Annotated in this window: 57 protein-coding genes and 2 pseudogenes (1 of these 59 running past the window's edge); 28 read left to right on the top strand and 31 right to left on the bottom strand. The window is 74.4% G+C overall.

Annotated features, from left to right (window positions below):
• Both DQ238_RS10910 and DQ238_RS10905 read right to left on the bottom strand, forming a co-directional pair.
• Positions 1 to 161, bottom strand: the 5' portion of a protein-coding gene (locus tag DQ238_RS10910) for a metal-sensitive transcriptional regulator (RefSeq protein ID WP_113781308.1). The gene continues 133 nt to the left of window position 1, outside the view; 161 of the gene's 294 nt are visible here — the first part of the coding sequence; the start codon lies at positions 159 to 161; the stop codon falls past the left edge of the window.
• Positions 162 to 314: 153 nt separating this feature from the next.
• A complete protein-coding gene (locus DQ238_RS10905) occupies positions 315 to 1,709 on the bottom strand; it encodes a glutamine synthetase family protein (RefSeq protein ID WP_113781307.1) in 1,395 nt (464 codons plus the stop codon).
• Positions 1,710 to 1,861: 152 nt separating this feature from the next.
• On the opposite strand from DQ238_RS10905, the gene DQ238_RS10900 reads away from it, so the two are divergent.
• From DQ238_RS10900 to DQ238_RS10880, 5 genes are all read left to right on the top strand, one after another.
• On the top strand, positions 1,862 to 3,385 hold the full coding sequence (locus tag DQ238_RS10900) for an APC family permease (protein ID WP_113781306.1): 1,524 nt from the start codon (positions 1,862 to 1,864) through the stop codon (positions 3,383 to 3,385).
• Positions 3,382 to 4,590, top strand: coding sequence for an amidohydrolase family protein (locus DQ238_RS10895; protein ID WP_233495878.1), 1,209 nt, complete (start codon positions 3,382 to 3,384; stop codon positions 4,588 to 4,590). The genes DQ238_RS10900 and DQ238_RS10895 overlap by 4 nt, the downstream gene beginning before the upstream one ends.
• Entirely contained in the window at positions 4,587 to 5,822 is a 1,236-nt protein-coding gene (locus DQ238_RS10890) for a M20 family metallopeptidase (RefSeq protein WP_113781305.1), read from the top strand. Before DQ238_RS10895 ends, DQ238_RS10890 begins: the two co-directional genes overlap by 4 nt.
• A 29-nt stretch (positions 5,823 to 5,851) precedes the next feature.
• Entirely contained in the window at positions 5,852 to 6,223 is a 372-nt protein-coding gene (locus DQ238_RS10885; RefSeq protein ID WP_113781393.1) for an STAS domain-containing protein, read from the top strand.
• 76 nt (positions 6,224 to 6,299) lie between these two features.
• The gene (locus DQ238_RS10880; RefSeq protein WP_233495877.1) at positions 6,300 to 6,917 is read left to right on the top strand and encodes a class I SAM-dependent methyltransferase; all 618 of its coding nucleotides are present in this window, start codon (positions 6,300 to 6,302) and stop codon (positions 6,915 to 6,917) included.
• Positions 6,918 to 7,023: 106 nt separating this feature from the next.
• Here DQ238_RS10880 and DQ238_RS10875 read toward each other — a convergent pair whose 3' ends face one another.
• The 6 genes from DQ238_RS10875 to DQ238_RS10850 form a co-directional block, all read right to left on the bottom strand.
• Positions 7,024 to 7,932, bottom strand: coding sequence for a glycosyltransferase family 2 protein (locus DQ238_RS10875; RefSeq protein WP_113781392.1), 909 nt, complete (start codon positions 7,930 to 7,932; stop codon positions 7,024 to 7,026).
• Between the two features lie 224 nt (positions 7,933 to 8,156).
• Positions 8,157 to 9,005 carry a glycosyltransferase family 2 protein gene (locus DQ238_RS10870; protein ID WP_233495875.1) on the bottom strand — a complete coding sequence of 283 codons (849 nt, stop codon included), beginning with the start codon at positions 9,003 to 9,005 and terminating at the stop codon, positions 8,157 to 8,159.
• A complete protein-coding gene (locus DQ238_RS10865; RefSeq protein WP_233495874.1) occupies positions 9,002 to 10,048 on the bottom strand; it encodes a prenyltransferase in 1,047 nt (348 codons plus the stop codon). Before DQ238_RS10865 ends, DQ238_RS10870 begins: the two co-directional genes overlap by 4 nt.
• Positions 10,049 to 10,088: 40 nt before the next feature.
• Positions 10,089 to 10,934 (bottom strand): class I SAM-dependent methyltransferase, encoded by an 846-nt coding sequence (locus DQ238_RS10860; RefSeq protein WP_113781302.1) that lies wholly within the window; start codon positions 10,932 to 10,934, stop codon positions 10,089 to 10,091.
• A 79-nt stretch (positions 10,935 to 11,013) separates the two neighbouring features.
• Complete coding sequence (locus DQ238_RS10855; RefSeq protein WP_199506272.1) at positions 11,014 to 12,264, bottom strand: glycosyltransferase family 4 protein; 1,251 nt, start codon at positions 12,262 to 12,264, stop codon at positions 11,014 to 11,016.
• A gap of 109 nt (positions 12,265 to 12,373) precedes the next feature.
• Positions 12,374 to 12,769: a MarR family transcriptional regulator gene (locus tag DQ238_RS10850; protein ID WP_158550763.1), complete on the bottom strand. Its 396-nt coding sequence runs from the start codon at positions 12,767 to 12,769 to the stop codon at positions 12,374 to 12,376.
• A 65-nt stretch (positions 12,770 to 12,834) separates the two neighbouring features.
• Here DQ238_RS10850 and DQ238_RS23715 point away from each other — a divergent pair.
• A pseudogene (locus DQ238_RS23715) lies at positions 12,835 to 13,002 on the top strand (FAD-dependent monooxygenase); the annotation flags it as partial.
• 56 nt (positions 13,003 to 13,058) lie between these two features.
• On the top strand, positions 13,059 to 13,562 hold the full coding sequence (locus DQ238_RS24375; RefSeq protein WP_370447513.1) for a hypothetical protein: 504 nt from the start codon (positions 13,059 to 13,061) through the stop codon (positions 13,560 to 13,562).
• A 234-nt stretch (positions 13,563 to 13,796) separates the two neighbouring features.
• On the opposite strand, the gene DQ238_RS10840 is transcribed toward DQ238_RS24375, so the two are convergent.
• The gene (locus DQ238_RS10840) at positions 13,797 to 14,864 is read right to left on the bottom strand and encodes a DUF222 domain-containing protein (RefSeq protein WP_370447512.1); all 1,068 of its coding nucleotides are present in this window, start codon (positions 14,862 to 14,864) and stop codon (positions 13,797 to 13,799) included.
• Positions 14,865 to 15,118: 254 nt separating this feature from the next.
• Between DQ238_RS10840 and DQ238_RS10835 the strand changes: the two genes are divergently transcribed.
• Complete coding sequence (locus DQ238_RS10835; protein ID WP_113781300.1) at positions 15,119 to 16,150, top strand: ion channel; 1,032 nt, start codon at positions 15,119 to 15,121, stop codon at positions 16,148 to 16,150.
• A 4-nt stretch (positions 16,151 to 16,154) separates the two neighbouring features.
• Here the strand turns inward: DQ238_RS10835 and DQ238_RS10830 are convergent, their stop codons facing one another.
• The 3 genes from DQ238_RS10830 to DQ238_RS10825 all read right to left on the bottom strand — a co-directional run bounded on the left by DQ238_RS10830 (position 16,155) and on the right by DQ238_RS10825 (position 18,277).
• Positions 16,155 to 16,661, bottom strand: a complete 507-nt coding sequence (locus DQ238_RS10830; RefSeq protein ID WP_113781299.1) for a DUF664 domain-containing protein — start codon at positions 16,659 to 16,661, stop codon at positions 16,155 to 16,157.
• Positions 16,662 to 16,704: 43 nt separating this feature from the next.
• Positions 16,705 to 16,845: a hypothetical protein gene (locus DQ238_RS23185; RefSeq protein ID WP_199506271.1), complete on the bottom strand. Its 141-nt coding sequence runs from the start codon at positions 16,843 to 16,845 to the stop codon at positions 16,705 to 16,707.
• Positions 16,846 to 16,915: 70 nt separating this feature from the next.
• Complete coding sequence (locus DQ238_RS10825; protein ID WP_113781298.1) at positions 16,916 to 18,277, bottom strand: serine/threonine-protein kinase; 1,362 nt, start codon at positions 18,275 to 18,277, stop codon at positions 16,916 to 16,918.
• A gap of 266 nt (positions 18,278 to 18,543) precedes the next feature.
• On the opposite strand from DQ238_RS10825, the gene DQ238_RS10820 reads away from it, so the two are divergent.
• Positions 18,544 to 19,074, top strand: a complete 531-nt coding sequence (locus DQ238_RS10820; protein WP_113781297.1) for a universal stress protein — start codon at positions 18,544 to 18,546, stop codon at positions 19,072 to 19,074.
• Positions 19,075 to 19,082: 8 nt separating this feature from the next.
• Complete coding sequence (locus tag DQ238_RS10815) at positions 19,083 to 19,559, top strand: GNAT family N-acetyltransferase (protein WP_158550762.1); 477 nt, start codon at positions 19,083 to 19,085, stop codon at positions 19,557 to 19,559.
• Between the two features lie 10 nt (positions 19,560 to 19,569).
• Here the strand turns inward: DQ238_RS10815 and DQ238_RS10810 are convergent, their stop codons facing one another.
• Positions 19,570 to 20,073, bottom strand: a complete 504-nt coding sequence (locus DQ238_RS10810; protein WP_158550761.1) for a DUF2505 domain-containing protein — start codon at positions 20,071 to 20,073, stop codon at positions 19,570 to 19,572.
• Positions 20,074 to 20,151: 78 nt separating this feature from the next.
• Between DQ238_RS10810 and DQ238_RS10805 the strand changes: the two genes are divergently transcribed.
• The gene (locus DQ238_RS10805) at positions 20,152 to 20,544 is read left to right on the top strand and encodes a glyoxalase/bleomycin resistance/extradiol dioxygenase family protein (protein WP_113781389.1); all 393 of its coding nucleotides are present in this window, start codon (positions 20,152 to 20,154) and stop codon (positions 20,542 to 20,544) included.
• Positions 20,545 to 20,613: 69 nt separating this feature from the next.
• Here the strand turns inward: DQ238_RS10805 and DQ238_RS10800 are convergent, their stop codons facing one another.
• Entirely contained in the window at positions 20,614 to 20,997 is a 384-nt protein-coding gene (locus DQ238_RS10800; RefSeq protein ID WP_158550760.1) for an ATP-binding protein, read from the bottom strand.
• A 342-nt stretch (positions 20,998 to 21,339) separates the two neighbouring features.
• Between DQ238_RS10800 and DQ238_RS10795 the strand changes: the two genes are divergently transcribed.
• The 5 genes from DQ238_RS10795 (at position 21,340) to DQ238_RS10775 (ending at position 26,290) form a co-directional block, all read left to right on the top strand.
• Positions 21,340 to 21,531, top strand: a complete 192-nt coding sequence (locus DQ238_RS10795; protein ID WP_113781293.1) for a hypothetical protein — start codon at positions 21,340 to 21,342, stop codon at positions 21,529 to 21,531.
• 71 nt (positions 21,532 to 21,602) lie between these two features.
• Positions 21,603 to 23,369 carry a thiamine pyrophosphate-dependent enzyme gene (locus DQ238_RS10790; protein ID WP_113781292.1) on the top strand — a complete coding sequence of 589 codons (1,767 nt, stop codon included), beginning with the start codon at positions 21,603 to 21,605 and terminating at the stop codon, positions 23,367 to 23,369.
• Complete coding sequence (locus tag DQ238_RS10785; RefSeq protein WP_199506270.1) at positions 23,357 to 23,869, top strand: hypothetical protein; 513 nt, start codon at positions 23,357 to 23,359, stop codon at positions 23,867 to 23,869. The genes DQ238_RS10790 and DQ238_RS10785 overlap by 13 nt, the downstream gene beginning before the upstream one ends.
• A gap of 4 nt (positions 23,870 to 23,873) precedes the next feature.
• Positions 23,874 to 24,623, top strand: a complete 750-nt coding sequence (locus DQ238_RS10780; protein WP_113781291.1) for a gluconate 2-dehydrogenase subunit 3 family protein — start codon at positions 23,874 to 23,876, stop codon at positions 24,621 to 24,623.
• Positions 24,620 to 26,290 (top strand): GMC family oxidoreductase, encoded by a 1,671-nt coding sequence (locus DQ238_RS10775; RefSeq protein ID WP_199506269.1) that lies wholly within the window; start codon positions 24,620 to 24,622, stop codon positions 26,288 to 26,290. Before DQ238_RS10780 ends, DQ238_RS10775 begins: the two co-directional genes overlap by 4 nt.
• Positions 26,291 to 26,461: 171 nt before the next feature.
• On the opposite strand, the gene DQ238_RS10770 is transcribed toward DQ238_RS10775, so the two are convergent.
• From DQ238_RS10770 to DQ238_RS10750, 4 genes are all read right to left on the bottom strand, one after another.
• Complete coding sequence (locus DQ238_RS10770) at positions 26,462 to 28,246, bottom strand: thiamine pyrophosphate-dependent enzyme (RefSeq protein ID WP_113781290.1); 1,785 nt, start codon at positions 28,244 to 28,246, stop codon at positions 26,462 to 26,464.
• A 348-nt stretch (positions 28,247 to 28,594) separates the two neighbouring features.
• Entirely contained in the window at positions 28,595 to 29,830 is a 1,236-nt protein-coding gene (gene ribB, locus DQ238_RS10760; RefSeq protein ID WP_113781289.1) for a 3,4-dihydroxy-2-butanone-4-phosphate synthase, read from the bottom strand.
• On the bottom strand, positions 29,827 to 30,408 hold the full coding sequence (locus DQ238_RS10755; protein ID WP_233495873.1) for a cysteine hydrolase family protein: 582 nt from the start codon (positions 30,406 to 30,408) through the stop codon (positions 29,827 to 29,829). The genes ribB and DQ238_RS10755 overlap by 4 nt, the downstream gene beginning before the upstream one ends.
• Entirely contained in the window at positions 30,405 to 31,868 is a 1,464-nt protein-coding gene (locus DQ238_RS10750) for a cytosine permease (protein ID WP_113781288.1), read from the bottom strand. The genes DQ238_RS10755 and DQ238_RS10750 overlap by 4 nt, the downstream gene beginning before the upstream one ends.
• Before the next feature lie 255 nt (positions 31,869 to 32,123).
• On the opposite strand from DQ238_RS10750, the gene DQ238_RS10745 reads away from it, so the two are divergent.
• Entirely contained in the window at positions 32,124 to 32,744 is a 621-nt protein-coding gene (locus DQ238_RS10745; RefSeq protein ID WP_199506268.1) for a GntR family transcriptional regulator, read from the top strand.
• A gap of 208 nt (positions 32,745 to 32,952) precedes the next feature.
• On the opposite strand, the gene DQ238_RS10740 is transcribed toward DQ238_RS10745, so the two are convergent.
• The 6 genes from DQ238_RS10740 to DQ238_RS10715 all read right to left on the bottom strand — a co-directional run bounded on the left by DQ238_RS10740 (position 32,953) and on the right by DQ238_RS10715 (position 37,681).
• Positions 32,953 to 33,996: an LLM class flavin-dependent oxidoreductase gene (locus tag DQ238_RS10740; protein WP_113781287.1), complete on the bottom strand. Its 1,044-nt coding sequence runs from the start codon at positions 33,994 to 33,996 to the stop codon at positions 32,953 to 32,955.
• Between the two features lie 83 nt (positions 33,997 to 34,079).
• Positions 34,080 to 34,298 carry a 2-hydroxymuconate tautomerase gene (locus DQ238_RS10735; protein WP_113781286.1) on the bottom strand — a complete coding sequence of 73 codons (219 nt, stop codon included), beginning with the start codon at positions 34,296 to 34,298 and terminating at the stop codon, positions 34,080 to 34,082.
• 2 nt (positions 34,299 to 34,300) lie between these two features.
• Entirely contained in the window at positions 34,301 to 35,788 is a 1,488-nt protein-coding gene (locus DQ238_RS10730) for an aldehyde dehydrogenase (RefSeq protein ID WP_113781285.1), read from the bottom strand.
• Entirely contained in the window at positions 35,781 to 36,512 is a 732-nt protein-coding gene (locus tag DQ238_RS10725) for an alpha/beta fold hydrolase (RefSeq protein WP_113781284.1), read from the bottom strand. Before DQ238_RS10725 ends, DQ238_RS10730 begins: the two co-directional genes overlap by 8 nt.
• 9 nt (positions 36,513 to 36,521) lie before the next feature.
• Complete coding sequence (locus tag DQ238_RS10720; protein ID WP_113781283.1) at positions 36,522 to 37,073, bottom strand: amino acid synthesis family protein; 552 nt, start codon at positions 37,071 to 37,073, stop codon at positions 36,522 to 36,524.
• Positions 37,070 to 37,681, bottom strand: coding sequence for an amino acid synthesis family protein (locus DQ238_RS10715; protein WP_113781282.1), 612 nt, complete (start codon positions 37,679 to 37,681; stop codon positions 37,070 to 37,072). The genes DQ238_RS10720 and DQ238_RS10715 overlap by 4 nt, the downstream gene beginning before the upstream one ends.
• Positions 37,682 to 38,170: 489 nt before the next feature.
• Here DQ238_RS10715 and DQ238_RS10710 point away from each other — a divergent pair, with 489 nt between their 5' ends.
• The 5 genes from DQ238_RS10710 (at position 38,171) to DQ238_RS10690 (ending at position 41,734) form a co-directional block, all read left to right on the top strand.
• On the top strand, positions 38,171 to 38,602 hold the full coding sequence (locus DQ238_RS10710) for an ester cyclase (protein ID WP_113781281.1): 432 nt from the start codon (positions 38,171 to 38,173) through the stop codon (positions 38,600 to 38,602).
• Positions 38,603 to 38,655: 53 nt separating this feature from the next.
• Entirely contained in the window at positions 38,656 to 39,159 is a 504-nt protein-coding gene (locus DQ238_RS10705) for a flavin reductase family protein (RefSeq protein ID WP_113781280.1), read from the top strand.
• Between the two features lie 393 nt (positions 39,160 to 39,552).
• Positions 39,553 to 39,849 (top strand): hypothetical protein, encoded by a 297-nt coding sequence (locus DQ238_RS23180; RefSeq protein WP_199506290.1) that lies wholly within the window; start codon positions 39,553 to 39,555, stop codon positions 39,847 to 39,849.
• A 148-nt stretch (positions 39,850 to 39,997) separates the two neighbouring features.
• On the top strand, positions 39,998 to 40,180 hold the full coding sequence (locus DQ238_RS22770) for a hypothetical protein (RefSeq protein WP_158550759.1): 183 nt from the start codon (positions 39,998 to 40,000) through the stop codon (positions 40,178 to 40,180).
• A 180-nt stretch (positions 40,181 to 40,360) separates the two neighbouring features.
• Positions 40,361 to 41,734, top strand: coding sequence for a DUF2254 domain-containing protein (locus tag DQ238_RS10690; RefSeq protein WP_199506267.1), 1,374 nt, complete (start codon positions 40,361 to 40,363; stop codon positions 41,732 to 41,734).
• Positions 41,735 to 41,794: 60 nt separating this feature from the next.
• Here the strand turns inward: DQ238_RS10690 and DQ238_RS10685 are convergent, their stop codons facing one another.
• On the bottom strand, positions 41,795 to 42,196 hold the full coding sequence (locus tag DQ238_RS10685) for a hypothetical protein (protein ID WP_113781277.1): 402 nt from the start codon (positions 42,194 to 42,196) through the stop codon (positions 41,795 to 41,797).
• A 227-nt stretch (positions 42,197 to 42,423) separates the two neighbouring features.
• Between DQ238_RS10685 and DQ238_RS10680 the strand changes: the two genes are divergently transcribed.
• The gene (locus tag DQ238_RS10680; protein ID WP_199506266.1) at positions 42,424 to 43,131 is read left to right on the top strand and encodes a ZIP family metal transporter; all 708 of its coding nucleotides are present in this window, start codon (positions 42,424 to 42,426) and stop codon (positions 43,129 to 43,131) included.
• A gap of 111 nt (positions 43,132 to 43,242) precedes the next feature.
• On the top strand, positions 43,243 to 44,193 hold the full coding sequence (locus DQ238_RS10675) for a hypothetical protein (RefSeq protein ID WP_113781276.1): 951 nt from the start codon (positions 43,243 to 43,245) through the stop codon (positions 44,191 to 44,193).
• Between the two features lie 60 nt (positions 44,194 to 44,253).
• Here the strand turns inward: DQ238_RS10675 and DQ238_RS10670 are convergent, their stop codons facing one another.
• The 5 genes from DQ238_RS10670 to DQ238_RS10650 form a co-directional block, all read right to left on the bottom strand.
• Positions 44,254 to 45,192: an alpha/beta fold hydrolase gene (locus DQ238_RS10670; RefSeq protein ID WP_113781275.1), complete on the bottom strand. Its 939-nt coding sequence runs from the start codon at positions 45,190 to 45,192 to the stop codon at positions 44,254 to 44,256.
• Between the two features lie 194 nt (positions 45,193 to 45,386).
• Positions 45,387 to 45,797 (bottom strand): phage holin family protein, encoded by a 411-nt coding sequence (locus tag DQ238_RS10665; RefSeq protein ID WP_113781274.1) that lies wholly within the window; start codon positions 45,795 to 45,797, stop codon positions 45,387 to 45,389.
• A gap of 52 nt (positions 45,798 to 45,849) precedes the next feature.
• The gene (locus tag DQ238_RS10660; protein WP_113781273.1) at positions 45,850 to 47,340 is read right to left on the bottom strand and encodes an NAD(P)/FAD-dependent oxidoreductase; all 1,491 of its coding nucleotides are present in this window, start codon (positions 47,338 to 47,340) and stop codon (positions 45,850 to 45,852) included.
• Positions 47,341 to 47,415: 75 nt separating this feature from the next.
• Positions 47,416 to 47,766 carry a hypothetical protein gene (locus DQ238_RS10655; protein ID WP_113781272.1) on the bottom strand — a complete coding sequence of 117 codons (351 nt, stop codon included), beginning with the start codon at positions 47,764 to 47,766 and terminating at the stop codon, positions 47,416 to 47,418.
• Positions 47,767 to 47,823: 57 nt separating this feature from the next.
• Positions 47,824 to 48,621, bottom strand: a complete 798-nt coding sequence (locus DQ238_RS10650; RefSeq protein ID WP_158550758.1) for a GAF and ANTAR domain-containing protein — start codon at positions 48,619 to 48,621, stop codon at positions 47,824 to 47,826.
• 205 nt (positions 48,622 to 48,826) lie between these two features.
• Here DQ238_RS10650 and DQ238_RS10645 point away from each other — a divergent pair, with 205 nt between their 5' ends.
• The 4 genes and pseudogenes from DQ238_RS10645 to nrfD all read left to right on the top strand — a co-directional run bounded on the left by DQ238_RS10645 (position 48,827) and on the right by nrfD (position 55,081).
• Positions 48,827 to 49,765: a hemerythrin domain-containing protein gene (locus tag DQ238_RS10645; RefSeq protein ID WP_147263047.1), complete on the top strand. Its 939-nt coding sequence runs from the start codon at positions 48,827 to 48,829 to the stop codon at positions 49,763 to 49,765.
• Between the two features lie 50 nt (positions 49,766 to 49,815).
• A pseudogene (gene fdh / locus DQ238_RS10635) lies at positions 49,816 to 53,058 on the top strand (formate dehydrogenase).
• Positions 53,058 to 54,038: a 4Fe-4S dicluster domain-containing protein gene (locus tag DQ238_RS10630; protein WP_113781269.1), complete on the top strand. Its 981-nt coding sequence runs from the start codon at positions 53,058 to 53,060 to the stop codon at positions 54,036 to 54,038. Before fdh ends, DQ238_RS10630 begins: the two are co-directional and overlap by 1 nt.
• Positions 54,035 to 55,081: an NrfD/PsrC family molybdoenzyme membrane anchor subunit gene (gene nrfD, locus DQ238_RS10625; protein WP_113781268.1), complete on the top strand. Its 1,047-nt coding sequence runs from the start codon at positions 54,035 to 54,037 to the stop codon at positions 55,079 to 55,081. Before DQ238_RS10630 ends, nrfD begins: the two co-directional genes overlap by 4 nt.
• 88 nt (positions 55,082 to 55,169) lie before the next feature.
• On the opposite strand, the gene DQ238_RS10620 is transcribed toward nrfD, so the two are convergent.
• Entirely contained in the window at positions 55,170 to 55,724 is a 555-nt protein-coding gene (locus DQ238_RS10620) for a DUF421 domain-containing protein (RefSeq protein ID WP_199506264.1), read from the bottom strand.
• Positions 55,725 to 55,919: the final 195 nt, after the last annotated feature.

Genomic DNA, 55,919 nt, shown 5'->3' with positions numbered 1-55,919 from the left:
TGCAGCGCCTTCGTCATCGCCGAGACCTGGGTGAGGATGTCGATGCAGTACTTCTCGTCCTCGACCATCCGCTGCAGGCCGCGGGCCTGGCCCTCGATGCGGCGCAGCCGGTTGAGGTAGTCGTCCTTGCGGTGGATGTAGCCGTGCTGGGCGTCGTCCACGGGCTCCTCCTGGCGGCTCGGGTTCCGTCGAGGAGAACCATACCCCCCTAGGGTTCATTCCCGTCGGCTCGTTCGGCTCCCCGGTCGGCGGCGTCCTCGTCCGGGGCGCTCCGGCCGCCGACGTCGAGGCGCCGGAGGGGGTGTGTTCCCGCCTCAGTGCACCCAGCGCAGCGCGGTCGCCACCTCCTCCGGCGAGCACCCCACCAGGGCCGCGACCTCCCCGCGCCGGACGTCGGCGATGGTGGCGGAGAGCTCCTCGCCGTAGGCCCCGGTCAGCACGTCGTCGGCCTCGAAGGCGCGCACCGCCTCCTCCAGCGACGACGGCAGCGCCCGGATCCCCGCAGCCCGCCGTCCCTCGTCGGTCAGGGAGCCGGGGTCGACCTCGACCGGGTCCGGCAGCCTCGCCCCGGACGCCAGCCCGGCGCGGCCGGCGGCGAGCAGCCCGGCCAGCAGCAGGTACGGGTTGGCCGCCTCGTCGACGCACTTGACCTCGACGTTGGCCGCCGACTGCCGGGAACCCGCGGGTCCGGTCACGAACCGGAGGGCCGCCTCCCGGTTCTCCAACCCCCAGACGGCGAAGGCGCCGGCCCAGTGCGAGGGGACCAGCCGCAGGTAGGAGGCGACGGTCGGCGCGCCGACGGCGAGCAGGCCGGGCAGGTGCGCCAGCAGTCCGGCGACGAACGCCTCGCCGTCGGGGGTCAGGCCGGCGGGGCCGTCGCCGCCGCTCATCAGGTTCGCACCGTCCCGCCACAGGGACAGGTGCACGTGTCCGCCGTTGCCGACCCCTTCGGCCAGCACCTTCGGCGAGAACGACGCCCGGAACCGGTGCCGGGCGCTGACCGCCCGGATCGTGTGCCGGACGAGCACGCTCGTGTCGGCGGCGGCGACCGGGTCCTCCGCGGCGACGCTGACCTCCAGCTGACCGGCGGCGTACTCGGGGTGGAACTGCTCCACGCCGACCCCCTCCGCGGTCAGGGCGGTGAGCAGGTCGCGGGCGTAGTCGGAGACCTCGACGTGGCGGGTCATCCCGTACGCCGGGCCGGTGAGGGCGGGCACGAAGGCGCCCGCCTCGCTGCCCTCGGGCAGGTCGGCCAGCCCGAGCGCCCACTCGACCTCGACGGCGGTCCGCGCGGTGAGCCCGTCGGCGGCCAGCTCGTCGACCAGCCGGCGCAGCAGCAGCCGCGAGTCCTGCACGTGCGGGCGGCCGTCCTGGTCGTAGCGGTCGACCGGCGCCCACGCCCAGCCGGGCTGCGCGGCCAGCACGGTGAGCCGGTCCAGGTCCGGGTGCAGGCGCAGGTCGCCGACGGCGCTGCCGGCGAAGCGCCCGGCGACGATGGAGTCGTCGAAGAGGAAGGCGTCGAACACCGGGCTCATCCCGACGCCCCAGGCCGCGGCGGCCGGCAGCCGCTGCAGCGGCACCGACTTCACCCGGGTCACCCCGCCGGTGTCGACCCAGGGCAGGACGACGCCCACGACGCCGGCCTCCCGCAACCCGTCCAGCGACCGTTCGGCCTGCGCCCGCCGCCGGTCGCGCTCCTCCTGCCGCACCGCGACCTCCCGTCCCGCCCCGCCGTCCCGGGGGCGTAGTGGGGAGCGCGGCACGGGCCTTCCCGTGCGGCTCCCTGCGGGAGCACACTCCTGCCGGCCGACCTGCGCAACGTCGTCCGAGATGCACCGGCCCTCGACGTCAGGAGCTCCGCATGGCCGTCTCCTCGCCCCGCCCCGGCGCCCCGGCGGAGCCGGCCGGCCCGTCCGGCCCGGGCCTGCGCCGCACGCTGTCGGTCTGGCAGGCCGTCGGGCTGTCCGTGGCGCTGATGGCGCCGAGCATGGCGGCCAACATCAACCCGCAGGGCACCGCAGGCACCGTCGGCCGCGCCGTGCCGCTGGCCTTCCTGCTCGCCGCCGTGGGCGTGCTCCTGGTCGCCTACGGGTTCGTGCGCCTGTGCCAGTACTTCCACCACGCCGGGTCGGTCTACGCCTTCGTCGGCGCCACGCTCGGCGCCCGCGCCGGGCTGGTCAGCGGGCTCGGCCTGTTCGGCACCTACTGCTTCTACGGCGTGGTCACCTCCACCGCCGCCGGCATCTTCGGCACCGACTTCCTCGCCGCGGTCGGCGTGTGGCCCGACCCGCCGTCCTGGGCGCCGTTCGTGCTCGCGGGGCTCGCCCTGCTCGGCGCGCTGGCGCTGACGATCGTGCCGGCCCGCCGGGGGACCGACGTGCTGCTCTCGGTCGAGGGCGCCACCGTCGCGCTGATCCTGGTGATCAGCGCCATCGTGCTGGTCCGGCTGCTGGCCGGCGACGCACCGGCGGGCCAGACCTTCACCTGGTCGGTGTTCTCCGTCCCCCGGGGCACCGACGCGTCGGCGCTGTTCCTCGGCGTGGTCTTCGGTTTCCTCTCCTTCGCCGGCTTCGAGGCCGCCGCCACGCTGGGGGAGGAGGCGCGCAACCCGCGCCGGGACATCCCCCGCGCCATCCTGGGGACGGCGGTCTTCGGCGGCGTCTACTTCACCGTCGTCACCGCGATCGAGGTCATGGGCTTCGGCGCGGACGACGCCGGGGTGGCGCGGTTCATCGCCTCCGGGTCGCTGCTCGGCGACCTCGGCCGCGACTACATCGCCGGCTGGGTCGGCGACCTGATCACCGTCGGCGCGGCGATCAGCGCCTTCGGCTGCTGCCTGGCCTGCACGGTCGGCGCCTCCCGGCTGGCCTACGCCTTCGCCCGCGACCTGCGCCGGGAGGGCGCGCCGCCGACCGGGCTGGCCGCGACCACCCGGGCCGGGACGCCGGGTACCGCGGCGGTCCTGGTGGTCGCCGTGATGGCGGTGATCGCGCTGGTCCTGGCCCTCGCCGGGGGCGGCCAGCCGTTCGAGGTGTTCCTGTGGTCGGGGACGATCGGCACGCTGATCCTGCTGGTGGCCTACGTGCTGACCACGATCGGCGCGATCAGGCTGGTGTTCGTCGAGCGGCGGATGCCCGCGGTGCCGAGGTGGCAGGTGGTCGTGCCCGTGCTCGCGCTGGTCGTGCTGGGCTACACCCTCTACCGCAACGTCGTCCCGTTCCCGTCGCCGAGCGACGGCGCGCCCTTCTGGAACCCGGTCGTCGCCGCGGCCTGGCTGGCCACTTGCGTCGTCGCCGTCCTGGCCGCGCCCGCGGCCGCCCACCGGGCGGGAGCCGCCCTCACCGCCGCCGAGCTGGGCGCCCGCCGGGAGGCCGGTGCCCGGTGAGCGGCCCCACCGAGTCACTGGATCCGGAGTCGCTGGAGGAGGAGCTGGCCGCCCTCCCGCTGGTCGACCACCACTGCCACGGGCTGGTCACCCGCGACCTGGACCCCACGGGGTTCGAGGCGCTGCTCACCGAGGCCGACTGGCCCTCCGCGGCCGACCGGCCGGGCCCGCTCGGCGGGTCGCTGTTCGACTCGCAGATCGGGCTGGCGCTGCGCCGCTGGTGCGCCCCGGTGCTGGACCTGGCGCCGCACGCCCCCGTGGCGGAGTACCTGGCCCGCCGGGCCGAGCTCGGGTGGGCCGAGGTCGACCGCCGCATGGTGGCGGCCACCGGGATCGCCACCTTCTGCGTCGACACCGGCTACCTGCCCGAGCCGGTCACCGCGCCGGAGGAGCTGGCCGCGCTCGGCGGCGGCACGGCCGGCGAGGTGGTGCGGCTGGAGGCGGTGGCCGAGGAGGTGCTCGGCGCCGGCTGCTCGGCCGCGGCGTTCGCCGGGTCCTTCCGGGCCCGGCTCGCCGAGCGCTGCACCGGCGCCGTCGGGGTGAAGTCGATCGCCGCCTACCGGGTCGGCCTGGACCTCGACGGCGCCCGCCCGGACGAGGCCGAGGTCGCCGCTGCCGCCGGTGCCCTGCTGCGCGCCGTCGACCGCGGCGGCCGGCTGCGGGTCGCCGACCCGGTGCTGCACCGCTTCCTCGTCTGGTGCGGGGTCGACCTCGGCCTGCCGGTGCAGTTCCACGTCGGCTACGGCGACGCCGACGTCGACCTGCACCGCTGCGACCCGCTGCTGCTCACCGGCCTGCTGCGGGCCACCGCACCGACCGGCGTGCCGGTCATGCTGCTGCACAACTACCCGTTCCACCGCAACGCCGGCTACCTGGCGCAGGTCTTCCCGCACGTGTTCGTCGACGTCGGCCTGGCCACGCACAACCTCGGGCGGCGGGCGGACGTGCTGCTGGCCGAGCTGCTGGAGCTGGCGCCGTTCGGCAAGGTGCTCTTCTCGACCGACGCCTTCGGGCTGGGCGAGCTGTACCTGCTCGCCGCCGCGCTGTTCCGCCGGGCGCTCGGGAGGCTGCTCGCCGCCGGGGTCGCCGACGACGACTGGACGGCGGCCGACGCGCTGCGCATCGCCGCGGCGATCGGCTCGGGCAACGCCGTCCGCGCGTACCGGCTCGGCGACCGGCTCGGCGACCGGCTCGGCGACCGGTGAGCGGACCCGCCTCGGTCCCGGCGTCGCTCGGGGCCTGGCACCAGCTGCTGGCCGACGCCGTGCGGGCCGAGGTGCCGGGCGCGGTGCGGCTGCGCCGGCGGCTGCACGCCGACCCCCGGTCGTCCGGCCGGGAGGAGGACACCACGGCGGCGGTGGTCGCCGCGCTGGACGCGGGGGAGGGGCGGCCGGCGGCGGTCACCGGGCGGGTGGTGCGGGTGCACTCCGGCGCGGCGCCGACCGTGGCGCTGCGGGCCGAGCTGGACGGCCTGGCGGTGGCCGAGGCGACCGGCGTCCCGTGGGCGGCGTCGGGCGGGGTGATGCACGCCTGCGGGCACGACGTCCACCTCGCCGCGCTGGTCGCGGTCTGCCGGGCGGTCCGGCGCGTCGGCGGCCCGGCGCCGGTGCTCGCCGTGCTGCAGCCGCGCGAGGAGGGGGAGCCGTCGGGCGGGCGGGACGTCGCGGCGTCCGGCGTCCTGGACGAGGAGGGCGTGGGCGCGGTCGTGGGCGTGCACGTGCAGCCGCAGCTGCCCGCGGGCGTGGTGGCGGCGACCGCCGGGCCGGTGAACGCCGCGGTCGACCACGTCACGGTCACCGTCCGCGGGCACGGCGGGCACGGCGCCTACCCGCACACCACGGCCGACCCGGTGCTGGCCCTCGCCGCGGTCGTCGTCGCGCTGCACGCCCGGGTGCCCTCCCGGGTCGACCCGGTGGTCGGCGCGGTGCTCGCGGTCACCCAGCTGGCGGCCGGCTCGGCGTTCAACGTGGTACCCGACACCGCCCGGGCCCGTGGCGGGCTGCGGACCCTGCGACCCGAGGACCGCGTCGTGCTGCACGCGGCGATCGAGGAGGTGGCCCGGCACACCGCGGCGGCTCACGGCTGCACCGCCGACGTCGACATCCGGGTGTCCGACCCGGTGCTGCGCAACGACCCCGACCTGGCGCGGGCCGCCGTCCCGTGGCTCGAGCGGGCCGGTGCGCAGGTCGACGACACCTTCCGGTCGTTCGGCAGCGACGACTTCGCCCACCTGTGCACCGACCGGCCGGGCCTGATGCTCTTCCTCGGCGTCGACGGCGGGGAGCCCGACGCGGCCGGCCGGCGGCCGGGCCTGCACTCCCCGCGCTTCCTGCCCCCCGACGACACCGTCCGGCAGGCCGCCCTGGCGCTGCTCGCCGGCTACCTCGGCGCCGCCGGGCTGCACGGCCCGGTGCCGCCACCCGGCCGAGGGGTGTGAACCCGGCCCGGTGCGGCTACCCGGGGGACGTGGACGAGCCGACGACCGCACCGACCCCCGACGGGGACGAGCCCCCCGGCGCGCCGCAGGTCACCTCCGTGCTGGACGGCGACGTCGCCACCCTGACCCTCACCGGGGAGCTGACCGAGGACGCCCGGCGCCCCCTGGTCCGGACGATGACCGACCTCCTGCTCGGCCGGCCCTCCCTGCAACGGGTGCGCCTCGACCTGCGCGGGGTCACCTACCTCAACTCCGCCGGCATCGCGGTGCTGGTGCAGCTGCAGAAGCTCGGGCAGCCGCGCGGTGTCGACGTCGTGCTGGTCGCCCCGCCGGCGACGGTGGCCCGGCCGCTGCAGCTGTCCGGGCTGTGGCTGCGCTTCCCGGTCGAGGAGGCGGACTGACCCGACCGCCGGCGCGGCGACCGAGCGGCGGACGACCGCCCCGCGCGTGGGTGGCCCGATGAGGGAGGGTGGGACCGTGTCCGACCTGCTCGCCGCCGCCCGCGCCGCCCCCGGCTTCATGCCCGACGACGAGGGGACGGCGCTGTACGAGGCCGCCCGCGCCGTCGCCGTCCCCGGGCCGCTGCTGGAGGTGGGCAGCTGGATGGGCAGGTCCGCGCTCTACCTCGCCGCGGCGGCCCGCGCGACCGGCCGGTGCGTGGTCACCGTCGACCACCACCGCGGGTCCGAGGAGCACCAGCCGGGTTGGGAGTACCACGACCCGTCGCTGGTCGACCCCGCCGTCGGGCTGGTCGACACCCTGCCGCGGTTCCGCCGGACCGTCGCCGACGCCGGCGCCGAGGACGTCGTCATCGCCGTCGTCGCCCGCTCGGAGGTCCTCGCCCCGCTGTGGGCCACCCCGCTGGCGCTGCTGTTCCTCGACGGCAGCCACACCGAGGAGTCCGCCCGCCGCGACCAGGACGCCTGGGTGGCCAAGCTCGCCGTCGGCGGCACGCTGGCCATCCACGACGTCTTCCCCGACCCGGCCGACGGCGGGCAGGCGCCCTACGGGGTCTACCGGCGGGTGCTGGCGTCGGGGGAGTTCGCCGAGCTGCCGGGCACCGGGTCGCTGCGGCTGCTGCGCCGCGACCGCTGAGCGGGCGGGCGGGCGGCGCGGACGCCCCCACTCCCTCGTGGGCATGGGAAGCAATACGTGCGTCCGGGCGCCGCAGACGCATGTATCGCTTCCCATGCCTGGCCGGTCAGCTGACGTAGCGGCGGGCGGTGGAGGTCCGCTGGGCGTGCTCCAGCGCGGCGAAGCGGGCCTCGGCGTGCGGCGGCAGCACCTGGCGCTCGCGCAGCACCCAGGGCAGCCCGCGCAGCGCGTCGAGCACGGCTAGCACGCTCAGCCGGTCGCGGGGGACGGTCCGCAGCAGGTGCCCGGTGCGGCGCAGCGCCGGGCGCAGGGGCCGGCGCAGCCACGTCGTCCACAGGGTGTTGCGGATGCCGTCGCGGCGGCGCTTGTGCGGGTCCCGGGCGGTGCTGGCCTGGTGGTGCACGGTCAGGGCCGGCAGGTAGCACAGCTCCCACCCGGCGGCGGCCAGGTCGCCGGCCATGAGCTCCTCCTCACCGCCCAGCCACAGCCGCTCGGAGAAGCCGCCGACCTCGGTGAAGGCGTCCCGGCGCAGCACCGAGGCGCCGGCGAGGAAGGAGCCCAGCGCCGGGCCGGGCAGCCAGTCGGCCCCGCGGACGGGGGAGTCGCGCAGCTCGGGCACGATCGGGTCCTCAGCCCCGCCGGGCTCGACGAGGATCCGCGCGGTCACCACCGCCAGGCGCGGGTGCGCGTCGAGGGTGTCGACCGCGGCGCGCAGCGAGCCCGGGTCCCACCACGTGTCGTCGTCGCAGAAGGCGACGTAGGGGGTGTCCACCCGGGCGACGCCGAGGTTGCGCCCGATCGCGCCCAGGTTCTCCGGGCTGGCCACCAGCTCCACCTCGGGGAAGTGCGCGGCGACCGCCGCCGCCGTCCCGTCGGTCGAGCCGTTGTCCACGACGACGACGTGCGGCTGCTCGGGCAGGGCGCGCAGCCGGGACAGGGCGAGCAGCACCTCGTCGCGGCGCTGGTGGGTGATGACGACGACCGAGACGCGCGGGTCGGGGCGGCCCTCCTGCAGTCGAAGGACCCCGTCCTCGGCCCCCTCCCGGGCAGGCCCCGTCCCGAGGCTCGCCGCGAGCCTGCGAGGCGGCCCCTCGCAGGGGCCCGCCGCGAGCTCGTGAGCGGTGGGGGGCGAGGGGTCCTTCGAGGGATCCTTCTCCGAGGGGTGGGCAGGAGGGGGTCCTTCGAGGGGCCGGCGAGCGGGCGAGGAGTGGGGGGCAGGGCCCTCCTCCTGGGTGGCCGTCACCGCGCACCGGCCAGGACGCGCAGGTCGGCGCGGACTGCGGGCGGGATCGGCCGGCGCCGGCGCAGCGCGGCCGGCAGGTCGGGCAGGGCCCGCAGCAGCGCCCGCCGCTCCGGCCCGCCGGCGCGGAGGGCCTGTCCGACCAGGCGGGCCACCTCCGGCGCGGGCCGGCGCATCACCGCGGTGAGCAGTCGGCTGCGCCAGATCGCCGTCCGCCGCTGCTCGGGCGGGTGCCGCCGGGCCGACGGGTGGTGGTGCACGGTGACCTCGTCGACGTAGGCCATGCCCCATCCGGCGGCGGCCAGGTCGAGGGCCAGCCGCTCCTCCTCGCCGGGGAAGCGGACGACGGGGTCGAACCCGCCCACGGCCAGGAAGGCCTCGGTGCGCACCATCGCGCCGCAGGCGAGGAAGCCCAGCAGCGCCGGGCCGGGCAGGTCGGCCGGCGTGCCCAGCGGGCTGCGCGCCAGCTCGCTGCAGAAGGGGTCGAGCCGCTCGTCGGGGCCGACCAGGACCCGGGCGTTGAGCACCGCCAGCCGCGGGTGCGCGCGCATCACGGCCACGGCGCGGGCGAGGTCGCCGGGCGCCCACCACGAGTCGTCGTCGGCGAAGGCCACGAACTCGCTGCCGACGCGCTCGACACCGAGCGTGCGGGCGTAGGACCCGACGTTGCGCTCCAGCGGGACGACGGTCACCTCCGGCAGGGCCGCCCGCACCGCCGCGACCGTGCCGTCGGTGGAGGCGTTGTCGACCAGCACGACCGGGGCCTCGTGCCGGGGCAGCGTGGCGAGGAGGTCGTCGCGGCGGTTGCGGCTCATGACGACGACGGCGACGTCGGCGGAGGTGCTCACGGGGTGCCCCTGCCCGCGCCGTCGGGCAGCCAACCCGCCGTCTCCTGTGATCCCTCCGTCCCGGCCGGGGGCAGCGCGCCGGGGTCGGTGAACAGGCGCGAGGCCCCGGTGGCGCCGCAGAGCGCGTCGACGGCCAGGACGACGGCCGCGGCGGTCCACGTCGTCCGCTCGACCGGCCAGCGCGCGTCGTCGGCGAAGACGTACCCGGTCCAGTAGGAGCCGTCGCCGGCGCGCAGGTGCTGCATCGCCGCCACCTGCTCGACCGCGGCGTCCGGCTGACCCGCGGCGGCCAGCGCCAGCGCCAGCTCGCAGGTCTCCGCGCCGGTCACCCACGGCCGGTCGGCGACGCACCGGGCGCCCAGCCCGGGGACGACGAAGCGGTCCCAGTCGGCGGCCAGCCGGGCGGCCGCCGCCGACCCGGTGACCGCCCCGCCGAGGACCGGGTAGTACCAGTCCATCGACCAGCGGGAGCGGTCGGCGAACGCCTCCGGCCGGGTGCGCAGCGCGGTGCCCAGGTCGGTGGCGGCCAGCTCCCAGTCCGGCTGCGGCTGCCCGGTCAGGCCGGCCAGCGCCACGCCGCAGCGCAGTGCCTGGAACAGGCTGGCGTTGCCGGTCAGCAGCGCCGTGTCGTCGGGGGTGCCGTCGGGGCGCAGCGCCCAGCTCACCGCGCCGCCGGGCAGCTGCATGCGGGTGACCAGGTCCAGCCCGCGCCGCACCACCGGCCACAGCTCGCCGACCAGCTGCTCGTCGCCGGTGCACAGCCAGCGGTGCCACAGCCCCACGGCGAGGTAGCCGGCGTGGTTGCTCTCCGCGGCGGGGGAGGTCTCGACGCCGGCCCGGTACTCCGCCGCCCACGACCCGTCGGCCCGCTGCCGGCCGGCCAGCCAGCGGTAGGCGGCGCGGGCCTGCTGGTGCTCGCCGCCGACGTCGAGGGCCATCGCGGCCTCGACGCAGTCCCACGGGTCCAGCTGGCCGCCGCGGAACCAGGGCAGCGCGCCGTCGGCCTCCTGCTCCGCGGCGATCGCGGCGACGGTGGCGCGCACCTGCTCCCCGCGGAGCACCCCCGGCAGCTCGGGCAGCAGCTCAGACAGTGGTCCGCTCCAGACCGGGCTCGGCGGCGACCGGCTCGTCCGCAGCGGCGACCGGCTCGACGGCGACCGGTTCGACGGCGACCGGTTCGACGGCGACCGGTTCGACGGCGAGCGGCTCGTCGGCCACGGCGAGCGGCTTGTCGGCGTAGACGACCAGGCTCTTGCCGAGGACCGGGTCGAGCAGCCGCTCGGCGGTGCGGGTCGGCCACGGCCGCCGCGCGAGGTCCCAGACCAGCAGCCGGTGGTAGGCGCGGACGGCGGCGGTGTCCTTCTCCACGCCGACGGCGCACTTGAGCCACCAGAACGGCGCGTGCAGCGCGTGGGCGTGGTGCTGGCGCCCGGGCACCAGGCCGGCGGCGGCGAGCCGGGTGCGCAGCACGTCGCCGCGGTAGATGCGCACGTGCCCGCCCTCGTTGGCGTGGTAGGCGTCCGACAGCGCCCAGCAGACCCGCTCGGGCAAGTACCGCGGCACGCTCACCGCCACCCGCCCGCCGGGCTTGAGCACCCGGGCGATCTCGGCCAGCGCGGTGACGTCGTCGGGGACGTGCTCGAGCACCTCGGAGGCGATCACCCGGTCGACGCTGGCGTCGGGCACCGGCAGGGCCCGCAGGTCGGCGCGCACCACCTCGTAGGGGGCACCCTCCGGCGCCTCCCCGGCCTCGGCGATCGCGGCGAGCCAGCGCTTGGTCGTCTCCACCTCGGGGACGCCCCAGTCGACCGCCACCACCCGCGCGCCGCGGCGGAAGGCCTCGAAGGCGTGCCGGCCCTCGCCGCAGCCCAGGTCGAGGACGGTCGTGCCCGGCCGCAGGTCGAGCAGGTCGTAGTCGACGGTCAGCACTGTCCCTCCGGTGCGACTCCGGGCTCGATCCGCTCCTCGGTCGCCGGCGCCGCCTGCGGTGCTCCCTCGCCCGTCGTCCTCACGAGCACCCCTTCCGTTCCAGCACCTCGGCGTACCAGTCCGCCGTCCGCTCGGCGGTGGAGCGCCAGGTGTAGGAGGCCAGCACCCGCCGCCGGCCGGCCCGGCCCAGCTGTTCGGCCAGCGACGGCGAGTCGAGGACCAGCGCCAGCGCCGCGGTCAGCTCCCCGACGTCGCCGGCGCGCACCCGCAGGCCGGCCTCCCTGCCGACGACCTCGGGCAGCGCGCCGGCGTCCGTGGCGACCAGCGCGGTGCCGCAGGCCATGGCCTCGACCGCGGGCAGCGAGAAGCCCTCGTAGAGGGAGGGGATGGCGACGACGGCGGCGGTCTGCAGCAGGGTCACCAGGTCGGGCTCGGGCAGCGGCCCGGTGAACCGGACGGCGTCGCGCAGCGCCAGGCGGTCCAGCGCCGCCTCGGCCGGCCCGCCGGGGCGCGCGCTGCCCACGACGGTCAGCCGCACGGGCCGCTCGGTGCGCAGCTTGGCCACCGCCTCGAGCAGGTGCACCAGGCCCTTGAGCGGCACGTCGGCGCTGGTGGTCACCACGATCGACGCCGGGTCGCGCGGCCGGTCGGGCAGCGGCGGGGTGAAGACGTCGGGGTCGATGCCGACCGGGATGACGCCGATGCCCGACGCCGGGACGCCGAGGTGGGTCTCGATGTCGCGGCGGGAGCTGTGCGAGACGGTGGTGACGCCGTCCAGCCGCGGGGCGACGTGGGCCTGCATGCCGGTGAAGGCGTACCAGCGGCGCAGGGTCAGCCGGCGGCGCAGGGACGGCGCGGCGGCGAGCTCGAGGTCGCGGTCGATGGCCACCGGGTGGTGCACGGTGGCCACGGTGGGCAGCCCGGCGCGGACCAGCTGCAGCAGGCCCCAGCCCAGTGACTGGTTGTCGTGCACGACGTCGTACTCGGCCGCGCGGGGCAGCAGCAGCCGGGCGGCCCGCAGGCTGAAGGTCATCGGCTCGGGGAACCCGGCGGTGCCCATCATCGCCCACTCGACCAGGTCGATCCAGTCGCGGAACTCGCTCGGCCGCGGGGTGCGGAACGGGTCGGGCTCCCGGTAGAGGTCCAGGCTCGGCACGCGGGTGAGCGGCACGCCGTCGTCCAGCTCGGGGTAGGGCTGGCCGCTGAAGACCGTGACCTCGTGGCCGAGGGCGGTCAGCTCGCGGGAGAGGGCCCGGACGTAGACGCCCTGGCCGCCGCTGTGCGGCTTGCTCCGGTAGGACAGCAGTGCGATGCGCAGCGACCGTCCCATGGTCGGCGACTCTAACGGCCCCTGGTCACCGGCTCGTTCGCCCGGTGGAGACGCGGCGTCCGGGGCCCCGCGCCGAGCCCAGGAGCCGTCGGCGACGACCGGTGCACCCTCAGCGTCGAGGCCGGGTCGACCGCGGTGGAGAGAGCTCCGACGCCGTTGCGGCCGCGTCGACGACCGAGGCGCCGGTGAGGCTGCTCGTGCGTTCGTGGGCCAGCGCGTTCAGCCGCAGGACGAAGTCGGTGAGCAGCTGCAGCTGCTCGTCGTCGTAGCCGTCGAGCACCTGGCGCACGGTGTCGGCCAGCTCGGTGAAGATCCCGCCGAGCTCTTCGACGTGACGGCCGGTGACGGCGACCACCACCTTGCGGCGGTCGTCCGGGTCGCGGCGGCGCTCGAGGAACCCGCGGCGCTCGAGGCGGTCGAGCATCGCGGTGGTCGCCGACGTGCTCAGCCCGGTGAGCTCGGCCAGCCGCCCGGCGGTGAGCGCCTGCTCGTGCCGGGCGAGCACTACCTGCAGAACCCCGAACTGCCCGGGGGCGCCGGCGTGATCATCTCCACCGATGTGCCCGGGGAGTGGGTCGCCGGGATGCCGGCCGGTACGCCGCAGGCCGGGTGCTCCTCGTCGGCGACGCCGCGCACCTCATGCCACCGACCGGCGGGCAGGGCGGCAACCTCGCGGTGCTCGACGGGTACTCGCTCGGCTGGAAGCGCGCCGCGGTCGTGCGTGGCCAGGCCGGGCCCGGGCTGCTCGACAGCCACGACCAGGAGCGGCGCCCCTACGGCGAGGCGGTCGCCGAGTGGCAGTGCGCCAACCTCGTCGAGCGGCAGCGACCCGACCTCGCCGACGCCACGACGGCTCCGCCCATGGACCCGGCGCGGCTGCTGTTCGGCTACCGGTGCCGCTCGGGTGCGGTGCTGGCGGACGACGGTCCCGACGCCGGCGACGAGCTGTTCGAGGACCCGTTCGCACCGTCCCGTCCGGTCGGCCGGGCACCCGCGTCGTCCACGCACCCCTGCAGCGGGGGTCGAGCCGGTCACCGCGCGACCTGCTCGGCCCGTGGTTCCTCGTGCTCACCGCGGACGTCGACTCCGCCGACACGGCACGCGCGGTGGCCGACCGACTGGGCATCGAGGCGCGGGTGCACCAGGTCGACCCGGAGGGCCCCTGGGCGAAGCGGTCCGGGGCAGGGCCGGTCGGCACCGTGCTGGTCCGCCCCGACGGGGTCACCGCCTGGCGCACCTCCGACCGCGCGGACGCCGCCCACATCGACGAAGCCCTGCGGGCGGTCCTCGACCGCTGACAGGCACCTGCGTCCAACCGAGGCACTGGGCCAGGGTGCGGGCCCGGATCAGGCCGCGGTGACGAGGGGTGGCCCGGTGCGCTGGGGCCCGATGAGGATCTCGGTGCCGTCGGGTCGCCGGGTGCGCCATCGGCCGTCGGGTTGTCGCTCGACGCGGAAGCCGTGGTGGACCTTGGTGTGATGGCGTTCGCAGAGGAGAGCGCTGTTGGTCAGCGACGTCTCGCCGCCGTCGATCTACTCCAGTAGGTGGTGCACGTCGCACCACCAGGTCGGCGCCCCACAGCCGGCGAACACGCACCCGCCGTCGCGCACCTCCGCGGCCCGACGCACCTGCGGCGGGAACAGCCGCACCGTGCGGCTGTAGTCCAACGGCATCCCGTCGGGGCCCATCACCACCCGGCTGACCTGCCCGTCGCAGGCCAGCCACCGCGCCCGAGCGGTGGAGATCTGCCCGCCGGAACCCAACTGCGCCGCGCCCGGGCCGGTGGCCGGGTCGACCAGGTCCTCGACGCCGATCGTGACGATCACGTGCGGCTTGTGCCCGCGCAGGATGGGCAGGGTGCCCGAAGCCAGGGCCAGATCGCCCAGCTGCACCAGCGCGTCGCCCAGCTGCTGGCCGCGGGTGCGCTCATCCCCGGCGCAGCGGCCGGCCTGCACCAGCGACTCCAGCGCGACCTGCAGCTTCTCCCCGCCCACCGCATCGAGGTCGAAGCGGCCGGTGATGCTGCCGTCGGCGTGCCGGACGACCGACAGCCGTCGGCCCTCGGTGGGATCGGGCTCCGGCCCGTCCTGGTCCAGCCGCCTCAGGTAGTGGTGCACCGCCCTGGTCAGGTCGACGTGCGGACGGGTGGCCGCGACCTCGGCGAGCACAGCGTCGACCGCGGCCAGGTCGACCTCCTGGTCCGCAGCGGTAGCCAGGTTCTCCGGCTTGCTGATCGGCGCGACCACGGCCACCTGCTCGGCGGTCACCGTCCCGGCGGCGAACGCCGCGGCCAGGGCCGGCAGGTGCTCGATCGCCCGCCCGGTGCGGACCACCCGCCCGGCCTCGGCCGGGGACAGGTGGGCGTGCCCGCGCAGCCAGGAGGCCATCGTCTTGAGCCCGTCGAACTCGGCGGCGCCGGCGCTCTCGCACTCGCGCACGGTGCGGGTGATCTCGGCGGCGATCCGGTTCTGCGCGACCAGCAGCTCGCGCAGCCGATCCAGCAGCGCCGGACCGAACAGCGGAGTCAGGTCGTCGCCGGCCAGAGCGTCCAGTGCCGAGGACAGCTCGCCCACTCCGACCTCCCCGACTCGTCCGAACACGTGTTCGAAGACTATCCGGTCGCCAGTGTCCGTGCAAGCTGAAAGCGCTGCTCAGAGATGTGTAGGAGTGCTTGGAGCAGCACGGCCCTGTGACAAGTCGGCGCCGCCCGTCCACAGGTGGACGATCGGTCCACAGACCCTGTGGCGCTGGTCCTTCCCGCGCGGCTCGACGCCAGGGTCGCACCGAGGAGGTCGGTGGCCGTCGTCCGGTGATCGCGTCCGCTACCGTCCCCCGGTCGCCGTCGGGAGGTGGGGTGCCGTTCTTCGTCGCGCGCTTCGCGCGCCTGCTCCGTCTGCGGCTGCACGGGTGGCGGCTGCCGCTGGCCGTCGCCGTCTTCGTGTTCCTGAGCAGCTGGCTGGCGATGGCCCTGGTCGAGCCGGCCGCGACCGGCATCGCCGCACCCGGCACGTACTGGTGGTACTTCCTCGTCACCGCGGCCACCGTCGGGTACGGCGACGTCTACCCGGCCTCGCTCGGGGGCCGGGTCGTCGGCCTGTACGTGATCGTCGGCGGCATCGTCACGCTCACCCTGCTGTTCACCCAGCTGGCCGCCGCGCTGCAGTCGGTGCGCGGCAGGAGACTGAGGGGGTTGGTCGCCCTGGACCTCGCCGACCACGTCGTCCTGCTGGGCTACACGCCCGGGCGGACCGCGCGCATCGTCGCCGAGCTCACCGCCGAGGACCGCGTGCAGGTGGTGCTCTGCGCGTGGGACGACGTCCCCGAGGACCCGCTGCCCGACCGGCCGGCGGTCCACTTCGTGCGCGGTGACCTGACCGGCGAGGACGTCATGGCCCGCGCCTGCGTGGCCTGTGCGCGGACGGCGGTGGTCGACGTCCGCGACGACAACGAGGCGCTGGCCGTCGTCCTCGCCGTGGCGCACGCCAACCCCGGCATCCACCTGGTCGCCGCGCTGCGCGACCTCGGCCGGCTGGGCACCCTGCGCTACGCGCATCCGAACGTGCAGGCGGTGCAGTGGCACATGCCGTTCCTGCTGACCGAGGAGGCCAACGACCCGGGGATCGCGCAGGTCTACAACGACCTGATGACCAGCGGCGGGCACGGCAACACCTACTCCACCCGGGTGCCGTCCGGGTTCGCGCACGCCACCTTCGGCGCCTGCCAGACGTGGTTCGGGCAGACCTTCGGCGCCACGGTGCTCGCCGTGCGCACCGACGGCGCGCTCACCGTCAGCCCGGGCTGGGACGCCCCGGTACCCGCGGGCGCCACCCTGTACTACGTCGCCGGACGGCGGATCGAGCCCGCCCGGCTGCGCGCCGGGCGTTGAGGCGTCAGGCGCCTCGCAGCCCGCGGAGGTAGGCCGCCTGGCCGAGGTGCTGCAGGTCGTCGGAGAGCACGCTGACCAACCGGACGCCGAGGGTGACCGGCGGGTCCCAGCGTTCGTCGACCACGCGGTCGAGGTCGTCGTCGGTCAGCCCGGCCAGGAACCGCGCCGTCCGCGCGTGCACGGCCTCGGAGTAGCCCAGCAGCAGGTCCACCGACGGCACCCGGACGGCGGCCACCTCCTCGCTGCTCATCCCGTAGCCGGTGGCCGAGACGTCGACCGGCAGGCCGAACCGCTCGGCCCAGCCCTCCGCCGTCCAGACCTGCTCGGTGCCGGCGACGTCGGCGACGTGGTCGTCCTGCACCCGCAGCAGGTGCCAGACCAGCCAGCCGATCGGGTTGGCGTCCGGTGCGACCCGGTGGTCGAGGTCCTCGGGCGTCAACCCCTCGACGCTCCGGGCCAGCGTCTCCGAGACCTGGTCGTAGGCGTAGCGGAGGAGGTCGCAGCTGCGCATGCGCCGGTCGCTACCCGCCGCGGCCCGCGCGTCAACCGGCCGGTCAGCTGGGTGTGGCCGGGCGGTCGGCGTCCGGGCCGTCCCCGGGCTCGCTCTGCGCCTCGAGCTCGGTGGCCTGCTCGGGGGTCTCCATCTCCACGGCGATGTCCCGGGGCTGCGGCGTCTCGGACGAGGGGGTCGTCATGGCCCGAGCCTGCCCCAGGTCTGGCTCGACCGCCCGCGGGGACCGGTGCCGCCGGCCGCCCGCCGCGGTCCTAGAACCAGCCGAAGGCGTACCCGAGGAGGGCGACCGTGCCGCCGACGACGAGGACGAGGACCAGCAGCACCACCAGCACCGGGACGACGACCCAGCGGCGCTTGAACCGCCACCGCGGGTGGGGCCGGGTGTCGCGGTCGGGGTCCGGCCGTCGTGCCTCGGCCGTCGGGGGCCGTCTGTCGGGGGCCGACGTCCGTTCCCCCGGGGCCGGCGCGGGGCTCGCGTACGAGGTCGGGCCCGCGTACGAGGTCGGGGCAGGGGGTCCCTCCGGGGCCGTGTCCCCTCCGACCGGGGAGTGTTCCCCGGTTCCCCGGCGTCGCTGCCGCTCCGCCGCCCGCTTCTCGCCCAGGCGGTCGGCGAGGTGGCGCGCCTGGTCGCGGGCGTCCCGGGCCACCGAGCCGAGGACGGTGGCCGACGCCGCGGCCAGGGCCCTGAGGTCGGCGGCGTCGAAGCGCACCACCCGGGCACCCTCCGGCGGCGGCCCGGGTCGGCGCGACGACGGGTCGGGCGGCGCCCACCGCGGCGCGTCCTCGGCGGAGGCGAGCGCGGCCTGCAGCTGCCGGCGCGCCTGCTCGGCCGGCATCCGGCGGGCCGGGTCCTTGGTGAGCAGGCCGCGCACCACCGACTCCAGCGGGCCGGCGCTCGTCATCGACGCGGGCTCCTCGTAGACGACCGCCATGAGAGTGGCCATCGGCTCGCCGCGGGAGAACGCGAGCCGGCCCTCGAGGGCGGTGTACAGCGTGGCGCCGAGCGACCACAGGTCCGCCGCCGGGCCGGGCTGCTCGCCGTTGGCGCGCTCGGGCGCCATGTAGGACGGCGAGCCGATGATCGCGCCGGCGGTGGTGATGGTCGGGTCACCGGTGGCCGTCGCGATGCCGAAGTCGGTGAGGCAGGCCCGGCCGTCGCCGGTGACGAGCACGTTGGCCGGCTTGACGTCGCGGTGCACGATCCCGGCCTCGTGCGCGGCCTCCAGCCCGGCGAGCACGTCGAGCCCGATGCGGGCCACGGCCGGCCACGGCAGCGGGCCGTCCTTGTCGACGATCTGCTGGAGGCTGCAGGACTCGACGTGCTCCATGATCAGCCACGGCCGCCCGTCCTCCTCCACCACGTCGTAGACGGAGGTGACCGAGGGGTGGTCGAGCCGGGCGGCGGTGCGGGCCTCGCGCAGCGTGCGCTCGCGCAGCACGCGGCGCTCCTCGTCGGTGAGGTGCAGCGCGAAGGTGACCTCCTTGACCGCCACCGGCCGTTCCAGCCGGGTGTCGGTGGCCAGCCACACGACCCCCATGCCGCCGCGGCCCAGGACCTCGCGGAGCGCGTAGCGCCCACCCACCAGTCGGTCGGCTTCCGGCTGCGCGGTCATGGGCGGACGGTACGCCCGCTCGGGCGTCGGTGCGGGGCCGAGCGCGTCCCCCGGACTCCCACCCGTGGCGCTCTCCCGGCCGCTGGTGGCCAACCGCGGCGAGGTCGCAGTCCGGCTCCCCGGCCAGGGGCCGGCCGCCGGCCCCTGAGCCGGTCGACCGTCCCCGCGGTGACGGAGGTCCCTGTCCGGGCGCGGCCGCCGGCCCCCATGCTCGGGCCCGTGCCGGCGGCGCCCGGAGCCGCGGCGGCGAGGTCGAGGAGGCCGCGATGACCGAGCAGGCCGAGCGGGTCGACGAGGGCGCGTCGCGGGTGGTCGTGGGGGTGGACGGCTCCACCGGCGCGCGGGCCGCGCTGCGCTTCGCGCTCGAGGACGCCGCCCGCCGCGGCGTCGACGTCGACGCGGTCGCCGCCTACCGGCCACCGGAGACCTGGATGGACTTCTACGTCGCCGGCGACTACCAGCACGACCGGGCCGAGCGGGCCGCCGCCGAGCAGGCCGAGGCGTTCGTGGCCGAGGTGCTGCGCGAGGTGCCCCAGCCGGCGCCGCAGGTGCGGGTGCGGGCCGTCCTGGGCGCGGCGGCCGACGTGCTGATCCGCGAGTCGGCCGACGCCGACCTGCTCGTCGTGGGCAGCCGCGGGCACGGCGGGTTCTCCAGCATGCTGCTCGGATCGGTCAGCATGCAGTGCGCGCTGCACGCGACCTGCCCGGTGACCGTCGTCCACTCATCGGAGGCGCACCGCGCCCGGCTGCGGCAGCGCGAGGAGGGTGCCCCCGACGACCGGACGGCGGTCGGCTGACCGCCCCGGTGCGGATCCGTCCCGCGGTCCCGGACGACGCGGCCGCGGTCGCCGCCGTGCACGCGCGGGCCGGCCGGGCGGCCTGGTCGTCGTTCCTCGGGGACGTGCTGGCCCGGCCGGAGGTCGCGCTGTGGCGGGCCCGGGTGGCCGAGCCGGGCCTCCTGGTCGCTGAGCGCGCCGGACGGGTCGTCGGGTTCGCGCGGGCCGACGAGGTCACCGGGGAGGTCGCCCACCTCTACGTCGACCCCGAGGCCCAGGGACGCGGCACCGGGCGCCTGCTGCTCGACCGGGTGCTCGACCGGCTGCGGGCGGCCGGGCACCGGCGGGCGCGGCTGCGCACCGAGGAGCGCAACACCGGGCCGCGGCGGTTCTACGAGGCGGCCGGCTGGTGGGCCACCGGCGAGGTCCTCGAGCGGGAGTGGCGCGGCCGCCGGCTGCGGGAGGTCTGGTACGAGCGGGACCTGCGCCAGGAGCCACGGGTCTAGGAGCACGGGTCTAGGAGCCCGGGTCGCCCAGCCAGCCGCGGAGCACCTCGTCCTCGCGGCGCAGCACGACCAGCGCCAGCTCGCGGACGGCGGCCTCGGCCTGGCGGCCGACGAGCGGGGCGTCGACCTCCGCCTCCCCGGTCACCGTCGAACGGGTGCCACCCGCGACCGCGGTCAGCCGGCGCTCTCCGCGCACCACCGCGCTGCGCCCGAAGACCTCCGCCGTGACCTGCAGCCCGCCGCGGTACCCGCGGTCGCCGTCCACCGTCCAGGTCCGGCGGTCGACCACGGCGACCTCGTTGCCGACGAAGCGGGTGAACACCGCGGGGATCCCGGTCGTGGGCACCAGCAGCCGCAGCGTCGTCTGCGTCCCGCCGTCCACGTCGGTGCTCTCGACCGACTGCAGGCGGGCGCCCAGGGCCCGGGCGTAGTCGCGGAGGAACGACTCGTCGCCGAGGACGGCGAGCACATCGTCCGGGCCGGCGGCGTAGAGGGCGGTGTGGTCGATGGGCACGCCGCATCTTCCGCCGTCCCGGCCGCAGGCGCTCGCCGGCTCCGTCCGGCCCGGGCGGCGCGGCACTACGGTCCGACCGTGCCGGCCCGGCTGTTCGCCTACCTGAGCTACGCGGACGCGCCCGCCGCCCTGCGCTGGCTGGAGGCCGTCGGCTTTGCGGTGGTCCGCCGGCAGGACGGCCCCGACGGCGCGGTGCAGCACGCGGAGGTCCGGCTCGGCGACGTCGTCGTCATGGTCGCCAGCGACGACGCCGCCTACACCAGGCCGGCGCTGGTCGGCCGCTCCACTGGGCAGGGGCTCTACCTCCTCGTCGACGACGTCGACGGCGTCCACGCCCGCGCGCTGGCCGCGGGCGGTACCGAGGTGTTCGCGCCGGAGGACACGGAGTGGGGCACCCGCCGGGCGCGCGTCCTCGACCCGGGCGGCACCGAGTGGAGCTTCGGCACCTACGAGCCCGGGGCGAGCTGGTAGCGGGCAGGCGGCAGCCCCGCGGCGCCGCTCCCTGACGCGTGCAGCGCCCGTGGTCAGCCGGGTACCAGGTCAGCCGGGTACCAGGGCCCACACGCACTTGCGCCGGGCGTCGACGTCCGTGCCGTGGCGGACGGCCAGGTCGGCGACGATGCGCAGCCCCATGCCGCCGTGCTCGGCGGGCCGGTCCACGGTCGGTGCCGGCATCCGGTGCGGCGCGGTGTCGGTGGCGATGACCAGCCAGCCGTCGGGGTGGGCGCACAGCTCGATCGTGGCCGGGGGAGCGCCGTGGCGCAGGGCGTTGGTGGCGAGCTCGTCGAGGACCATGACGACGTGCTCGGCCGCCTCGGCCGGGACCCGGTCCGACTCCAGGTGCTCGCGGGCGGCCCGCCGGGCCGCGGCGAGCTGGCCGGGCCGCTGCACGACCCAGCTGCAGCACTCCTCGGCCGCGGGCACGGGGACGGTGTCCCACGGGAGGAGCCGAGGGGGAGGGGAGGCGGAAGTGGACACGGTGCTCCGTTGCCGATGCCGTGGCTTGGCTGGGGAGGACTGGATGCCCGCGCACCGGCCCCCCCACACCTGGGCCGGTGAGGCCCGGTGGAGGGCGGCGACCTGGCATCCGCAGCGCTGTCGTCATCGCGTCGGTCAAGGGGTCGCGGTCGTCCCGGTGCGTGCCCTAGCGTTGCCTCGCCGGCTCTGCAACAGGCTTCGGCTACCACCCGCTCATCGGGGAACGGACCGCAGTCGCCCGTGCGGCGTTGCGGTGGGCCACCCGTGACGGGGAGCTCGGGAGGCGTGATGGGACGAGCACGCGCAGCAGCGAACACCGTCGGGGACGTCGTCACCGAGATGGTCGGCAACGTCGCCGGCACGGTCGTGGACCCGAAGGCGGGGTTCAGCCAGCTCGCCGGCTTCCTCAGGCGGCCCGCTGTGCTGGGCGCGCTGGCCCTCGCTGCCGTGGCCTTCGTCGTCGGACGCCGCCGGGGCTGACCACCCCTCCCTGCAACGAGGTCCCACCGGCCCTCCCACGACGACGACGACGACGACGACAAGGAGCGGACATGGACGAGATCGTCGGCGAGAGCCTGGCCAAGCGGCTGGTCGCCTGGGGCGTGGACACGGTCTTCGGGCTCCCCGGGGACGGCATCAACGGCCTGATGGAGGGGTTCCGCCGCACCTCCGACCAGCTGCGGTTCGTGCTGGTGCACCACGAGGAGGCGGCGGCGTTCATGGCCACCGGGTACGCCAAGGCCACCGGGAAGCTCGGGGTGTGCGTGGCGACGTCGGGGCCGGGGGCGATCCACCTGCTCAACGGGCTGTACGACGCCAAGCTCGACCACGTCCCGGTGCTCGCGCTGACCGGTATGCAGGCGACCAACGTGCTGGGCACCAACTACCAGCAGGAGGTGCACCTGGACCGGCTGTACCAGGACCTGGCCGCCTACAACCTCATGGTGACCAGCCCCCTGCAGATGCCGGCGGTGGTCGACCTGGCGATCCGCAACGCGCTGGCCAAGCGCACCGTGGCCCACCTGACCTTCCCCAACGACCTGCAGGTCGCCCCGGTCACCGAGGACCCCTACCGGCACGTCGGCCCGGGTGAGGCGCCCGCGAGCGACCCGAACATCAGCGTGCCGCAGCTGCCCCCCGACCCCGCCGACCTGGCCCGGGCGGCCGAAGTCCTCAACGCCGGCGCCAAGGTCGCGATGCTCGTCGGGGTGGGCGCCAAGCACGCCCGCGAGGAGGTGCTGGCCGTCGCCGACGCCCTGGGCGCACCGATCATCAAGACCCTGCCCGGCAAGCAGGTCGTCCCCGACGACCACCCGTTGACCACCGGGGGCCTGGGGCTGCTCGGCACCCGGCCCAGCGACGAGGTCGTCGCCGGTTGCGACACCCTGCTCATGGTCGGCACCTCCTACCCCTACGCCAGCTACCTGCCGAAGCCGGGGTCGGTGCGCGCGGTGCAGATCGACGCCGACCCGACCCTGCTGGGCATGCGCCTGCCGGTCGAGGCCCCGGTCACCGCCGACGCGAAGAAGGCGCTCGCCGCGCTGCTGCCGATGCTGACCCGCGCCGAGGACCGCTCGTTCCTGCAGGGAGCGCAGGAGGACATGGCGAAGTGGCGCCGGGAGATGGAGTCGCTGGAGGACGCCGACCGCGACCCGATCGCCCCCCAGTACCTCATGGGGGTCATCGACGACGTCGCGACCGACGACGCGATCCTCACCTGCGACTCCGGCACCATCGCCACCTGGGCGGCGCGGCACTGGACGATCCGCGGCGGCCGGGAGTTCTACCTGTCGGGCAACCTGGCCACGATGGCGCCCGGGCTGCCGTACGCCATCGGCATCCAGCGCGCCTTCCCCGGCCGGCAGGTCGTCGCCTTCGTCGGCGACGGCGGCTTCGCGATGCTCATGGCCGACTTCATCACCGCGGTGCGCGAGGAGCTGCCGATCAAGGTCGTCATCAACAACAACAACGCCTACGGGCAGATCCTGTGGGAGCAGATCGAGCTGGGCTACCCCGAGTACGCGGTGCGCCACCTGCAGCCGGAGACCGACTTCTCCACCTGGGCGCGCGGCTGCGGCGCCCACGGCGAGAAGGTCAAGGACCCCGCCCGCGTGGCCGACGCCGTCCGCGAGGCCTTCGCCTCCCCCGGCCCTGCCCTGGTCGACGTGGACGTCAACCCCAACGAGCCGCCGATCCCCGGCACCATCGAGTTCAAGCAGGCCAAGGCGTTCACCGAGGCGTTCCTCCGCGGGCAGCCGCACAAGGCGGAGACGGTCACCACCATCGTCAAGGACAAGATCCGCGAGTGGACCTCGTGAGCGCCCGCAGGCGCCTGACCGGCTCGGTGACCGGCATGGTGCGCCGCCGCGCGCCCCTGCCGGTGCGCCGCGGCCCGCTGCAGACGGTGCTGCACGACGTGCGCACCGGCCGCTTCGAGCGCACTCTGGCCGCCCTGGCCGCCGGCGGCGCGCTGGTCACCGCCGGCGAGATCTTCACCGAGCACGACTCGGCCAGCTTCGGCAACAAGATGATGTGGTGGCCGGTGGTCATCGTGCCGTCGCTGGCACCGGCCGGGGTCGCCGCGGTGTTCTCCGAGCGCGCGGCCCGGAGGGTGCTGCCGGTCGCCTCACTCGTGGTCATCGCCAACGGTCTGCAGGGCACCGTCCTGCACTGGCGGGGCATCCTGAGCAAGCCCGGCGGGGTGCACAACCTGCGCTACAACGTGGAGATGGGTCCACCGGCCTTCGCCCCCGCGCTGGCCAGCCTGGTCGGCGGGATGGGCCTGCTGGCCTCGGCGCTGCGCCGCGAGGAGTTCTGACGACGTGCCGTTCCGCCCACCGTCGCTGCGCGGCGTCACCCCGCAGGGCCGGGGCCGCTACCCCGGCTACGACGTCCTCGACGAGCTCAAGCGGCAGGACGACGTCACCACCGGCATGATCCTGGCCCGGCTGAGCCCCAACGACCAGCTGGTCTTCTTCACCGCGGCCGAGCAGGCAGTGGCCACCCCGCTGGTCGACCAGATCCTCGGACAGGACGGCGAGCCGAAGGTCCCGGTGCTGCCGATGATCGACGCCCGGCTGGCCTCCGGGGAGACCGACGGCTACGTCTACGAGGGGATGCCCGACGACGCCGAGGCGTGGCGCCGCTCCCTGGCCGCGCTGGACGCCGACGCCCGCGAGCGCTTCGGCCGGGGCTTCGGCGAGCTCGACTGGGCCGACCAGGGCGACCTCGTCGCCGCGGTGCAGCAGACCGAGGGCGCCTGGCACGACCTGCCCGCCTCCCGGGTGTGGAGCCTGTGGACCCGCTATGCCTGCGCGGAGTTCTACGCCCACCCCTGGGCCTGGAACGAGATCGGCTTCGGCGGCCCGGCCTATCCGCGCGGGTACAAGAGCACCGGCATCGACAAGCGGGAGAACTGGGAGGTCGCCGACGCAGCACCCACCGACCCGGTGACCGCCGGGCAGCGCATCGAGCAGGCCCGCGCCGAGCACGAGCGCAACACCCGGGTCCGACCGGGACGGCAGGGCCCGCCGGAGGGGAACGACCCGCCGGTGCAGGGGCAGGACTCGTGAGGCGACTGTCCGACGCCTCGATCCGGGCGCGCAACGCCTCGGCGTGGCTCGTCCCCGACGGCCAGGACCGCACCAACCACCGGCTGCGGGCCGACATGCGCCGCTTCGCCGACGACGACGAGGTCGACCTGGTCGTCGTCGGCTGCGGCGCCGGCGGTGCCACCGTCCTGCAGCGCCTGGCCCGCGCCGGCTGCACCGTCGTGGCCCTCGACGCCGGCCCGTTCTGGGACCCCGACCTGGACTGGGTCAGCGACGAGCGCGGCTCCCACCGCATCTACTGGACCGAGCCGCGGGTGATCAGCGGCGAGACCCCGGTACCGCTCGGGTCGAACAACTCCGGGCGCGGCGTGGGCGGCTCCATGGTCCACTTCGCCGGCTACACCCCCCGGTTCCACCCCTCGGACTTCCGCACCGCCACCGACGACGGGGTCGGGGCGGACTGGCCGATCGGCTACGCCGACCTCAAGCCCTACTACGAGGACATCGAGTCCGAGCTCCCCGTGGCCGGGGAGCCGTGGCCGTGGGGCGACCCGCACACCTACCCCCACCACGCCCACCGGCTGGGCGGCAACGGGGAGACCTTCCTGCGAGCGGCCTGGGCCGCCGGCATCGAGGCGCGGGTGGGGCCGGTGGCCATCCCCAACGGCCGCTTCGGCAACCGCCAGCACTGCATCTACCGGGGCTTCTGCCTGCAGGGGTGCAAGGTCAACGCCAAGGCGTCCCCGCTCATCACCCACGTGCCCGACGCCCTGGCACACGGGGCGGAGGTGCGCGCCGGCTGCATGGTCACCCGGGTCTGCGTCGACGAGCGCACCGGCCGGGCGACCGGGGTGGAGTACCTGCGCAACGGCGTGGCGCACGTGCAGCGGGCGCGCATGGTCGCCGTCGCCGGGTACTCCATCGAGACCCCGCGGCTGCTGCTGCTGAGCGCCTCCAGGCGCTTCCCCGACGGGCTGTGCAACGACTTCGGGCAGGTCGGGCGCTACCTCATGGTGCAGGGCGCGCCGCAGACCTCCGGGCGCTTCGAGCGGGAGGTGCGCATGTACAAAGCACCTCCCCCGGAGGCCTCCAGCGAACAGTTCTACGAGACCGACCCGACCAAGCCCTACCAGCGCGGGTTCTCGCTGCAGACGGTCTCCCCGCTGCCGATCACCTACTCCGAGCACGTCACCGCCCAGGGGCACTGGGGAGCGGTGCTGCGCGAGTACATGCGCGACTACAACCACTGGGCGGTCTTCGGGGCGTTGTGCGAGTTCCTGCCGCAGTACCGCAACTCGGTCACCCTGGCCGACGTCGAGGACCGTCACGGGCTGCCGGTGGCCAACTTCTCCTACAGCCAGTGCGACAACGACGAGCAGCTGGTCAAGGCCGCCGCGCAGACGATGGAGGAGATGATGCGGGCGGCCGGCGCCACCGAGGTGATGACCATCCAGCGCTACGCTCACCTGGTCGGCGGCTGCCGGATGGCGGCCGACGAGCGCTCCGGGGTGGTCGACGCCGACCAGCGCACGTTCGCGGTGCCGAACCTGTTCATCACCGACGGCAGCGTGCTGCCCACCCAGGGCTCGGCGAACCCCGCGCTGACGATCATGGCGCTGGCGGCGCGGTTCGCCGACCGGCTGCTGGCGACCTCGCGCGGCGGGACGCCGACGGGAGCGCGGCGGTGACCCCGGCAGCACCGGCGCGATGACCGCGGCGACCTCCTCGGCCCCGGTGACCGCGGTCGACGTCCAGGTCTACCGGGTGCCACCGGCGTCCCCCTCGAGGCCGACGGGGACGCTCGAGTGACGGCGCTCACGGCCACCCGCTCCCGGGAGGTCTGGCAGCGTGCTGGCGCCTCAGTACCTGCTCAGCTGGTCGCGGATCGACTGGAGCGCCGGTGACATCTCCACGATCCCGGAGTCGAGCAGGTTCTCGGTGATGGGGTGCGCGGCGGGTTCACCGCGCTCGAACGCTGTCAGCATCTTCTGCGCCTGGGCCGGCTTCAGGGTGTCGGCGAACGGGTGCTCGTCCGGCGTGACCACCGCGTCGACCAGTGCCGGGCCGTCGTGGGCGAGCGCCTCGGCCAGCACCCGGGGCGCGTCGGCCGGATCCTCCAGCCGGAAGCCGCGCACGCCGCACGCCTGGGCGACCTGCGCGAAGTCGACCGGGGAGAGCTGGCAGGCGTACTGGGGGTTGCCCAGCAGCGCGTTCTGCTCGTACACCTCCATGGCCAGCGAGCCGTTGTTGACCACCACGACGGTGATCGGCAGGTCGTTCTGCGCCAGGGTGGCCAGCTCTCCCATGCCCATCGCCATGCTGCCGTCGCCGGTGAAGGCGACCACCGGGCGGCCGGGGTTGGCCAGCTGCGCGCCGATCGCGTAGGGCACCGCCGAGCCCATCGAGCACAGCGTGCCGGAGAACGAGTACTGCATGCCGCGGCGCAGCCGGATCCGCCCACCCCAGGCCGTCACGGTGCCCGCGACGCCGGTGACGATCGCGTCGTCCGGCAGCGCCTCGGACAGCTGCCAGGTGAGCACCTGCGGCTTCATCGGGACGTCGCGCGACTCGGCCTGTCGACGCAGCAGGTCCCACCAGTCCCGGGTGTGCTGCTGGGCCTGCTCCAGGAACGAGCGGTCCTCCTTGCGCTCGAGCAGCGGCGCCAGCGCACGCAACGTCGTCCCGGCGTCACCGACCAGCCCCACCTCGACCGGGTAGCGCAGCGCGATCCGGTCGCCGTGCAGGTCGACCTGCACGCCGCGGGCCTGCCCGGGCCGCGGCCAGAACTCGGCGTACGGCGTGGCGGAGCCGACGACGAGGAAGCCGTCGCAGTTCTCGAACGCCTCGTGCGACGGCCGGGTGCCGATCAGCCCCATCCCGCCGGTGGTGTAGGGGCTGTCGTCGGGGACGGCGTCCTTGCCCAGCCCCGCCTTGACGATCGGCGCCCCGAGCAGCTCGGCCACCTGCTCGAGCGCGTCCCCCGCGCCGCGGGCGCCGGCGCCGGCGCAGATCGCCACCCGGCTGCAGGAGTTGAGCAGCTGCGCGGCCCGGTGCAGCTGCTCCTCCGGCGGGCTGACCACCGTGGGCTGGGCGGCGGTCGAGGTGTGGCCGGGCACGTTCTTGGACGACGGCGTGTCGTCGGTCTGCGACTGGACGTCGATCGGGATCGCCAGGTGCGCCGGCGTCCGGTTGGCCAGCGCGTTGCGCACCGCCAGGTCGGTGACCGGGACCGCGTGCGCGCGGCCCATGACCCGCTCGGAGTAGGTGCAGGCGCCGGCGAGGATCCGATCGGAGGGCAGGTCCTGCAGCAGGTGGGTGCCGATGGTGTCGTGGTAGGACAACCCGGTGATGGCGAGCACCGGGGCGCCGTCGATGCGGGCGTCGTAGAGGCCGCCCAGCAGGTGCACCGCCCCCGGCCCGGCGGTGGCCACCACGGCCGCCATCCGCCCGGAGAACTTCGCGTACCCCACCGCGGCCAGCGCGGCCGCCTCCTCGTGCCGTACGTGCACGAAGTGCATCTGGTCGGCGTGGGTCCGCAGCGACTCGAAGAACCCGTTGATCTGGTCGCCGCAGATGCCGATGCAGGTGTCCACCCCCCACTCCAGCAGACGCTCGACGATCAGGTCCGAGGTGGTCTTCGGCATGGGAGCTCCGGTCCCCGAAGGCGTGCGGCCCTTCCCGTGTTCTCGGGCTGCCGCCGCGCCCTCGGGTAGCCAGGCACGGCAGGGCACAAACGCGGTGCGGATGCCCGTCGTCTCCCGGCGCGGGGAGGACGTGGTGGCCACGCTGGCCACAGGTCGGGTCCGGTGCTGGTCACCGCCGCCTCGGTGCAGCACCGTGACACCAGAAGGGCTTCGCTGTACCACCCCGGCGGTGGGCGGTCGAGAGGACCTTCGCCTTGACCACCACCTGCCGGCGGCTCCGACTCCAGCCCGGCGACCAGCGAGGAGGAACGCACGGTCGTCCTGTACAGCGGCTCCCGGCAGTTGCCGTCACGTCCCGACGGCGCGACCGGCCACCGGCAGCGGCCTCCGGGCCGGGGACGACACCCCGCCGAGTCGGGTGGGTGGCGTGCGGTCACGCCTGGCACGGAGGTGGGCGACGTCGACGGTGCCGTGCGTCGTCGGGACCAGCGCCCGGCGGCTGCGGGGAGCCGACTCCGCGGCGGGGTCGTCCGTCATCAGGTGCATCGACCGGACGCCCAGGTCCGCGAGGATCCGTCGCGCCACGAGACAGTCCCAGGCGTCCACGGGCAGCCCCGCACGACCGGCTACCTCCCGGTGATGGCTGAGCAGCTCGTGGAGCCGACCGGTGCTCCGGCCCTCGTGGCCTCGGAGGTAGAGCACCACGCCGCGTCCCGCGGAGGCCACGCGGGCCAACGCCGTCCGCAGCTGCCCGCCGCAGTCGCAACTCGTGGACCCGAGGAGGTCGCCCGGCAGGCACTCCGAGTGCACCCGGACCAGCACGTCCTCCCCGTCCCCGAGCTCTCCGGCGACCAGCGCGAGATGCTCCGGATCGCCCTGGTTGGTGCGGTAGGCGACCGCACGGAACTCGCCGTACTCGGTCGGCAGCCGGGCCGCGACCCCGATCACCTCCAGCTCGGCCTGCCGCCGGTGGGCGATCAGGTCGGCGATGGTGACCAGCGCGAGGTCGTGCTCGCGGCAGAAACGCTCCAGATCGGGACGGCGGGCCATCGTCCCGTCGTCGTTGACGAGCTCGCAGACCACCCCGACCGGCCGCATCCCGGCCATCGTGACCAGGTCGACAGCGGCCTCGGTGTGCCCGGCCCGCTCCACCACCCCGCCGGGCCGGGCCCGGAGGGGGACGACGTGCCCGGGCCGGACCAGGTCGTCGGGAGTGGTGCCGGCGTCCGCGAGGAGCCGGATGGTCCGTGCCCGGTCGGTCGCCGAGATGCCCGTCCCGACCCCGTGTCGTGCGTCGACGCTGACGGCGTAGGCGGTCCCGGAGGGGTCCTCGCTGCGCGGGCACATCTGGGGCAGCTGCAGTCGTTCCAGGTCGGCCTGCTGCATCGGTACGCAGACGAACCCCGATCCGTGCCGGACGGTGAAGGCGAGGAGTTCTGGCGTGGCCGCCTCGGCGGCGAACACGAGGTCGCCTTCGTCCTCCCGGTCCGTCCCGTCGACGACCACGACGGCCTTGCCGGCCCTGATGTCCCGCACGGCCCGCTCGACCCGCTGCCGGTAGCCCGCCTCCGGGGTCTCGGTCATGCGACGGTCCTCCGGTCGGCATCCTGCGGTCCTGGGATGTCCGCAGCGGCGACCACGGTCACCATCGGCGCGAGCAGGTCCAGCAGCGACAGGGCCTCGTCGTGATGACGCTGGGACACTCCCGCGCAGGCATCCCGCACGACGGTGACCGACCGGCCGCTGTCCGCGGCCGCCAGCGCGGTCGCGAGGACACAGCAGTCGGTGGCGACCCCGCACAGGACGAGGGGCGCGTCCGGACCCACCGTGGCGGCGAGCTGCGGCCCCCACTTGGAGAAGGTCGGCAACGACACGACGGGCGACTCTCCCGAGGGGATCGTGAGGTCCCAGGCCGACGACGACGGAGGCAGCCGCATGGTCGACCAGCGGTCGTAGTAGCCGGCCCACGAGCCTGGTTCGGCGGGATCCGGCACGAACCGCGTGTAGACCACCCGCCCGGGAAAGCGCGTCACCAACCCGAGGATTCGGCTGGCCACGGAGTCGTAACCCGGCGCCGCCCACGCGCTGTCCGGCTCCGCGAACGCGGTCTGCATGTCGATGACGACGAGCCAGGGATCCGCGGTGCGCGAGGGCACGGTCACGCCACCCGCTCGCCGTCGGTGGCGGACGTGGCGGCGCCGGCCTCGATCCGCCGGGGGGCGCGGCGGCTGGAGCGCCACAGCGGTGGCAGCCGGTAGGTCAGCAGGTACAGGACGGCGCTGACCGCGAACCCGACGAAGTAGGAGAGGTCGCCCCACTCCGGGTGGGCCGTGGCGAACGGCCCGACGTAGAAGGCCAGCTGCCAGAACGGGACGGACGCGACGGTGCCGCCGAGCCAGGCCACGAAGCCCCAGTTCAGGATGCGGGACTCGTCGTACAGCTCGGGGATGCGCGACTTGTCCCTGCGGTCACCGATGAAGTAGTCGAAGAGCAGGACCGCGCCGAAGGGGGCGATGAGGTACGCGCTCAGGAACAGGAACGTCTCGAACTTGGCCTGGAAGCCGCTGCCGGCCCACAGGCTGATGGCGTAGGCGGCGACGCAGATGAGCACGACGGCGGCCCGGCGGCTGATCGGGATGCGCAGCGTCTGGATGGAGATGGCGCCGCCGTACACGTTGAGGAAGTTCTGCGAGAAGGAGGACAGCAGCACGATGAGCAGCGCCGGGGTGGCCAGCGGCCCGGTGAGGCGGTTCAGTGCGCTGATCGGGTCCTCGCCGCTCACGGCGGCGCCGCCGAGGAGGGCGCCGGCGATGCCGAGCCACGACAGGCTGATGAAGTTGCCGGCCACGGTCCAGATGCCGGCGCTCCGGCTGGTCCGGTCGTCGTCCGGGAGGTAGCGGGAGTAGTCGGAGGCGAACGGCCACCAGGCGATGAGGAACGACAGGAAGTAGCCGGCGAAGGTGATCCAGCCTCCGACGGAGCCGACGTAGAAGGGGGCGTCCGGGTTGGCCTCGATGGCGGTCCCGCCACCCCGCACCACCGAGACGACGCTGATCATGACGAAGCCGGCGAAGAGGACGTACGTCAGAATCCGCTGGAGGTAGTGGATCATGTTGTACCCGTAGACCGCGACCACCAGCTGCAGCGCGACGACGACGAAGGCGCACAGCCACTCCGGGATCGCCGGCACGAGTTCGTGGAAGGCCTTGCTGCCCAGGATCACCGTGACGGCCGCCCACCCCACGCCGGCGAAGACGTTGATGTAGGCCACCGGCAGGAAGTTGCCGAAGAAGCCCAGCGGGCCGCGAGCCTGGATCTGCTGCGGCACGCCCAGCCGCGCCCCCATCTGGGCCAGCAGCCCCTGGACCAGGGCGCCCACCAGGGATCCGATCACGATCGCCGAGACCGCTCCGGCGAAGGACAGCCCGAAGCTGACCGCGGAGAAGCCGAGGACCATGATCGGGAAGTTCAGCCCGGCAGCGAACCAGATGAAGAACTGGGAGCTGCCCTTGCCGTGCCGCTCCGCGTCAGGGATGTGGTCGACGCCGTACGGCTCGACCGCGGCGATCTTGTCCCGATATCCCCGGTCCTCGGGCGCGGCGGCAGCAGCGCTGCTGTCCATGGCTCCTCTTTCCGTCGACTGCCATGATGTATGGCAGAGAGGATGTGGGCGCGCCCACGGCTTGTCAACCAGGCAGCGCCTCTGTCCTTGCGAGTCTCTCTGCGCGTCGTGAGGTGGGCAAGGCACCTTGACCACACGTCCCCTCGCAACGTAGACACGTACCATGGCAAGCCCCACATGCGGTCCAGCGGACGCGTGACCATGGCCCTACCGGCTGCGGCCCGAAAGGTCGTCACGGCGAACCTCCAGGAGCAGGTGACCACCGAGCTCCGGCGGATGATCATCGACGGCGACCTGATGCCCGGCGCGGTCCTCTCCGAGGTCGCTCTCGCCGAGACCTTCGGCGTGAGCCGCACGCCCGTGCGCGAGGCGCTCAAGCAACTGCAGATCGAGGGACTGGTCGAGGTCCGCTCCCGCGTCGGCACCTTCGTCGCCACGCCGTCCCGGCGCGACATCAACGAGCTCTTCGTGATGAAGGAGCTGCTCGAGGGGGCAGCCGCCCGATTGATGGCCGCCCGCGGCGACGTGCCCGAACTCCGGGCGATGCAGGTGAACGTGGCCGAATCGGACCGGGCCATCGCGGCCGGGGACACCGAGCGCTACGCCCAGTTGGTCCACGAGTTCCACGAGCTGCTCATCACCGGGTCGGACAACGCCAAGCTGGGCGGTCACTACCGGATACTGATGAACCAGCTCGCCTACAACCGGCTGGTCCGTACCTCGCTGTCCCAGCCCGGCCGGGCCAGCGCGTCGGAGAACGAGCACCAGCGGGTACTCGACCTGATCCTCGCGAAGGACGGCGACAGCGCCGAGCGTGTGATGCGCGACCACGTCCGCGCCAGCCACCGCGCCGTCATGGTGGGGTTGGACACCTGACCGGGGCGGTGGCATCGCCCGCACCATCCCCGGCGCACCCGCGCTGCGCACGGCCGCACCGCACGACCGCACCGCACGACCGCACCGCACGCATGCCTCCGGTCGCGATGGACCGGGGGCATGCGTGTGGTCTGCGACGTGCGCCGAGATGCGCGGCACCGACCACACGGTCGGACCGGGCCCGGGGCGGCTCCTCGGACGAGGCGGACTACCTGAAGGCAGGCACCACCTTCTCGATGAAGAGCGCGAGCGACTTCTCCTTCTCCGCGTGCGGGAGGCTGTTGTCGCACCAGAAGCTGTACTCGTCCACGCCCAGTTCCTCGTAGTACCGGATGCGCTCGATGACCTCCTCCGGCGTTCCGATCATCGCGGTCTTGTGCAGCGACTCGGGCTCGAACTCCGGGCGGCCCGCGAACTTCGACTCGGGGCTGGGGTCGAGGAAGCCGTTCACCGGCGTGGTCTTGTTGCCGAACCAGGCGTCGAACGTGCGGTAGAACCGCGAGATGGCCCGGGCGGCCGGCAGCCAGCCGTCAGGCTCGTCCGCCGGGTGCACGTGGGTGTGGCGCAGGGCCATGAGCTGCGGGCGGGTCACCTCCGGGTGGTCGGCCACGGCCGTGTCGAACTTCCGGGCCAGGTCCGCCACCTCCTCGTCCCCCTTCATCAGCGGGGTGACCATGACGTTGCACCCCGACCGGACGGCGAAGTCGTGCGAGTCGGGGTCCCGGGCCGCGATCCAGATGGGCGGCCCGGGCTGCTGGACCGGCTTGGGCACGCTCGTGGACAGAGGGAACTGCCAGATCTCGCCGTCGTGGGCGTAGTCGCCCCGCCAGAGCTGCTGCACGGCCGGCACGAGCTCCCGCAGGTGGGCGCCTCCGCTGGTGGCGGGGATGCCGCCGGCCATGCGGTCGAACTCGAACTGGTAGGCACCCCGAGCCAGGCCGACCTCCATCCGGCCGTCGCTGATCACATCGAGCAGCGCACACTCCCCGGCCACCCGGAGGGGGTTCCAGAACGGAGCGATGATCGTGCCCGCTCCCAGCCGGATCGTGGACGTCCGAGCGGCCAGGTAGGCCAGCTGCGGCATCGGGCTCGGCGAGATCGTGTACTCCATCGCGTGGTGCTCGCCGATCCAGACGGTGCTGAAGCCGCCGGCCTCGGCCATCAGGGTCAGCTCGGTCAGGTCCTCGAACAGCTGGCGGTGGCTGACCGACTCGTCCCAGCGCTCCATGTGCACGAACAGAGAGAACTTCACGACATCGACTCCTCGTCTCCTGGTGGTGTGCCGGCCGGAGGGTCACGTCCGCGCTCCGGCCTCGTCGTTCTCCGGTCCGACGATCAGTCCGGTCGGTGAGGTGGGGGCTGGCGGGCGTCCATCTCGCTGAGCGTCACGTCGCCGGTGGCCCAGTGCTCGCGCGGGACCTCGCGCACGACCACCCGGATGTGGTCGGACCGGGCTCCCACCGTCCTCGCCACGGCCTCGTGCAGCTCGTGCATCAGGGCGCGGACCTGCTCGGGCGTCCGTCCCGCGCCCAGCGTCACCTCGACCAGCGGCACGGTCAGCTCCGCATCACGAACGGGTCGGCCACCGGCTCTTCGCTGGTGTTGACCCACACGCTCTTGAGCCGGGTGTACTCCCGGATCGTCTCGGTGCCGTGCTCGACGCCCACGCCGCTGTTCTTGAAGCCCTGCCGCGGCGACATCGGCGACATGGCCCGGTAGGTGTTGATCCAGACCGTCCCGGCCTCCAGGCGCGCCGCCATCCGGTGCGCCCGCGACAGGTCGGAGGTCCACACGCCGGCCGCGAGGCCGTACTCGGTGTCGTTGGCCAGCCGCAGGACCTCGTCCTCGTTCTCGAACGGCATGACGGCGGCCACCGGGCCGAAGATCTCCTCGCGGACCACGCGCATCGAGTTGTCGACGTCCACCAGCACGGTCGGCTCGTAGAAGTAGCCACCGAGGCCGCCGTCGGAGGGGCGGCCGCCGGTCAGGACGCGGGCGCCCTCACTGCGGCCCAGCTCCACGTAGCCGGCGACCTTGTCGCGCTGGTCGGCGAAGGCCAGCGGGCCCAGTTCGGTGGTGTCCTCCAGCGGATCGCCGATGCGGATGCTGCGCGCCCGTTCGGTGACCCGCTCGAGCAGCTCGTCGTACACCGCCCTGTGCGCGAAGACGCGGCTGCCCGCGATGCAGGTCTGTCCCGCGGCGGCGAAGATGCCGGCCACCACGCCCATGGCCGCGTTGGCGACGTTCGCGTCGTCGAAGACGATGTTGGGTGACTTGCCGCCCAGCTCGAGCGTGGAGCCGATGAAGCGACCGGCCGCGGCCGAGGCGATCCTCGCCCCCGTGGCGGTGCTGCCCGTGAACGAGATCTTGGCCAGTCCGGGGTGGTCGACCAGCGCCTGACCTGCCTCCGCGCCGAAGCCGGTCACGACGTTGACCGCTCCCGGTGGGAACCCGGCGAGGGTGACCAGCTCGGCCAGCTTGAGCACGGTCGCCGAGGTGTACTCCGAGGGCTTGACGACGACGGTGTTCCCGGCGCACAGAGCGGGTGCCAGCTTGCTGGTGGTCAGCGTCAGCGGCGAGTTCCACGGGGTGATCGCGCCGACGACGCCCAGCGGCTCGCGGGTCGTGTAGTTGAGGACCCTCCGGTCGGACGTCGGGATCACGTCCCCGGTGATCTTGTCGGCCAGGCCGGCGTAGAAGTAGTAGTACTCCGGCAGCGTCGCCAGCTGCCCGCGCATCTCCCGCAGCAGCTTGCCGTTGTCCGCGGTCTCCATCCGGGCCAGCTCGTCGGCGTGCTCGCCGATCAGGTCCCCGAGGCGGCGCAGCAGGTGCCCGCGCCGGGTCTGGCTGAGGTCGCGCCACCGTGGGTCGGCAAGAGCCTCCCTCGCCGCCCGGACCGCGCGCGACACGTCGGCCGCCTCGCCCCGGGCCGCCTCGTACAGCGGCGCACCCGTGGCCGGGTTGGTGCTCGCGAAGTACTCGCCGGAGGCGGGAGGCACCCACTCCCCGCCGATGTGGTGCTCGTAGCGCTCGAGGTCAGACATGGACTCGCTCTCCGATGAACGTGGTCAGACAGGCGACGAGCTCCCGCGGGCGTTCGACCGGGAGCATGTGTCGTGCACCGGGGACGACGACGGCCCGGCAGTCCGGGATCGCCTCGGCCAACCGGTACGTCATCTCGGGGGTGGACCCCGGGTCCAGCTCGCCGGTGACCGCGAGGGCCGGGACCTCGATCCGCGGCAGCTCCGGGGCGATCTCGGCATCGGCCGTGGCGAAGACCCGGTAGCAGGCGAGGTAGGACCGGACGTCGTTGGCCAGCAGGGTCGTCTCGGTCCGGCGGACCATCGCCGGGTCCGTGCCGGTTCCCGCGTACCAGCGCCGCAGCGCTGCAGCCACGCTGGCGGGGAAGTCCGTGGCGGCCAGATCGAGGCGGGCGAGGACCGCGGCGCGCTCGTCCTCGGTGCGCCGGCACACCGAGCTCACCGAGGTCAGGGTCGCCACCAGGTCGGGACGGTGGCGCGCCAGGTGCTGCGCCACGAGGGCGCCGAGGGAGAACCCGACCACGTGGGAACCGGGACGCATCGACCCGGCGACCGCCCCGGCGAGGTCAGCGAGGGTGATCCCGTCCGGTGCCGGCCTCCCGGTGCCGTGCCCCGGCAGATCGGGCGCCGACACCGCGAAGTCGTCCTCGAGCAGCGCCGCGACGGGCTCCCACATGCCTGCGTCCAGCCCCACTCCGTGCAGCAGGACCAGCGGCGGCGACGGCATGACCCCGGCTCACTGCTCGGTGGAGAGCGAGGCCAGTCGCTGCTGCGGGCGCCCCTGGGCGGCGGCGGCGAGCGCCACCACGATCTCGTCGGGGTGCGGCGCGTCGGCGATCCGGACCTCCACCGTCTGGTGGTGCGACCGGATGGTGGCGTCGGTGACGTGCTTGAGCGGGACGTCGAAGACGACTCCGGCGGGGCCTCGCTTCTCGACCGCCGGCAGCAGCGTCGTCGCGTTGGCCGCCTTGCGGAAGTGGTCCCCGAACTTGAGCGTGTGGATGAGCGCGGACCCGTGCTCGACCTCCCCGGAGAGCCCGACGATCGCCGCCTTGCCGTAGGCCTCGGCAGGGGCGTCCAGCGCCGCCATCACCTGCGGGGCCAGGAGGGCGCCCAGGTCGGAGGCGTGTGCGTCGATGCCCGGTTGGAGGTCCTCCACGAACCCCTGGCCCGCCCACGGGTTGGGGATGACGGCGGCGACGACGGCGACGCGCGCGGTGGGGAAGACCTCCCGGCCGCCCTCGGACCGGATCTCCTCGACGATGGTGACGATCTTGCGCACCCTCATGTCAGCGAACTCTCCAGGTTGTCTGCGGTGACGACGGGGTCAGTGGTGCGGTCACCGATACGGGCGTGCGGGCGGGGACCGGTGGAGGCTGCGGCGATGACGACCACCTCGTCCGCCCGGGGCGCATCGGAGACGCGTGCGGCGATGGTCTGGTAGTGGCTGCGGGTCGCCGCATGCGTCTTGTGCCACATGGGGACGATCAGCGCCTCCCCCGCTTCCGCGCGTGCGTCGGCGAAGCAGATGATCGACTCCCCGTCGAGGAACTCGCGCACCAGGTTGCCGAAGTACGGGGTGTGGATCAGCGCCCCGGCATGCTCGAGCTCGCCGGCGGTCCCCACCAGGGCCGCCTTGCCGAACGCCTCGATGCGGTCGGCGCCACCCAGTGCCTCGATCAACCGGTCGGTCAGCAGTTTGGCCAGCAGGGGAGCGATCGTGGCCGCTCGGCCGGAGAGGTCGGTCGCCGGACCGGTGCCGAGCCAGGGGTTGGGGAGGACGGCAGCGACGGCGGCTCGATCGACTCGTTCCGCCGGTTCGCTGCCGGCCTCGGAGAGGACGGCCTCCCGGTAGAGCGTCACCTTCCGGACGCCGGCGGCGGTCACCGTGCTCATCCGGCCGTCGGATTCGCACGTCCGCCCGGTCGGAGTGGACGGGGAGCCCGTCATGAGGCCGCCGTGTCGGCCGCCGTGTCGAACGCCCGCGGTCATCACCCTCGCCTTCCTTCTTGTATGCCAGAGGACCGTAACGATGCCCGCGGTTCGGGTCAAGTACGGGCAGGAGCACGGCGTCGGACGACCGGATCAGATCCGCGTGACCGTGCCGATCCGCCGGCAGGAAGAAGCTGACCGGAGCCTTATGACTGGTGAGAGCCGATGTAGTGCCTCCTCCGAGAAGAGCGGAGCAGTCGCGACGACCTTGGGTGTTGACGCCCGCGTGTGATGTGCTTAACTGCATCTGGCATACCAGATACAGATCCCGATTCCGGGCTCGCGAGGTCCTGGTCGGCGACCGATCCGCACCGTTCACCCGAGTCGGAGCGGCGGACCGACCTGCGGACGCCGTCCCGCACCGTGTCAGAGCGGCAACGAACAGGAGACCCCATGTCGCAACCCGACGCGCGCCGGAAGCTGATCGCGGAGACCTGGACCGCCGCCTGGGACCGGGGTGAGGTCGATGCACTGGACGCGCTGCTGAGCCCCGACTACCGCCGGCGCAAGGACCTCGCCGACGAGGGGCAGGGCCTCACCGAGTTCAAGGCCGCGGTCGTCGCGACGCGCTCGGCCTTTCCGGACCTGTCGACCACGATCGACGAGATCGTCGTCGAGGCCGACCGCGCCGCCGTGCGCTGGCACAGCAGCGGACGACACGAGCGCTCGTTCCTCGGCGTCCCCGCGACGCACCGACGGGTCGAGGTCTGCGGCGCGACGTTCGCGCGCTTCGAGGACGACCGGGTCGTGGAGGAGTTCGTCACGTGGGACCCCAGCGCCCTGATGGCCGCGCTCGGCATCATCAGCGTCGGTCAGGACCGCTGACGGCCCGTCCACCCGCTGCTGCTGCTGCTGCTGCTGCTGCAAGGAGATTCCCGATGACCAGCACCCCCGCCCGCCTGGACACCGATCTGCTGAAGCAGGTCAATCGGCGGTTCGTCACCGGCGTGACCGTGGTGACCGCGATGGACGGCGATGTCCCCAAGGGACTGGCGGTCAACGCGTTCGCGAGCGTCTCCCTGGAGCCACCGACGGTGATGGTCTGCGTCCAACGCACCTCCTCGACGCACGACTGCCTGTTCCGGGCCGACCACCTGGCCATCAACATCCTCTCGGTCGACCAGCTCGACGTCGTCAACCGCTTCGCGGTGAAGTCGGACGACAAGTTCTCCGGCCTGGACTGGCGCCCCGCACCGAACGGCAGCCCGCTCCTCGACCGCAGCAGCGCGCAGATGGAGGTCGAGATCCGGGAGCGGCTGCAGGCCAGCACCCACACCGTTTTCATCTGCCGGGTCGTCGAGGCGGCGGTGACCGACCGCACACCCATGGTCTACAGCGCCGGCCGGTTCTTCGACGGTGGCCGACTCACCGCGCTGGGATGACCAGTCGGGGAGCGTGCTGGTAGACGACCAGCTTCTCCGTCTCCCGGGGGTGAGCACGAGGGAGGAGATCCACGTCTCGGTCTCCGGTGTCGACGAACTGGACATCGCCGGCTGACCGTCCGACTGGGCGGAGTCGTGCTCGTCGGCCATCCCTGCGGGCTCCCTGAGACGGGAGAGGGAGCACGCCGCACGCTGAGCGTGGTCGGCGACTGCCCCCGGGGCCGGCACCCAACCCGCTCGGTCCGTGGAGGTCGCACAGGCAGCGCTGCCGGTTGTGGCGGCGCGAGGGCCGGGTGGAGGACGCGCCTGGCTTCGGTCGCCTGGCCGCCCCGTCCCGGCGCGCTGCGTCCGCGAACCCAGCAGGCCCGCCTGCCGGGGCACCCACCCGCCGCGGTGCGGACCCCCGCCCGGCCAGTCGCCGGCGCCGCGGGCCGGCGCAGCCCGGTCCTGCCCTACCCGAGGCTGGCCGCGGCGTGGAACTGGCGGCTGCTGCTGGTCGACGTCGTCCTGTACCTCGTCGTCACCATCCTGGCCGGGCTGGCGCTGGTGACCGTGCCGGTCGTTCTGGCCCTGCTGCTAGCGGCGCTGCTACACCGACCGGCGCGTTTCCTGCGTCGTTGGCTGCCCTCGTCGCTGGCCGCGCTCGGCGTGCCGACCAGCTCGGTGAAGGCGAACGGCTTGACCAGGTAGTCGTCGGCGCCGCAGTCCGACCCGTGCACCCGGTCGGGCACGGCATCACGGGCGGTCAGCACGAGCACCTGCGTCCACACCTCCCGGCCGCGCAGCGCCCGGCACACCGCGAGAGCTCGAGGCCGACGACGGGTCGGTCTCCTGGACGGTGGAGGTCCTCGGTGCCGACGGGTCCCTGCAGGAGGCGGTCGTCGACGCCGGCGACGCGGAGGTTCCCGAGTCCGAGACCGAGACCGAGACCGAGGCCGAGGCCGAGGCCGAGGACGACGCCCAGCAGGCGGACGCCGACCAGCAGGGCGGCACCGGAGAGGACCAGCAGGACGACGACTGACCCCTGACCGAGCGCATGTGGGCGTCCTTGCCGCTGTCCGGTGGCAGGGGCGCCTCCGTGCAGCGACCGGATCGCAGCACGAACCGGCTTCCGCGGGGTACTGAGCGGCCGACCCGATCCGAGCGACGCGTGCGGAGGGACGACGATGCCTGGCACAGCAGCCGGCGGAGAGGCCGCCGGGTGAACAGACGGCCTCGGCCGCTCCCGCAGCTGCGGGTGGCTGCGGGGCTCTACCGGTTCCGCGAGAGCCTGTTCTTCCTGCCGGCGATCATCGTGCTCGGCGGAGCCGGTCTGGCGGAGGCGACCGCGGCCATCGACCGCGCAGTGGGCACCGACCGTCACGTCCCGCTGACGCTGGGGATCAGCAGCAACGCCGCGACCTGGCTGTTGAGCACGGTGGCCGGCGCGATGATCACCACCGCGGGTGTGGTGTTCTCCCTGACGGTGGTGAGCCTGCAGCTGGCCAGCAGCCAGTTCTCGCCCCGCGTGATGCGCTCCTTCATCCGGGACCGGCTGAGCCAGGTGGTCATCGGGCTGCTCATCGCCACCTTCGTCTACAGCGTGCTGACCATCCGGCACATCGATGGGGAGGCCCCGACACCGGCGCCGCGGATCTCCCTGACCATCGCGATCGCGCTGACCGTGACCACGGTCCTGCTCATCGTCGCCCACCTGGACCACCTCGCCCGCGGGCTGCAGGTCGGCGAGGTGGTGCGAAGCATCGCGGCGGAGGGCGAGCAGGTGATCGACGCGATGGTGCAGGGATCGCGCGGCGAGCGCCCGGGGCGCGACACCGGGGCGCCCGCGGACGCTGCCAGCCTGGTGGTGCCCGCGTACCGCGACGGGTGGGTGACCCAGGCTCCCAGCGAACGGATGCTCGCGGCGGTCCCGCCGGGCACCACGCTCCGGTTCGACACCCGCAACGGCGCCTACATCCACGAGGGCGAGCCGCTGGTCACCCTCTGGCCGGCTCCCGCCGACACCGACGCGGTGGAGCACCGCTTGGCGGCCACGGTCGTGCTGGCCGACAACCGCACGATGCAGGAGGACGTGGACTTCGCGATCCGCCAGCTCGTGGACATCGGGCTGCGGGCACTCAGCTCGGCGATCAACGATCCGACGACCGCCGTCGAGGTCACGCTGCGGCTGGGCAGCCTGCTCCGCAAGCTGCTCGTCCAGGAGTTGCCGCCCAGAGCCGTCTCGGGAGCGGAGGGCCGGTTGCTGCTGCGGCCCTGGGACCTGTCCTACGGGGAGTACGTCGCGCACGCCTTCGACCAACTCCGCCACGCGGCCCCGTCCCAGGTACAGGTCGTCACCGCGCTGCTGCGGGTCCTGCGCATGCTGGTGCTGCACGCCGAGCGAACCCGGCACCCGGAGCTGGTCCCGGCCCTGCGCAGCCAGCTGGACCGCCTGATGGACGCCGTCGAGATCGAGGCCGGGTTGCATCCGCGCGACCTGGCCCGGCTGCAGGCCATCGCGTACGACCCGGTCGACCCCGCCGACCACAGCAGGCACCTGCCGGGAGACGACCCGACCGCCGGCGTCCACCGGTGAGGTCGACGGCCGAGTGCGCCGGCCGACCGGCTACGCGGTGGACGTCGACCAGCGGCCCGGTCAGCCGTCGGAGATCACCGCGCCGCCATCGTCCTTCCAGCGGTGGACCTGCTTGCCCGGAACCTCTCCGGTGTCCCGGTCCGGTTCCGCCGTCGTCGCGGACGGCCGGTCGGCCGCCTCCGCGTCCGGCTCCCCGGCGGACGGCCTCAGCTCGGACTCCGGCCTGTGGGGCGCGCTCTCGGTCATCGGATCTCCGTCTCCTTCCGGCCGCCCGCCGGCGGACTCGCGGGCCTCCCGACCATCGTGCCCGGCGATCACCGCTGTCGCCCCTCGCCGCTGCACCACGCCCTCGAGGCGGCGCTGGTCGACGACACGGTCGGCGCCGGAGATCGGGGTCGATGGCGATGCCGTTCCGCACCGCCAAGAGCCACGCGCGATGACTGTGGCCGGCAGCAGGAACACCCGGGCGACCGCTCGTCCCTGCCGAGCCGCTGGCGAGATCCTGGCCGTCACCCGCGGTCCGAGGCGGCAGCCGGCGACGGACGTCCCTGGTGGCCGGCGTGGATATGGACGGCACGGCCGTCGACGGCGAGGGGCTCGATCCAGCGAGGACGAGGGAGGGTGGCTATCTGGGAATCATTCTCAGCTAGGGCTTCGTTGTCGGGAGCGTGCCGATCATGCTGCTGACCGTGGGAACGGTTCTGTCGACGGTGAGCGGCGGCGTCTTCGCGCTGCGCTGCAGCTCGAGGCTGCGGCTCATCCTAGGGCTGACCGCGGGGGTCGTTCTGGGGGTGGTCGCGTTCGACCTGCTACCGGAGTTGTTCGACCTCACGCAGCGGACCGGGACGCCGACCCGCACGGTGATGGTCGCCTTGGTGGCGGCGTTCCTGTTCTTCCACGTCCTGGAGAAGTCCCTGCTGGCCCACCACGGCGGGGAGGACGAGTCCGGCGGCCAGCACCATCCGAGCGTGGGGCTGGCGAGTGCGCTCGCCCTGACCGGGCACAGCTTCGCCGACGGGATCGCGATCGGGCTGGCCTTCCAGGTCAACGCCGGCGTCGGGCTGGCGGTGGCCGTCGCGATCATCGGCCACGACTTCGCCGACGGGCTGAACACGGTGTCCTTGATGCTCGCCCACGGCAACACGCGCCGGCGTGCCGCGGCGCTGCTCGTCGCCGATGCGCTGGCTCCGCTGGCGGGGGCGGCGAGCACGTTGGCGCTGCACGTCCCCGATCGTGTCCTGCTGCTCTACCTGGGGGCCTTCACCGGATTCCTGCTCTACATCGGTGCGGCCGAGATCCTGCCGGAGGCGCACACGCCACGACCGTCGAGAGCCGCGCTGGGGCTGACGGTGGCCGGTGCCGGGCTGCTGTACGTGATCACCGGGGCGCTGCCGTAGCGGGCAGGAGCTCGACGAGGACCCGGACCTCGTCCACCTGCACGGACGGCGCGCGGCGACTCCCCGACACGTCGAGTTGCCGGACACACCCCCCTCCGGTCACCGTTGCGTGTGATCGGATCCGTCGAACGGGGACTCGCCGCCGGCGCGGCCGGCACCACGGCTCTCACTGCCGCCACCTACCTGGACATGGCCTGGCGTGGGCGTCCGCCGAGCCGTACCCCCGAACGGGTCGTCGACGCCATCGCGTCCGCGGTCGGGCGGAGCGTCCCCGGATCGAGAACGCAGCAGGATGCCCGGCGCACCGGGCTGGGCGCGCTGGCCGGCATCGGCAACGGACTGCTGACCGGCGTACTGGCCAGCACCGTGCGGTCGGCGGGGATCCGGTTCTCCCCGACGGTCGGGGCGGTGGTGGCCGGCGGTGCCGCCATGGCGGCGACCGACGTCCCCGCCGCGGTGCTGGGGGTCACGGACCCGCGGACGTGGTCGTCGGGTGACTGGCTCTCCGACGCCGTGCCCCACCTGGCCTACGGCGTCGCCGCGCAGGCGGTGCTCGAGGCGGTACCGACCGACCGGGAACGGGCCGAGCCCCGGCGCCCCGCCCGCGCCGGGCTCGTGGTGCGGTCGCTGCTGCTCGGCGTGGCCACCGGCTCCCGCAGCTCGCTGGGCCTGGGCGCGCCGGCGCTGTTCGCCCGCCGGCGTCCGGGCCGACCGGGCTGGCGGTCGGCGCTGTCCCGGCTCGGTGCGCTGGCGGTCGTGTCCACCGAGGTCGCCGTCGACAAGCGGCCGGAGACACCGGAGCGGACCAGCGCGGCCGGTCTGCCGCCGCGGTTCGTCGGCGCCGTGGCCGGGGCGTCGCGGCTCGCCGCGGAGGAGCGGATGAACGCCGCGGTCCCGGCGCTCGGCGCCGCGGCGGGCGCCGCCCTCGGCAGCTGGGGCGGCCTCGGCTGGCGGCGGTGGGCGGCCGGCCGGATGCCCGACGTGCAGGCGGGGTTCATCGAGGACGGCGTGGCCCTGCTGCTGGCCGGCGCGGCCTGTCTTCCCGGCCGCCGCAGCCGCTGACCGGGGCGGGCGACCGCCGGCTCCGGGACGCCGCGGAGCGACGTCCCGGAGCCGCGTGGCCTATGCGGCGGCGGAGAGGGACTGCTCCTGCGCCCACTGCAGGATCGCCGCGTCGGCCGGCTGCGCCTGCTCGATGATCGCGGCGTGCGCCCCACCGTCGAGGACGACGAGGTCCGAGTCGGGGATGGCTGCGGCCATCTGCTGGTCCATCTCGTAGGGGTAGAGGTGGTCCTCGAGGCCGACCAGCAGCAGGGTGGGGACGGCGATGTCGGGGAGCAGCGGCTGGAAGTCCGGTCGGGTGGCCAGCGCGGAGGCGCCCGCCAGGTACGCCTCGGTGCTGGCCTGGTCCATCAGGCCGATCAGCTGGTCGACGAGCTCCGGCTCGTCCATCCGGGTCCGACCGGTGAGCATCTCGTCGATGACCAGGGGAGGAACCGCCTGCTTGCCCTGTTCGCGGACGACCTGGGCCACGCCCTCCCAGGTGCCGGCCTCCGGCGGCGGAGCCGGAGCGGCGGTGGTGTCGATGAGGATCATCCCGTCGAAGCGCTCGGGAGCCTGCTGGTACATCGAGAGCACGATCTGGCCGCCCATGGACATGCCGCCGACGACCGCGGAGTCCACTCCGAGGTCGTCCATCACCGCGAGGACGTCGTCCGCGTAAGCGCCGACGGAGCCCTCGGCCTGTTGCCCGGACGTCTCGCTCCCGCCGTAGCCGGGCAGGTCCGGGGTGATCACCTGGAAGCTCTCGGCCAGTTCGGCGCGGTTGCGGGCGAAGAGGTCGCCGGACAGCGGGTAGCCGTGGACCAGGACCATCGGCTCACCCTCGCCTTCGACCTGGTAGTGGATGCGCGCCCCGTCGACCTCGACGGAGCCCTCGGTGACGGAGCCCTCGGTGCTGGAGCCGGAATCGGGTGTGCTGTCGGCGAGGGCAGGGCCTGCCGGGACGACGAGGACGGCGGTCAGACCGGCGGTCAGCAGGCAGCGTCGACGGATGGGCATGGGGATCCTCTCGAAGGGGCGCCCAGGGCACAGGCGCAGGAGCGGGTCGAGGCGGGCCGCTACCCGGCGTCCGCACAGCGGGAAACCGTCTGTCTCCCCGCTCCTCACGAGTCGGCACGCTGCGTCCGCACCGGGTTCCCCAGCGTCGTCCTCGCGGCGGCCGGGAGCCCTCCACCGCGTGGCCGGCCGTCCGCTCAGCCGGCCGGCGGCGGAGTCGGGGTGTCGGTCGCGACCCGGACGTCCTCGCGCAGGCTGGCCACCGTCTCCCGGGGGACCAGCGGCCACGCCCGGCGGAGCTCCCGCAGCGCGGTGACGGCGAGGGCGCCGGCCCCGCCGGCGTAGAGGCCGGTGGCCAGCACCGCCGCGGTCGTCGGGGAGAACCGGCGCTCGAGCAGCCGCAGCAGCAGGGCGGCCGACGTCCCGATCGCCATCGTCCCCAGCACGGCCGCGCCGCCGAGCATCGCGCCGGCCCGGCCCGCCTGCCGGGCCTTGTCCGCCAGTTCCTGCTGGGCGTGCTGCAGCTCCTGCCGCACGAGGGCGGAGAGGTCGGCGCTCATGGCCTGCAGCAGCTCCGCGGTGGAGCTGCCCGGGGTGCTCGCGGTCATCGGAGGTCCTCTCTGCCGTCGGGGACCGTTCCGGTCACCCGGTGTCGCTGGCCTACCCGGCCGGCCGCCGACCAACCGACGCCGGTGGGCGCAGCCGGGGCGCCTCCCGGATCCCGAAGACCTCGCGCAGCGCCACCCGGGCGGCGTTGTCCCCGGCCATCCCGTGCACCGCCGGCCCGGGCGGGGTCGCCGCAGAGGCCAGGAACACCCCGGGGACCGGCGTCTCGTAGGTGTTCCACCGCGGCACCGGCCGGAAGAGCATCTGCCAGAGGGACGCCTGGCCGTTCGAGATCTCCCCACCGACGTCGTTGGGGTTGCCCGCCTGCATCTGCGGCGCGGTGAACGTGTGCCGCTCGACGACGGTGTCCCGGAAACCGGGGGCGAACCGCTCGATCTGCGCCTCGATCCGCTCGGTCACGTCCACGTCGGACCCGTGCGGCACGTGCACGTAGCCCCAAAGGACGTGCCCGCCGGCCGGCGCGCGGGTCGGGTCCACCACGGTGGGCTGGACGGTGAGCACGAACGGCCGTTCGGCGATCCGCCCGGCCGCGGGTGCGGCCTCGGCGGCGACCATCTCCTCGAGGGTCCCGCCCACGTGCACGGTGCCGGCGCGGCGGACCTCGGGGTCGGTCCAGGGGACCGGCTCCGACAGCGCCCAGTCCACCTTGAACACCCCGGGTCCGTACCGATACCGGGACACCCACCGCCGGTAGCCCTCGTGGACCCGGTCCCCGGCCATCGCCACGAACGCCCTCGGGGTCGTGTCCAGCAGGACGGCGGGGACGCCGTCGAACTCGCGCAGGTCGCTCACCTCGTGGCCGGTGACCACCTCCCCGCCCTGCTCCTCCAGCGCGGCCGCCATGGCGTCGGCCATCCGCTGCGAGCCGCCCTCGACCACCGGCCACCCGGCGTGGTGGGCGAGCATGCCCTGCAGCAGCCCCAGCCCGGCGGTGACCGCCCGGGTCAGGGGCAGCATCCCGTGCGACGCCGCTCCGCCGATGAGCGCCCGCGGACCGTCGTCCTCGAACCAGAGGCGGGTCAGCCGGCGGACGCTCGGGAGCCCGAGGACCCCGAACCGGGTCACCGCCGCGACGCTGCGGGTGGGCGGCCGCCGGAAGGAGCTGCCGAGGAAGTAGTCGACGATGTCCTGCCCGTGCTCCACCAGGGGGCCCAGCAACCGCCGGTAGGCCGGGCCGTCGGCGCCGAAGCCCGCCGCCGTCTCCTCCACCGACGGCCGCGAGACCGCCGCCGGCCGGCCGTCGAGCGGGTGGGCGAAGGGGAGCTCCGGGTGCAGCAGGCGCACCCCTCGGGCGGCGAGGTCGAACTCGCCGAAGAACGGGGACGCGGCGGCCATCGGATGGGCCGCGGAGCACACGTCGTGGACGAAGCCGGGCCGGGTGAGCGCCTGCGACCGCAGCCCCCCGCCGACCTGCTCGTCGCGCTCGACGACCCGGACCCGCAGCCCGGCGGCGGCCAGCCGGAGCGCGGCGGCCAGACCGTTCGGGCCGGCACCCACCACGACGGCGTCCGGGTTCCCGTCCACGCGGTCATGGTGGGGGATCCGCCGATCGCGGACCAGTCGGTGGCCGCAGGGTGCCAGCCGGTGGCCGCCGGGGTGTCAGCCCAGCCGGCAGTAGCGCCGTGCCAGCTCGGCGGTGAGCGGGGACAGCAGGTCGCCCACGAAGTCACCGAGTTCCCGGCCGGAGCGGGTCCGCTCCGGCCCACGCCACACCTCCCGCACCCCGTCCCCGACCCGGACGGCCTCCCACCGCGCCGGCGCCGGGACGCAGGGAGCGGCCAGGAGGACCTCCACGAGGGGATCCTGCCCGTCCCGGGTCACCTGCAGCCGGAGGTCGAGCTCGTCGTCCGGGCACTCGACCAGGAGCCCGGTGAGGAACCCGAGCTGCTCCAGCAGCATGCGCAGTGCCACGAGTTCGTGGTCGGCGAGCGAGGCGAGGAGGTCGGGCATCGACGGGCCTCCGGCAGGCAGGGAGAACGTGCTGCCCGCTCAGCACCGCGGCACACGTTACGGCCGGTGCTCCCGACCCGCCAGGGACACCGACGTCCCCGACCCGGGACCGCCGTGGACGCGCACCGGTGCCCACGCCACCTCCGGGACCCCCGGCTCCTGCTGCTGGAGGACGGCCACGGCGACGTCCCGCAGCTTGCGGTGGCTGTGCTGCGACTCCGCCCGGAGCAGGTCGAAGGCCGCGTCGCTGCCGATGCCGTGCCGGGCCATGAGCACCCCCTTGGCCCGCTCGATGGAGCTGCGGGTCGCCAGCGTGCGGTGCAGGTGCTCGACCAGTTCGCGACTGCGGTGGTACAGCTCGGCGTTGTCCAGGGCGACGCCGCCCTGGGCGGCGAACAGCAGGGCCACGTCGTGGGTGGTGCCGTCGAAGACACCCGGCCGGTCGGCGTACAGGTTGAGCGCAGCCGCCGGTACCCGTTCGGCCGCGAGGGGGAGGGCCAGGCAGCTGCCGAACCCCTCGGCGGCGGCCACCGCCCGGAACTCCGGCCAGCGGCTCTCCCGCAGCACGTGGTCGACGCGGCGCGGTTCGCGGTGTCGCAGCGCCTCCCGGGCCGGCCCGTCGCCGCCGTCCCGGAACTGCACGGCGTGGCACCGGTCCACCCGCCCGTCGGTGACCGTCGCGGTCAGCCCGCCCGTCGGCGTGGCCACGGTCAGCGCGGCTCCGGAGCAGCCGGACACCAGCGTCGTCGCGTGCCGCACGAGGCGGTCGAGGACCGAGGCCGGGTCGTCGTCCTCCGCCAGCCGAGCCAGCCCGGCGAGGACGTCGGGAGCGGGAGCGTCCGGAGGCGTCTGCACGACCCCGAGTGTGCGGGCCGCCCGACCGGTCCGCAGAGGGGTCTGGCACGGGCGGCGGTCCGGGACGAGGATGCCCCCGACCCCGCCGGACCGGCCCGCGGGGTCGGTGCGGTCCCGGCTCCGACGGTCAGCGGGTGCGGGACCCCGAACGGGATGCTTGACTGCCGACAACTGTTCGCCGACGGCAGCGGACGTGGGGGTGGGGATGCCGACTCGGGACCAGGTCCTCGCCGCGCTGGACGGCGGCACCGACTACGCGGCCGCCGCCGCCCGGCTCGGCGTCCACCCCGGCCTGGCGTACCTGATCGCGACCGGGTTCCCCGCCGACGGCAGCGACGTCGTCACCGCCGAGGAGCAGCGGCGTCCCGGGGTGCTCCCCGGCAGCAGCCAGCACCTGGCCAACCCCGCGGTGCACGCGCCGGACGCCGGAGGAGTGGTCCACGCCTGGCTGCGCCGCCGCGCGCAGGGCGACGCCCAGATGGCGGCCGCCGCCCGCGCGCGCACCGCGACCCCCGGCCCGCAGAACGACCCCGGGTCGACCACCGACGTGGTCACCGTGCTGACCCGCCAGCACGACGCGGCCACCTCGCTGGTCAAGCAGCTGGACGCGATCCCCGGCCGCAGCAGGGGCGGGACGCCGGCCCAGGCCTCCGAGCGCGAGTCGATCGTCGACATGATCGGCAAGGCGCTGGCTGCCCACGAGACGTCGGAGGAGGAGCACCTCTGGCCGCGGGTGCGCGAACTCCTGCCCGACGGCGACCGGTGGGCCGACGGGGGTCTGCAGCAGGAGCAGGAGGCGACCGAGACGCTGTCCGCGCTCTCCCGGGCCGATCCGCAGACCGAGGAGTTCGACGACCTCGTCGAGGAGCTGATGCCCCGGCTGCACCGGCACGTGGCGTACGAAGACCGGCTGTTCCTCCAGCTGCGCCGCGCCGTCCCCGACGAGGAACGGGCCCGGATGGGGGAGCGGATCCTGGCCGCCCAGCGCGACGCGCCCACCCGCCCGCACCCGGACGCCCCGCGCGAGCCGGGGCCGGCCGTGGCCGCCGCCGCGCGGTCCGCGGCGCCGGTGGACCGGGCCCGGGACGCCACCGGACGGCCGGCGGACCGGGAGGGCCGACCGGATCCGGGCGCTCCGGGGTGAACACGCCCACCAGCTGACCGACCAGCAGCCGCGAGACGGGAGAAGGCGCCATGGGTCTGCGGACCTTCATCGAGTCCTGGCCGGTCTACCGCCAGCTCACCGGGGACGACCCGCTCGGCCGCGGCAGCGCCTCCTACAGCAGGACCACGAAGACGCTGGTCCCGCGGACGGTCACCGCCGAGAAGGTGGTCAAGTCCATCTGCCCCTACTGCGCGGTCGGGTGCGGGCAGAACGTCTACGTCCAGGACGGGCAGGTCACCCAGGTCGAGGGCGACCCGGACTCGCCGGTCAGCCGCGGCCGGCTGTGCCCGAAGGGCGCGGCCACCAAGCAGCTGGTCACCGGCTCGGGACGGCAGACCCGCGTGTTGTACCGGCGTCCGCACGGCACCGACTGGGAGGAGCTGGACCTCGACACGGCGATGGACGTGATCGCCGACCGGGTGCTCGAGAGCCGCCGCGCGGGCTGGCAGGACGAGGTCGACGGCGCGCGGACCAACCGGACCCTCGGCTTCGCCCACCTCGGGGGAGCGACCCTCGACAACGAGGAGAACTACCTCATCAAGAAGCTGTTCACGGCCATGGGGGCCGTGCAGATCGAGAACCAGGCCCGCATATAGCACTCCTCCACGGTGCCCGGTCTGGGCACCTCGTTCGGCCGCGGTGGGGCGACCACCTACCAGCAGGACCTGCAGAACTCCGATTGCATCGTCATCGAGGGCTCCAACATGGCCGAGTGCCACCCGGTGGGGTTCCAGTGGGTGATGGAGGCCAAGGCGCGCGGCGCGACGGTGATCCACGTCGACCCCCGGTACACCCGGACGTCGGCGCTCGCGGACATCCACGTGCCGCTGCGCGCCGGCACCGACATCGCCTTCCTCGGCGGGATCATCAACCACGTCCTGCAGAACGAGGCGTACTTCCGCGAGTACCTGGTCACCTACACCAACGCGCCCGACGTCCTGCGGGAGGACTACCAGGACACCGAGGACCTCGACGGCGTCTTCTCCGGCCTGGACCGGGAGGGCCGCAGCTACACCCCGTCCAGCTGGCAGTACGAGGGGGCGCAGGTGCAGGCGGCCTCCGGCCAGCGGGACCAGCAGTACTCGGAGCGGCTGAGCCGGCACAGCCGCGGGGAGACCACCGGCTCCGGCGGGCCGGTGGGCGGTGAGCCGAAGCCGCAGCGGGACGAGACGCTGCAGCACCCCCGCTGCGTCTTCCAGGTCCTCACGCGGCACTACGCGCGCTACACCCCGGAGATGGTCGAGCAGGTCTGCGGCATCCCGCGAGACCTGTTCCTGCGGGTCTGCCAGGAGCTGGAGGAGAACTCCGGCCGGGACCGCACCAGCGAGTTCGTGTACGCCGTCGGCTGGACCCAGCACACCGTGGGCGTCCAGTACATCCGCGCGGCGGCGGTGCTCCAGCTGCTGCTGGGCAACGTGGGCCGCCCGGGCGGCGGGATCATGGCGCTGCGCGGGCACGCCTCCATCCAGGGCAGCACCGACATCCCCACGCTGTTCAACCTGCTGCCGGGCTACCTCCCGATGCCGTACGCCCACGCCGACGAGGACCTCGACGCGTTCGTCGAGGGGGAACGCGCGGACAAGGGCTACTGGACCGAGATGCGGGCCTACACGGTCAGCCTGCTCAAGGCCTGGTACGGGCCGGCGGCCACGCCGGAGAACGACTTCTGCTTCGGGCACCTGCCCCGGTTGACCGGCAGCCACAGCAACTACGAGACGATCCACGCCCAGCTCGACGGCGTCTGCAAGGGCTACTTCCTCATGGGAGAGAACCCGGTCGTGGGCAACGCCAACGCCACGCTGCAGCGCCTGGGCATGGCCAACCTCGACTGGCTGGTCGTCCGCGACTTCTCCCTCGTCGAGAGCGCCACCTGGTGGAAGGAGTCCCCGGAGATCGAGTCCGGGGAGCTGCGGACGGAGGACATCGGCACCGAGGTCTTCTTCCTGCCCGCCGCCGCGCACACCGAGAAGGACGGCAGCTTCACCAACACCCAGCGGATGCTGCAGTGGCACCACCAGGCGGTCGAGCCGCCCGGCGACGCGCGCAGCGACCTGTGGTTCCTGTTCCACCTCGGCCGGATCGTCCGGGAGAAGCTGGCCGGTTCGCTCAACCCCCGCGACCGCGCCGTGCTGGACCTGACCTGGGACTACCCCACGAAGGGGGCGCTGGCCGAACCGGAGGCCGAGGCGGTGCTCGCCGAGATCAACGGGTTCGACGGCGAGGGCCGGCCGCTGGCCAGCTACGAACAGCTCGAGGACGACGGCTCCACCGCCTGCGGCTGCTGGATCTACTGCGGCGTCTACGCCGACGGCGTCAACCAGGCCGACCGGCGCAAGCCGGCCGAGGAGCAGGACTGGATCGCCAACGAGTGGGGCTGGGCCTGGCCGGCCAACCGGCGCATCCTCTACAACCGCGCCTCGGCCGACCCCGACGGCAAGCCCTGGAGCGAGCGCAAGGCGCTGGTCTGGTGGGACGACGAGAGCGCCAGCTGGACCGGGCACGACATCCCGGACTTCGACCGGCACGTGTCGCCGTGGCACCGGCCGCCCGAGGACGCCACGGGGGCCGAGGCGCTCTCCGGCGTCGACCCGTTCGTCATGCAGTCCGACGGGAAGGGGTGGCTGTTCGTCCCCGCCGGTCTCACCGACGGACCCCTGCCGACCCACTACGAGCCGCAGGACTCCCCGTTCGACAACCTGCTCTACGGCCAGCAGCGCAACCCCGTCCGCCAGCTCATGCCGCCGCGGGAGCACAACCGCTACCACCCCAGCGGCAGCGCACCGGGCGCGGACGTCTTCCCGTTCGCGCTCACCACCTACCGGCTCACCGAGCACCACACCGCCGGGGGGATGAGCCGGTGGGTGCCCTACCTCTCGGAGCTGCAGCCGGAGATGTTCTGCGAGGTCTCCCCGGAGCTGGCGCGGCTGCGCGGCCTGGAGCACATGGGCTGGGCCACGGTCGTGACCGCGCGCGGGGCCATCGAGGCCCGGGTGCTCGTCACCGATCGGATGACCCCCATGACCGTCCAGGGCCGCACGCTGCACCAGGTGGGCCTGCCCTACCACTGGGGCGGCAACGGGCTCGTCCGGGGCGACGCGGCCAACGAGCTGACCCACCAGTCGCTGGACCCGAACGTGCACATCATGGAGACCAAGGCGTTGAGCTGCGACATCCGCCCGGGCCGGCGGCCCCGGGGGGCGGCACGCAACGAGCTGGTACGCGAGTACCGGGTGCGCGCGGGGATCACCGAGAAGACCGGGACGGAGATCTGATGGCCAAGGCGTTCCTGGGCAGCCCCGTCCTGCGGGTGGGCCTCGACGAGGCGCTGCGGGGGGACACCGACCCGGCGACCCTGTCCGGCCACGCCGACCACCCGCCGCGGATGGGTTTCTTCACCGACACGTCGGTGTGCATCGGCTGCAAGGCCTGCGAGGTGGCCTGCAAGGAGTGGAACGCCATCCCGGAGGACGGGCTGACCCTCACCGGGATGTCGTACGACAACTCGGTGGGCCTGGGCGCCGACACCTGGCGGCACGTGGCCTTCATCGAGCAGCGCAAGCCCCTCGCCGGGCAGGTGGCCGGGGTGCACCACGAGCCCACCGGTCAGCTCGTCGGCTCGGGGACGCCGCCGGAGCAGGCGACGGTGACCCCCACGACCCCCGCGGGGGACGGCGGGGAGCCCGGGGACCTGCGCTGGCTGATGTCCAGCGACGTGTGCAAGCACTGCACCCACGCCGCCTGCCTCGACGTCTGCCCGACCGGCTCGCTGGTGCGCACGGAGTTCGGCACGGTGATCGTCCAGGAGGACGTCTGCAACGGCTGCGGCTACTGCATCCCGGCCTGCCCCTACGGCGTCATCGACCAGCGCGAGGGCGACGGGCGGGCCTGGAAGTGCACCCTCTGCTACGACCGGCTGTCGGTGGGCGCCGAGCCGGCCTGCGCGAAGGCGTGCCCCACCGACTCCATCCAGTTCGGGGTCCTCGACGAGCTGCGGGAGCGGGCCGACCGCCGCGTCCGGCAGCTGCACGAGGAGGGGCTCCCCGACGCCCGGCTCTACGGCCACGACCCGGACGACGGCGTCGGCGGGGACGGCGCCTTCTTCCTGCTGCTCGACGCCCCCGAGGTCTACGGGCTGCCGCCGGACCCGGTGGTGAGCACCCGGGACCTGCCGGACATGTGGAAGCACGTGGGCCTGGCCGCGCTGTCGCTGGCGGGCATGGTCGTCGGCGCGCTGTTCGGGCGGCGCTCGTGAGCGAGTCGGAGGTCACCCGTGAGGGGGTGCGGCCGAAGACCCCCGGGCGCGGCGCGCTGACCGGTACCCGCGGTGGGCGCCGGCGGCGGGGCGGCGAGCAACCCGTCGTCCCGGACGCAACGTTCACCTCGTACTACGGCAAGCCGGTTCTCAACGGGCCGGTGTGGAGCGCGCCGGACATCCCCGGCTACTTCTTCACCGGCGGGCTGGCCGGCGCCTCCTCGATGCTGGCCCTGGCCGCCGACGCCACCCGCCGCCCGGGCCTGGCCCGAGTCAGCAAGACCGGTGCGGCCGTCGGGGTGTTCCTGTCCCTGGCCGGCCTCATCCACGACCTCGGCGAGCCGGCTCGCTTCCTCAACATGCTGCGGGTGTTCAAGGTCACCTCCCCGATGAGCGTCGGCTCCTGGCTGCTGGCCGCCTACGGGCCCGCCGCGACGGCGTCGGCCGGCAGCGCGCTGACCGGGCTGCTGCCCCGGACCGGGCTGGCGGCCACCGCCGGCGCGGCGGTCCTGGGCAGCGGGGTGGCCACCTACACCGCTGCCCTCGTCTCCGACACCGCGGTGCCCGCCTGGCACGACGGCTACCGGGAGATGCCGTTCCTGTTCGCCGGCTCCAGCGCCGCCTCCGCCGGCGGGTTGGGGCTGCTCGCGGGGCCGCCGGGCGAGGCCGGCCCCGCCCGGCGGCTGGCCGTGCTCGGCGCGGCCGCCGAGGTGGCCGCCACCCGGCTCATGGAGCGCCGCCTCGGCATGGTCGGCGAGCCGTACTCGGAGGGGAGGTCCGGGCGGCTGGTGAAGCTGGGGGAGAAGCTGCTGGTCGCCGGCGCCGCCGCGGCCGTCGCCGGCCGCCGCCGCCCCTGGCTCGGCCGGGTCGGCGGAGCGCTGCTGCTGACCGCCTCCGCGCTGACCCGCTGGGGGGTCTTCGAGGCCGGGATGGCCTCGGCCGACGACCCGAGGTACACCGTGCAGCCGCAGCGCGAGCGGCTGGACAAACGGCAGGGGCAGGATCACCGTCCCGCCGAGGGAGACCGCTCCGCCGGCCGCTGACCGCGCACGGGCGTGCGCTGCCGCAGGCCGGCCCGGCCACGCCTCCCTCGACCGGAGGAGTCGGCGGTGCGGTCGGCGGGCCGCGCTGTCAGCGGGCCCGGTCGCGTCTGGGGACGTCGGCTGCCCGGGCCAGCCCGATCCGCACCAGTGCGCCGTCCGGGGTACCGGGGCCTTCCTCGCGCACGATCGTGAGCTCGCCCTTCGTCTCGTACAGCACGTAGCGCAGCTCGCCGAGGTCCCGGACCCCCCGCTCACGGAGCTTGGCCAGGACGTCGTCGTCGGTCAGGTCGCAGTGCCGCAGCTGGTCCCGGAGCAGGACGCCGTCGTGGAGCAGCACGCGCACCGGGTGGTCGACCGTCTTGGCGATCCACCGCACCCTGCGTCCCCGCGCCACGACCGCGTGCGCGGCCAGCAGCGTGATGAGGGCCACGGCGCCGACGAGGTAGGACTGGCCGGAGGCGATCGCGGTGCGGCCGACGACCGCCCCGATCGCGACCGCCGCCGCGAAGTCCATGGCGGTCCACTGCGCGAGGGTGCGGCGGTTGGTGACGCGGAGCCCGAGCAGGGCCGTCCCGTACATGAGCAGGGCCTTGCCGACGACGCCCACCAGCTCGTCGGTCTGGCCGCCCAACCAGTTGCTCACGCGATCTCCTCACTCGAGAAGCCGGTCACCGCGGGAGGACCCCGGCGGCGCGGAGGAACTCCCCGCCCCTAGTGTTCCGATCCGGAGATCCGTGCGCAGTATCGGGCGATCTTGTTGAGGATCTGGTCCGGGGTCTTGACCCACTTGAAGGGCCGCGCCTGTTCGTTCCACTGGTCGATCCATCGTTGCAGCGCC

The organism is Geodermatophilus sp. TF02-6, from assembly GCF_003319115.1.
GTDB lineage: Bacteria > Actinomycetota > Actinomycetes > Mycobacteriales > Geodermatophilaceae > Geodermatophilus.
The sequence above is the reverse complement of the archived record's forward strand: the minus strand, read 5'-3'. Positions and strand labels throughout refer to the sequence as shown.

Coding starts and splice junctions, on each gene's coding strand:
- DQ238_RS10750 (WP_113781288.1), bottom strand. CDS start 31,868: ATGGACAGCAGCGCTGCTGCCGCCGCGCCCGAGGACCGGGGATATCGG.
- DQ238_RS10855 (WP_199506272.1), bottom strand. CDS start 12,264: ATGGGACGGTCGCTGCGCATCGCACTGCTGTCCTACCGGAGCAAGCCG.
- DQ238_RS10670 (WP_113781275.1), bottom strand. CDS start 45,192: ATGCCCATCCGTCGACGCTGCCTGCTGACCGCCGGTCTGACCGCCGTC.
- DQ238_RS23185 (WP_199506271.1), bottom strand. CDS start 16,845: ATGACGACCCCCTCGTCCGAGACGCCGCAGCCCCGGGACATCGCCGTG.
- ribB (WP_113781289.1), bottom strand. CDS start 29,830: ATGACCGAGACCCCGGAGGCGGGCTACCGGCAGCGGGTCGAGCGGGCC.
- DQ238_RS10820 (WP_113781297.1), top strand. CDS start 18,544: ATGACCGAGCAGGCCGAGCGGGTCGACGAGGGCGCGTCGCGGGTGGTC.
- DQ238_RS10795 (WP_113781293.1), top strand. CDS start 21,340: ATGGGACGAGCACGCGCAGCAGCGAACACCGTCGGGGACGTCGTCACC.
- DQ238_RS10705 (WP_113781280.1), top strand. CDS start 38,656: ATGACCAGCACCCCCGCCCGCCTGGACACCGATCTGCTGAAGCAGGTC.
- DQ238_RS10830 (WP_113781299.1), bottom strand. CDS start 16,661: ATGCGCAGCTGCGACCTCCTCCGCTACGCCTACGACCAGGTCTCGGAG.
- DQ238_RS10770 (WP_113781290.1), bottom strand. CDS start 28,246: ATGCCGAAGACCACCTCGGACCTGATCGTCGAGCGTCTGCTGGAGTGG.
- DQ238_RS10900 (WP_113781306.1), top strand. CDS start 1,862: ATGGCCGTCTCCTCGCCCCGCCCCGGCGCCCCGGCGGAGCCGGCCGGC.
- DQ238_RS10655 (WP_113781272.1), bottom strand. CDS start 47,766: ATGCCCGACCTCCTCGCCTCGCTCGCCGACCACGAACTCGTGGCACTG.
- DQ238_RS10730 (WP_113781285.1), bottom strand. CDS start 35,788: ATGTCTGACCTCGAGCGCTACGAGCACCACATCGGCGGGGAGTGGGTG.
- DQ238_RS10710 (WP_113781281.1), top strand. CDS start 38,171: ATGTCGCAACCCGACGCGCGCCGGAAGCTGATCGCGGAGACCTGGACC.
- DQ238_RS10725 (WP_113781284.1), bottom strand. CDS start 36,512: ATGCCGTCGCCGCCGCTGGTCCTGCTGCACGGAGTGGGGCTGGACGCA.
- DQ238_RS10720 (WP_113781283.1), bottom strand. CDS start 37,073: ATGAGGGTGCGCAAGATCGTCACCATCGTCGAGGAGATCCGGTCCGAG.
- DQ238_RS10790 (WP_113781292.1), top strand. CDS start 21,603: ATGGACGAGATCGTCGGCGAGAGCCTGGCCAAGCGGCTGGTCGCCTGG.
- DQ238_RS10630 (WP_113781269.1), top strand. CDS start 53,058: ATGGCCAAGGCGTTCCTGGGCAGCCCCGTCCTGCGGGTGGGCCTCGAC.
- DQ238_RS10715 (WP_113781282.1), bottom strand. CDS start 37,681: ATGAGCACGGTGACCGCCGCCGGCGTCCGGAAGGTGACGCTCTACCGG.
- DQ238_RS10825 (WP_113781298.1), bottom strand. CDS start 18,277: ATGACCGCGCAGCCGGAAGCCGACCGACTGGTGGGTGGGCGCTACGCG.
- DQ238_RS10645 (WP_147263047.1), top strand. CDS start 48,827: ATGCCGACTCGGGACCAGGTCCTCGCCGCGCTGGACGGCGGCACCGAC.
- DQ238_RS10665 (WP_113781274.1), bottom strand. CDS start 45,797: ATGACCGCGAGCACCCCGGGCAGCTCCACCGCGGAGCTGCTGCAGGCC.